The organism is Helicobacter muridarum (assembly GCF_000765805.2).
GTDB lineage: Bacteria > Campylobacterota > Campylobacteria > Campylobacterales > Helicobacteraceae > Helicobacter_A > Helicobacter_A muridarum.
Window position 1 is genome coordinate 1 of the sequence record NZ_JRPD02000013.1, and the last position, 57,535, is coordinate 57,535.

Sequence of the window (57,535 nt, forward strand, 5' to 3'; positions counted from 1 at the left end):
CTTTTAAATGGTGGTAAGGCTTTTGGAAGTTCGGGTGGGAGGCTTAGTGAAACCTTACATAATACCGCAAAGCAGACTTTGGAATTATTAGGCTTTGAAGTTTTGCAAACCCATATTGATAAGGGTTATAATACACAACAAGAAGTGCAAAAGTGGCTAAGAAGCAAGGCGATTATTTATCAAATGCCAGGATGGTGGATGGGAGAGCCTTGGATTGTGAAAAAATACATCGATGAAGTCTTCACTGCGGGGGTGGGGAAGTTTTTTACAAGCGATGGACGCCATAGGGATAATCCAGCAGTAGGCTATGGCACAGGCGGACTTTTGAAAGATAAGAAATATATGTTTTCACTTACTTGGAATGCACCTTTAGAGGCTTTCACAGAGGTTAATGGATTTTTTGAGGATGTGGGTGTAGATGGCGTGTATTTGCATTTACACAAAGCACATCAATTTATAGGAATGCAAAGCTTGCCAACTTTTATTTGCAATGATGTAATGAAAAACCCTCAAGTAGAGCGATATATCAAAGATTATAAGGCGCATTTAAATAAAGTATTTGCATAATATGTGTTGCTAAAGTGGGAATAAGTAATATAAGCTAGGAAGCGTAAAGTGTAAGGGTTAGAGGAGTGGCATTGTTTGCAATGCTGGTGTTTACACAAAACGTGCAGAAAAGGTTTTAATTTATCTTAGGTAAAATGGATAAGAAATTTAAGAGATTTGCAAAATAGAGAATAGTAATCATTAAAAGCATAAAAAGAGGTTTTGCTGACTTAAAAGGCTTGGCAAGGGTTGTAAAAGGGAATTTTGTTGTATTTATGATATTTTGTTTTAGAGATTCAAGTTTTATTTATAGGAAACTTTTGGTTACTTTTAGAATAATGTTTAGAGGGTTTAGGTTGTTAGGGGATATTAAAGATTTTTAAGAAATTTTATGTTGTTATAAAGATTTGTATTATAGGGATTGCCATAAATAATAACCACCAAATACCCCAACAAACATCAAAATAATATCACTAACAATTCCAATTAGATTCTTATAACTCAAGAAAATAACCTTTTGCATAAGGGCGGCATAGCTCATAAGGACACAAAAATCAAGGATAATCCATATTGCTACTAATAAGCTTAAGCTTAGGGTAATAGAATAGCTTATGCGAATAAATTGTGGAAAAAACGCTATAAAAAATATAATGTCTTTGGGATTACTAATAGCAATACTAAAACCCTCCAAAAAGCTGGAAATAAAGGTTTTTTTAACATTCCTTTCATCAAGCTTTAGTTGCGTATCTAAATCTTGGAAAGATTTATCTTGATAGCTTTTAAAGATTTTATAAAGAGAGCTAGAGCCTAAATAAAAGATAAACATGCAGCCTAAAATACTAAGTAGGGATAATACAAAAGGAGAAACTTTAAATACGCCCAAAATCACCGCAATGGCTAGGATTATTAAAAGCAAGGAAGCAAAATTCGACCCTATGCTCGTAAACAGTGCTACTTTAAACCCATAAATTGAGGCATTACGTAAAACAAGTGCGACCACAGGACCGGGGGTTACAATCAACATAAAAACCGCTAAGGTATAAGTAAATAAAACTTCAAGCATTGCAATTCCTTAGTAATAATCCCCTAAATTCCTATCTTTAAACACTCTATGATAAGGACAATTTATATAAGAACGACTCCACAGATTTTTTTGAGATATTTTAGTATTTTTAATTTTAAGATTCTAAACTCCATATGCCCCCCACCCCACTTTAGTAGTTTAAATAAGTTTTAGACAATAATCAATAAAAATTTAATTAATCTTTAAGTTTTTAAAATTATCTTTGAGTAGGGATAGCTATTTCTATGCAAGCTTATATTAATGCGGCTTTAAAAGCCTAAGAAGTTCGCAAATGGTTGCAGCACATACACCCTATTCCACGCTTAACAAACACTAAATGCAAAGAAAATTGAAAATTATAAAACCTCTACAACTGACTTAGAATCTACATAAATAGGCATATTGCTAACTTTTATCTGTAATGATGTTGTCAAAACACACAAGTAAAGCGTATACCATAGATTATAAAACACATTTAAGAAACTTGTTTGAATGCGAACTAAAGGCTATTTGATTTAAAGATAATCAATAACTAATGTGTTAATACATTTCTCTAAATACCATCTTGACAAACACTAAGTGTGAGGGTTTATAATTTCAAATATATTGTTATTATAAGGAGGAGTAATGCAAGACAGATATACAGAATCTTTAAATCGCGAAGGGAGTTTTTAAAAACTTCTGCAAGGCTTAGCGCAATAGCGAGTGTAGCAAGTTTTAGTAGTTTTGCCTTAAACGCGTGCAACAAAGATTCTAAAAATTCTGCAAAATTAGATTCTGCAAATACCACACAGAATCTACAAGGTACGAAAAATACACAAATACAAAATCAGGGAGAAAATATGAACACAAATCCACAAGTTTGGTATATCACAGGGGCAAGCGGCGGACTAGGCTTAGAACTTGCAAAGCATGTGTTAGCAAAAGGCGACAAAGTCACTGCGACTTCAAGAAAACTAAGCAACATAGAATCTAAGCTCGGCAAAGAAAGCGAAAATTTCCTACCTTTAGAGCTTATCTTTAGCGGTGATATGAATGCAAAAATCGCTGCAAATTTAGAAGCATTGTAAAGAAAATTTGGCCGGCTCGATAATGTAGTAAATAATGCAGGATATGGGCTTTTAGGATTTGTAGAGGAGGTGAGTGAGAAGCAGCTAAGAGAGCAGTTTGAAGTCAATGTCTTCGCGCCCTTTTTAGTCGCGCAAAATGCGCTTAAAATAATGCGTCCATAAAGCTTAAAGAGGGTGGCAATGACAAAAATATTAGAGCGAGAATCTTTAATCTAAGCTCCATTGCGGGCTTTAGGGTGAGTAATAATTCCACGCCTTATTGTATGAGTAAATTTGCCATCTCTGCGCTAAGTGAGGGACTAAACCTCGATGTGGGTGAATATGGAATCCACACGATTAATATAATGCCAGCGGGATTCCGCACGGAGTTTCTAGGCACGAGCATGATTCAAAGCGATATTTACATAAACAAATATGATGAGAGACGCAAGGCATTTTTGGAAAAAAGCGCGAATTATAGTGGCAAACAAGCGGGGAATCCGCAAAAATTTGCGCAGATTCTCTATGAAGTCTCACGAATGCAAGAGCCACCTTTTTATCTCTTTATGGGAGAGGCAGCCTTTAAAAGTGCGGAGAATAAAATCGCTGCTGTGCAAAAAGACATCAAAGTAACACAAAGCTACGCAGGAGCAGCAGCGGACTTTGCAGATTCTGCGGGAAGTGTGTTTGATAAAAGGTAAAATTAAGATTCTACACAATCCACAAATATTACGCACTTATATAGCAATGCGCTATACCAAAAGATGCACATAAAAGAAACATTATGAGATGCTTAAAAAGCACCAGCCCAAAAGGATAAAAGCGGATTAAACATTGGAATTTGCGTCTGACTATCCTCCATCATTTGCGTATGTTTAGTGTAAAACACAAAAGCTTCACTTTGTTACAGATAATGAAATTATATATCTTTAATATGCAGGAAGTTCTAATTTGTAAAAATGAATAAGTATAACTTTAATCCCCTTGACAAACACCAAGTGTTAGGATTTATAATTTCATTTATCTTTATATCAAGGAGCAAGAATGCAACAAGATTCAATAAAGAAACATTCAAGACGTGAGTTTCTAAAAACAAGTGCAGCCTTAGCGACAATGGCGTTTTTTGGCGCACAGGCTTTTGCAAAAGAAAGCGATAGCACAAAAGGAGCAAAAATGACAAAAACAGCGATTCCACAGCGCAAAATTGGGCACTTTAGCGTCTCGGCAATCGGTTTAGGCTGTATGGGAATGAGCGCAAATCACGGACCCGCAAGAGATAAAAAGCAGATGATTAAGCTACTGCATAAGGCAGTGGATTTGGGCTATACATTTTTTGATACCGCCGAAGTGTATGGACCGCACACAAATGAGGAGCTTTTGGGCGAGGCTTTGAAAGGCTACAAAGATGGAATCATAATTAATACTAAGTTTGGATTCTACTATCCCTTTGGCAAACAGCAGTTAGATTCATCTCGTAAGTCTATTATGCGTGCGGTTGATGGGAGCTTGAAGCGATTGCAAAGGGATTGCATTGACCTCTACACGCAGCACAGAGTGGATATTGACACGCCCATTGAGGAAGTAGCGCAGACGATGAAAGATTTAGTCAAAATGGGTAAAATCAAAGCGTGGGCGTTAGGTGAAGCGGGGGTTAAGACGATACAAAGGGCGCACAAAGTCTTTGCTCCTGTGGCAATGCAAAGTCAATATTCTATGGCATTTCGCGACTTAGAGCAAAATGGTATAATGAATCTATGCGAGAAGCTTGGAATCGCAATTGTCGCTTACTCTCCGCTTGATAGGGGATTCTTAGGCGGAGACTTCACAAAAGATACGAAATTCCACCCTACCCTTGACTTCCGCGCGTCTATGCCGCGCTATACCAAAAAAGCCCTAGAGGCAAACCAAAGCGTGATAGAGTTTATCAAAAAAGTAGCGGAAAATAAAAGCATTAATGGCAAAAAGGCTACTATCGCGCAAGTTTCTTTAGCGTGGATTCTCTCAAATAAAAGCTTTGTGATTCCAATTCCTGAAACGACTAAAATTCATAGACTTGAAGAGAATCTTAACGCTTCGCTTTTAACTTTTAGTCCAAGTGAGTTAGCAGATATTAACAAAGAGCTAAGCAAGCTTGTGATTGTGGGCGATAGATACGCACCCGGAAGCGATGCGGCAAAGAGCGTGGGGTTATAGCCTTGCGAAATATTCTTGTGGCATTGAGCCTTGTTTTGGGCTTAATGCCACAAAAGCCTTTTTTCTATTTGTAAGTGCGCATTTGTCTAACTAAACATTTCATTTTTTAACACCCTTATTTAAAGCTTAATCAAAAAATGCTATACTTTGCGCTCTTAAAAGATTAAAGCAAAACAAAAGCAGTTGTCTTTCAAGGGACTTTGCGATGAGAAATAAGAGCAGACAATGATTTTTGAAAAGCAAAATTACCAACAAGTTTGCATTAATAATATCCTCACGCTTTTGCAAGATTTTGATTTTAAAAGCCAAGAGAATCTACCAGAGTGCCTAAAAAGATTCCACACCACGCACCCCCAGCCCATAAAAACCCTAAGCCAAAGCAAAAATGTTGATATTCTAATGGAAACGGGCACGGGCAAAACATTTACTTATCTTAATCTTATTTTTGCACTTCACAAAACTTATAGGCAAAATAAATTTATTATTTTTGTGCCACGAAAGGCGATTTTAGAATCTGTAAAGCAAAATATTGAGCTTACCAAATCCTACTTTTTTAGTGAATTTGGTGCATATCTCAAAACTTATTACTACACAGATTCTAAAAGCCAAAGTGCAATTATTAATCACTACATTAAAAACACCGATGAACTATCTGTGCTTGTGCTGACAAATAGTGCGGTTGATAAGAAAGATAATCTTTTAAACAAGCAAAGTGAGGGCTTGTTTAATGAAAAAAGCATTTTTGAAAACATTATCGCCCTAAAGCCAATTTGTATTATTGATGAGCCACATTTATTAAAGGGTGAAAGGTTTAGTGCGGCTTTTAGACAAATCAACACACTTTACTTCCGCTTTGGAGCGACTTTTCCTAAAGAACCAAAAGAATCCACTCTAAGCAATGTCGCCTTTGTGCTAGATTCTATAAGTGCATTCCAAAATTATCTTGTTAAACAAATCGCAGTAGGAAGTATCAGCGGCGTAGAAAATGAAATCTTTTTAAAAGATATAAGGAATAAAGAAGCGACTTTTGTGCGTAGAAAAAGTGGCGAATTACCACAATACAAGCGCGTGAAAATCGGCGAGAGTTTAGAATGGCAAAATTTTGCTACCTTAGTGCGACTTGAAAAGGGCAAAGCGTATTTTGACAATGGCGCGACAATACAAAGCCAAGAAAACTACAAATTAAGCAATGATGAAATTTCATTAATGCTTGAAAAAGCAATAGAAGCGCATTTCCAAAAGGAGCAATTTTTATTTTCACAAAATATCAAGGCGTTAAGCCTCTTTTTTATCCCAAGCATTGCAGATTTTAGGGCGATAGATTCTATAAATTCCACTTCTGCACACGCCCTTGAGGCTTCGGGGGGGGGGGGGGTAATCCACCCTTTATCAAGCTAGAATTTGAGCGACTTTATAGACAGAAGCGCACCAAGATTCTAAAAGAGCTTGAAAATCAAATTTCAAAAACTACCGATGAAAATGCGCGAGAATCTTTAGAAAAATACCAAAAATATTTAGAATCCGATTTTGATGAAAATGGCATTTTGCGCGTGCATCAAGGCTATTTTAGTGGCGATGCGAAAATTAGTGGCAACAATAGTGAAAACCAAGAAGCCGCAGACATTGCACTAATCCTAAGCGATAAGCAAAAATTACTTTCTTTTAACTCACCTTTGCGCTTTATCTTTAGCGTGTGGGCGTTACAAGAGGGCTGGGATAATCCAAATATTTTTACCTTAACCAAACTTGCAAGCTCCAAAGACACTTCCACGCACCAGCAAATCGGCAGAGGTTTGCGCCTTTGTGTAAATGAAGCGGGTAAGCGCATTACGCATAACTTTATGCAAGGCGATGATACAAGCTTTTATCAAATAAATTGCCTAGATGTGATTGTGAGCGGTAAAGAGCCGCTATTTATTGAAAATTTACAAAAAGAAATTAATGAATCTAGCTTTAGCTTTAATGAAAACACTTTGAGCCTAGAGCAATTAGAATCTTTGCTTGATAAAGACAAGGCAAATGATATTATCTATCTTTTGAAAAGAGATAAGATTATCGCCTATAATGAGATAAACGAAAATTACAATATTTTAGTCCCGCTTTATGAAGCAATCAAAGAGAGTGCAGAGATAAAAGAGCTTTTAGGCGATAAATTTAACGACTTCCTAGCCCATTTCGTGCCAAATGCAAACAAAAATAAGCAAGTGGTAGATAATAATAAGCCAAAAGAGCTTATTAAAATTAAGCCACATTTAGCAAAAGATTTTAAAGAGCTATGGGAGGCAATCAACAAAAAAGCAAAAATCGTGTATAAAAACATACAAGAAAATGCGCTTATAGATTCTATCGCAAAGGAGTTTAACGCCCTAGAGATTCCTAAAAATCACATTATCTACACGCGCAAAACCTTTGATGCACAAAATAACATCATCATCACAGAGGATTCCACAACGTTAGATACGATGAGCTACCAAAAGGCAGTGCAAGAAAACATTAAATCTTTGCTTTTAGATTTTGCAAAGGGCGATAAGAAAGAGGAGAAATTTAAACTCCCATTGCATTTTGTATTAAGGCTTTATGAAAGCTTAGATAAAAACAATTTTTATAATAATCCTAGCCTTGCCTTTAATGAGCTAAATGCGATAATTAAAAGGCAAATCCACAGCGAGTTGGTGCAAAAAATTGATTATCAATTTGCACGCAATGAGTTTTCCCCTTCCTATAAAAATCTCATAGATTCTAAAGGCAATGTGAAGCAAAGCATAGAGCGACATATTTTGGGGCAAGTGCTAGAGCGAGATACAAGTCCAGCGCGAAATTATCTATACGAGCAAATTGTGCGGGATTCAAATATTGAAAAAGACATTAGCCAAGAAAATAACGAGAGTTTAGAGGGCGCACAAATCAAAGTCTTTGCCAAATTGCCAAAGCTAAGCATTCCCACGCCTTATAAAGAATACCAGCCCGATTTTGCCTACTTTTTGGAGGACTCTCAAGGGAAAAGAATCTTTTTTATCTGCGAAAGCAAGGGCTATAACGATAAAAGTGAGATTCCACCAGATGAGGCTAAAAAGATTGAATATGCAAAGGTATTTTTTGCTTCTTTAAGCAAGGCATTGAAAAGTGAGAATATCCGCATAGAGTTTAAAACGCGCATAAACAAGCAGGAATTGAATGAAATTTTGCGCGAAATTTTACAAAAGGATTAAAATGCAAGGAGCGTTAAAATGATAGACAAAAACGACATAAAACAAGCAAATTTACAAGAGCAAAAAGATGAGAAAACCGCGCTTTTAGAGCTTTTAAAAAAGCATTTTCCCCAAGTGGTAAGCGAAAATACGCTCAAAGTGGAATCCTTAAAGCAAATTTTAGACCAAAGCACAAAAACAAAGCAAAAAGGCTATGAGCTAAACTTCACAGGCAAGGCAATGGCAAATGCCATTTATTCCACGCCTTGTGATAAAGAGCTAAAGTTAGAAAGAGAGCAAAGCAGTGATATAAACACACAAAATGTGATTATACGAGGCGATAATTTAGACGCGTTGAAATTGCTAAAAAGTGCGTATTATGAGAAAATAAAAGTCATTTACATTGACCCACCTTATAACACAAAAAACGATAATTTCCTTTACCCCGATGATTTTAGGAGAGATTTTAAAGAGATTTTACAAGAAACAGGGCTTTTAAACATAGATGAAAATGGCAATGAAGTTGAGAGTGAGGAGCTAAAGTTTTTTAGAAACATTACAGGCAGCCGTAGCCATAGTGGGTGGCTTAGCTTTATGCTTCCGCGCCTTAAACTTGCACGAGATTTACTTAGAGAGGACGGCGTGATATTTATTAGCATAGATGATAACGAACAAGCAAATCTTAAATTGCTTTGCGATGAAATTTTTGGGGAGGAGAATTTTGTAAGTTGTATTATTTGGCAAAAGAAAAAAGGAGGTAGTCAAGATTCTCAATATCTAGCAAAAGAACACGAATATATTTTATGTTACGCAAAACAAGAATGGCAAATTAATGATGAGAGAGAAAAAAGCAATAAAAAAGATTTTAATAAAATCATCAATAATAGAAAAGCAAAAATCTTGAAACTAGAAAAGTGGGGTATTGGTGCTTTAAGAACTGATGCCCCGAGCCTTTATTATGCGATAAAAGACCCAAATGGCAATGATTTTTATCCACTTGCTCCAAATGGCGAAGAAGGACGATGGCGAAAAAAGCCAGAAAATTTAGATGAAAATCATATTTTTTGGCAAGAAAATTCTAAAGGCAGACTGACGCCTTATGAAGTGATTTATTTTGATGAAGTTAAAGACAACAAAAAGACTATAAAAACTCGCACAATTTTCACAGAATTTGGCACAACGACAGACGCTACAAAGGAAATTTTATCAATTTTTAATGCCAAAAAGGTTTTTGATACGCCTAAACCAGTGAGTTTAATCAAACGCATTTTGCAAATCTCCACAAAAGCCCTAGCTTGTCATTCTGAGGGAAGCGAAGCGACCGAAGAATCTCGCAATGCAAAATCTCGCAAAGATTCCACAAAAAGAGATATTTCGCTTGTTTCACAAGCTCAATATGACAAAGAAAGCGCACAAGAGACAACGCCTGATATTGTGCTAGATTTTTTCGCTGGAAGTGGCACGACTGCCCACGCAGTAATGGAGTTAAATAAAGAGGACGGAGGGAATCGCAAATTTATCCTAGTGCAGCTTGATGAGGAAATTATAGAATCTAAAAGTAAAACCGCCTATGATTTTTGCAAAAATGAGCTAAAAAGCAAGAATCCTGTGATAAGTGATATTACCATTGAGCGTGTCCGCCGCGCCGCGCAAAAGCTACATTCCACTTGTCATTCTGAGGGCGACAAGCCCGAAGAATCTCACAATGCAAAATCTCGCAAAGATTCCACAAAAAGAGATATTTCGCTTGTTTCACAAGCTCAATATGACAAAGAAAGCGCACAAGAGACAACGCCTACACGAGAGATGTCATTTGATTTTAAAGTTTTTAGCTTAGTCAATAAACCCGAAATCTTAGATGAAAAAGGCAAACTAAAGCTTATAACTCACGCCAATTTAAGCCCATTAGAATTAGCGATAAATTTAAGTTTGCACGATAGCAAAAGGCTAGATGAAAAGCTAGAATCCATAGTAGAAAACGCGCTTTATAAGATTGATGAGAGCTTTTATCTCGTGGCTTTAGATAAACAAGCCCTAGAAATCTTGCAAAAAAGTAAAAATGAGCTTTGCTTCATTAGCGGCTATGCAGATTTTAGCTTGGAGGATTATTTGAATCTAGAAAGCTTTTTAAAAGAGCGATTAAAGGTGATTTACTAAGGATAGAACAAATCTATCAAAAGATTTAGGGATTCTTGTAAGATACTTTTAAAAGCGTTTAGACATTTGGGGACTTTTATCCCAAGCCCTTGACAAACCCAATTATCAAGTTTTATAATTCCGCAATTTTGTTGTGGATTTAAAGGAGAGAGTATGAAAAAATCAATTACAATCATCGGCGGTAGCATTGCTGGGCTAAGTGCGGCTTTGTTTTTTGCAGCAGCGAAAAATAATGAACTTGACTTTGACATCGTAGTTTTTGATGATAAAAAGGCAGATTTGAACGCAGCGGCAATTTATAATGTGCCATTTTTCCCTAAAGGCGCGAAAGCAGAGGAGATTTACACACATATTAAAGCCCAAATCGCTCCTATGCTTGCTGTGCGCTATATTGATTCAAGCGTTGTGGAAATTAGTGGGCAAAAAGGCAATTTTATCACAAAAGATAATGCAGGGAATGAGGTAAAATCAGATTATATTATCGTAGCCACAGGTGCTTCAAAGTGCGATATTAAGGGTTTAGAGGGATTTGTCAAGCCACATACTCTTATGCCAAAACCAAACAAAATCCGCCTTGAGACAAAAGAGCGACAAATGGTGAAAGAGGGGATTTATGCAGCGGGGCTTGTGAGCGGCGTTACAACTATGGTCGCTTGTGCTATGGGTAGTGCCAATGAGGCGGCGTGCGCGATTTTAAGCGACATCAAAGGCACTCTTAGCGTGTATCACGACACGCCAACAAGCAGGGCATAATCTTTTGCATTCTTATTGATTGCATTCCATACTCCAAAGGAGCGAATGCGAGATTTATATAAAATGCGTAAAAGTGGGCTTCCTTAAAAACCTCTAAAAACCCTATCACAAAGGCAAATTTTGCAATTTTTCCAATAAGTCGCTCAATTTTACCTTTGCAAGATAGGATTCTAAAGCAATTTGTGCTTCCTCAAAAGAAGAATCTAAGATAAGATGGATATTTTTACCCAGAGGGCAAAGCCCACTAGCATTAGCGTGAAACTTAAAAAGCTTATTTTTACCATCAATCCCTTTGCCACTCATAGATTGCACGGCATTAAAAATATCTAAAAGGCTTATGTCTTGCGGATTTTTGCTTAGCACACTCCCCCCACTGCCTCTTGCTACACTCACAAGCCCTGCGGTTTTAAGTTGAGAGAGGATATTGCGGATAATCACGCTATTAACACCCACAGAATCCGCCAAAGCCTCGCTTGTCATTTTTTTGCAATGTGCTTTGTTAGCATTGATATTCATCACAGAATCCTCATTGAAAAACTCCAAACATAAACAGATATGGATAGCGATACTAAAGCGTGAGGGGATTTGCATTTTACTCCTTTGGTTAGTTTGCACCATTATAGCATAAGCTTGTAATGCTTTACATTACAACTAAACTGCGTTACAATCCCAAACTTTATATTGTAATATATTTTATTACAATTAGCCAAAAATGATTCTATGGGCTTTGGGATAAAAGAGTTTATTGACTAGATATGAGACTATAAATTTTCTTAATAACTGGAGGGCAAATTTTAGCCAAAATATTTGCAAAGAGTTAGTTCATAAATTTTTTAATAGTGAGGTTTTTTTGACAGATTCTCACAAAATATCTCATCATTCATTTTTAGTTAGTGCATTTTTACCACAAACCCCTATTTATTACAATGATATTCCAAATAATCTCGCACATAATAAATTACTCTTTTTTCCTTCATTGTGGGATTTATTGCTTAGGGATAAAAGCATTCTTAATAGCACAATTGATGAGCTTTTAAGGCTAACGAATTTAGGTACAACTTCTACCTTTCCTAGAATCACAACAGCAGATATAGATCTTTCCTCTTTTATTCTTCCAAAAGATAGTGTCGTCTATGCAGATGTCTTTTTAGCCAATAGAGACCCTTTAATTTTTGACAATCCATTTATAGATAAATCCTTTTAGAAAACATAAGCAACATTTTCAATTTGGGCGAGGTGTTCATAGCTGTATGGGGCAGAATTTTGTAAAGCTTGAAGCCCAAATCGTAAGGGAATAAACTTGATAAAACAAGTTTTGTGGGATAATGGGATTATCTTACACAGACCCCAAAATATCCCTATTACTAGATTTTAAGGAGTTATAATGAATTGCATTCTTTTGTTGATTTTACTTGCTGTATTTGTCGTGCCTAGCTCAATTTCTGGCACAGCCATAGCCTTGCCCTATATTGCACAATCTCTTGGAAGTGAATCTTTGCTTTTACAATGGGTTGTCAATAGCTTCAATCTCTGCTTTGCGTGCTTCACGCTCATCTGGGGCACACTAAGCGATAAATTAGGTGCGAAAAACTGCCTTATTACAGGAGTAGGAATCTATCTGCTAGGCTCAATACTCTCATTCCTTGCTCCTAGCTTATTTTGGCTAGATATTGGCAGGGCTTGTGCTGGGATTGGCGGAGCGAGTATTTTTGCCTGTGGCAGCGCGATTTTAATCCGCGACTTTGAAGATGAAAAACGCATTAAAACCTTTGCGTTTTTTGGCACAACTGCAGGGCTTGGCATTACTTTAGGACCCACAATTAGCGGATTCCTCATTGATATTTTTGCATGGAGGGCGATATTTGCCTTTCATTTTCTCACGCTTTTGTGTGTTTTACTCCTCTCTCCTGTGTTGCCACAAGATTCACAAAAGCAACGCACAAGCTTTGATACACTTGGTGCAATTCTTTTTATTGCCTTTATGTCAAGCTTTATGTTTTTCATCACGCAAATCCACGCTTTTAAAGAACCTCAAACGCTTGGAATCTTAGCCTTTTGTGTGTTAAGTGGGATAGCTTTTTTAATAAGGGAGAGAAATTTACACTATAAAAACATTGCACCAAATCCCACATCAAATCTAAGTATTCCTCAACCCCTCTTAGACTTTGAAGTGCTTAAAAATACGCAATTTTTGGGCTTTAGTCTTGTAACAGTTATTGCTGGATTTAGCTTTGTCGTGCTACTGACTTATTTTCCTACTTTTCTCTCCATAAGCTTTGGGCTTTCTGCTTCTATTTCTGGGCTTTTTATGCTCTCCCTCACTACGCCTATGCTCTTTTGCCCCATTCTTGCAGGGAGAACGCTAAATAAAGGGGTTAATTCTAAATCTCTAGCTATTGCAATGTCTTTAATGATGAGTTTAGGAATCTTTGTGCTTTTACTTATCTTGCATACTCTAAGTGGTGCTATGCTACAAATCATAACACTTTTAATGCTTTTTATCATCGGCTGTGGTATGGGGCTACACGCTGGGGCGATTGATGGATTAGCTCTTGGGAGTATAGAATCTACTAAAAGTGGCTTAGGTGCGGGAGTGCTTAATTCCTTGCGTTTAGGAAGTGAAGCAGTGGGAGTAAGCCTCTATGGTGCGCTTATGGTGGTGTTTATCACTGCAAGCCTTTCTCATTCTGTGGATTCTGTGGATAATGGAGATTCTTTATACCCTCTTGTGGAGAGTATCGCAAGTGGAAATCTTGGTTTGATTGAAAATTCGCAGATTTTAGCAAATGCCTCCTCTATCTATCTGCAATCTTTTTCTTATACATTAGGAATCTTAGGAGCTTTGAGTTTTGCTTTAACTCTAGGCGTTTGGAGATTACTTAAGAGGAGACAAGAAGCGGTGTAGGCGATTTAGCAACGCTCCGCGTAAAATGGCAAAGTGCGCTCTCAATGCGATTTTTAAAGAGGGCAGACACTTTAACACAAGCAAGGCAAGTATGAAAAAATGGATTGAGGAATTAGGAGCGTAGCCTCTGCATTTATAAGTCCTAACGCATAGCTTTGATGTGCGGTAAGGTAGATTTGTTTTAAGCTTTCTTGCATAAGTTGTTAAGTGGAAGTTTGGTATAATCTTGCATTTTATGTAGAGCAAAGGAATGCAATGGCAAGAAATGAAGTGGAAACAGATTCTTGGGTAAGAGATTTGTTAAAAGAGGCACAAATACCCTTTAAAGAACAAAAAGGTGGCACTGAGGAGCTAGATAATGCTTTTAAACTGCTTCTAAAGCCCTTAATGGCAATGCAGGGTATCCAGATTTTTGCTCAGTAGTAAAAGATTTTGTATTTGTCTTTGAAAACAAAGCGGATATAAACAAACATTGTAAATTAGATTCTAAAGATTGCATTGATTTAGAAAATAAGGACTCGGTTCAGGGTTATGCTGTTAATGGTGCAATTCATTATGGTAAGCATTTAGCAAAGCACACAAATTTTAAGAAAATCATCGCCATAGCTGTAAGTGGGAATGAAAAGCGGCATAAAATTACACCTTATTTCATTAATGAAAAAGGTTTTGTAACAAAAGATTTAAAAGAGTTAGAAGATTTTATCGTTTTTAATGAAGACAATATCGAGGAATATTACACAAAAGAGATTTTAAAAGAGCAGACCGATAGGGAAAAAACCACACAAGAAATCATTAAAGACGCTGCGACTTTACACGAAGATTTGCGAAATTATGGCTCACTCACAGACCAATCTAAACCTTTAATTGTTTCAGGCATACTTCTAGCTTTAGAAGAGATAAAGCACAAAAATTTTGATATAGAGCGATTAAATGGTGATAGAAACAAAACTGATGGGCAAAAAATATATGAAGCTATTGGCGATAACTTAAAACGCGCAAATGTCCGCCCAGAAGTAAAAAAAGACAAGCTTTTATCGCAGTTTTCACTTATTAAAGACACACTAAAGATTAATGAAACAAATAGCAAGTTAGGCAAAACACCCTTAAAGCATTACACAGAGTTTCTCCATAAGCATATTTATCAAAATATCAAATATACACAAACAAGCGAAGATATTTTAGGCAGATTTTATAGTGAATTTATGAGTTATTCAGGTGGTGATGGGCAAACTCTAGGTATTGTGCTAACCCCTAAGCATATTTGCGAACTCTTTTGTGATTTGGCAGATTTAAAGCCCGATGATATTGTATTTGACCCTTGCTGTGGCACGGCTGGATTTTTAATCGCTGCTATGCACAATATGCTTTCGAAGGTTACAGATAGCACACAAAGACAACAGATTAAAGAAAATCAACTCTTTGGCATAGAAGACCAAAGCTATATGTTTTCTATCGCTACAACAAATATGATTTTACGCGGAGATGGCAAGAGTAATTTAGACAATAAAGATTTTCTAAAACAAAATCCCGCTGAATTGCAAAAAGAAATATCCGCAACGATTGGAATGATGAATCCACCTTATTCACAAGGAAGTAAGGCAAATCCAAATTTGTATGAAATCGCATTTTGTGAGCAGCTTTTAGATTCTCTAGTGAAAAAGGCAAAAGGTATTGTCATAATTCCCCAAAGTGCGGTTACAGGAAAGAGTAAAGAGGAAAAAGCCATTAAGGCAAATATCTTAAAGAAACATACTTTAGAAGGTGTTATAACATTAAATAAAAATACCTTTTATAATGTAGGGACAAACCCTTGCATAGCAATTTTTACTGCTGGGATTCCACATTCTAAAGATAAAATTTGCAAATTTATAAATTTTGAAAATGATGGTTTTGAAGTGCAAAAGCATAAGGGCTTAGTGGAGACAATCCACGCAAAAGATAAAAAGGCACATTTGCTTAAAGTCTGGCGAGATGAAATGGAAGCAGAATCTAAATTTTGTGTTAAAACAACCATAGAGGCAGAAGATGAGTGGTTACATAGTTTTTATTATTTTAATGATGAGATTCCAAAATACGAAGACTTTGATAAGACAATGGCGGATTATCTTACCTTTGAATTTAATATGATAACGCACGGCAGGGGATACTTGTTTGGGCTAAATGATGAGAAGTTGCAAGATGGGGAGTAAAACAATGAATGAGAGTTTAGAATCTATAAAATGGGGGGAGTTTAAACTCTCTTTATTTTTGAAAAACTATCACGGAAAAAGACTTGTTGAAAGAGATAGAAAACAAGGTAAAACTCCTTTACTTACAGCAGGAGAGGCAAATAATGGTGTCGCTTCATTTATTGGCAACGAGTCTATGCAAAAATATAAGGATTTTATTTCTATTGATATGTTTGGTAATGCTTTTTATCATCCCTATAAAGCCACAGGAGATGATAATATTTATTTTTTTGTTAATGAGAAATTATCATTTTATGTGAAACTCTTTTTTGTTTCTTGTATCAATAAACAAAAAAGTAAATTTTCGTATGGAAAACAATTTAGACAGCAAAATGCAGATTCTTTAAAAATTATACTCCCTTTAGATTCCAACAATCAACCAAATTATGCTTTTATGGAATCTTTCATGCGTGAGCTAGAGAAAAAACATTTAGAAAAAATCATAGCTTATTATCAAAACAAACTTGCAGAGTCTATCGGGGGGGGGGGGTAATATCCTTTGATTATAAAGAATATAAGGGCTTTAGTGCTAATCCTAAATCCCTGTTAAATGAGGATTTGAGTCATAAAAACAATAGGTTAAGTTTAAAATCTGTGCAGTGGCGAGAATTTGTTGTGGGGGAGAATTTTACAATAACGAATTCAAAACCTTATCATAAAAATAATTTGAAATTAGGAAAGGGAAAAATTCCCTATATCACAAGAACTTCTTTTAGTAATGGTTTAGAGGATATTGTAGAAAATGAAAATTTCTCTCTAAATCCAAAAGACACGATTAGTTTAGGTGCAGAAAATGCAGATTTTTTCTATCAAGGTATAGAATACATTACAGGCAATAAAATGTATTATCTTGGTAATGAAAGAATTAACAGATATATAGGGTTATTTATCACACAAACCTTGCGAAAGAGTATTGAAAATTGTGGTTTTGGATACGGGAAAGGCTTAACGGGAACGAGATTGCACAATAGAAAAGTCTTACTACCCATAGATTCTAATGGCAATCCACATTGGGAATTTATGGAATCTTTTATGCGTGAGTTAGAATCTAAACATCTTAAAGCTATCCTTGCCTACTATCAACAAAAGCAAGTAAGATAAATTTTGTATCCCCCATATTCTTTCAAGCTCCCCTTGACAAACACTTAGTGGTATGCTTTATAATTATGCAATCTCATTGTAGATTCTAAAAAAGGAGAGAATATGAAACCAACCTTTAGCCCAAGAAGCACACCCGCACCACGCACCAATCGCGATATTTTCACGCGCGATTTGGCAGGGGAGCTTATAGATATGAATGACCCCGAGTTTGAGAAAATTAAAGCAGTGATTTTAGAGACAACTACGCTTACAAGTGAGCTAAATAGCGCACACCATAGCCCAGAGAGAGCGCGGGAGATTTTCTCTCAAATCATCGGGCAGGAGGTAGATTCTAGCACTTGGATTATTCCGCCTTTTTATGTGGATTATGGCAAAAATATCAAGGTGGGCAAAAATTTCTTTATGAATCAATGCTGCACCTTTATGGATAGGGGTGGAATCACAATCGGCGATGATGTCTTTATCGCGCCAAAGTGCAATCTCACAACGATTAACCACGACTTTGACCCCCTATAATCGCCAAGCGACTTTTTGTAAGCCCATAACAATCGGCAATCGCGTGTGGGTAGGCATAGGCGTAACGATTTGCCCGGGTGTGAGTATCGGGGATAATAGCATAATCGCCGCTGGAAGTGTCGTAACCAAAGATGTCCCGCCTAATGTCATTGTCGGGGGCAACCCCGCAAAAGTGCTAAAAACACTAGAGGGCTATGAGGAATAAGCGAAAATAACAAGTTAAATAGTTTATCTTTGAAATAGCCCTACTGCAACATATAAGGTATCATAGCTTTATATCTATTAATGTTATCGCTTAGTGAAGAAGTGCAAAGGGAAAAAGTATTTAGAGAAAACATAAAAAATTATACTAAAGATTATGATTTTAAAGAAATAATCACAAAACAGCACTTAGAAACTAATATCAAAAACGCTAAAGAAATTAATAGCCAAAATAAAAAACAAAGACAAACCCCTTATACAGAAGTGGTGGATTTGGTAGAGAGATTGCAGGAGTTGGTAGGGGATAAGAATAGTTAAGCTTATCTTGGTGGATAGGAGGAGAAAATGATTAAGAAATTTTTAAAGATAAACTATGGTTCTTATCAAGATTTTTCTTGGGATAATTCGGTGAAGGAATTTCAAAAAATAAATATTTTTTATGGGCGTAATTATTCGGGTAAAACGACTTTATCAAGGATTCTAAGAAGTTTTGAGGTTAAAAATTTACATGATGATTATAAGGACTCCACCTTTGAAATTGAAATTAATAAGAGTGAAAACCCTTTTTTAACTAAGGGTAATATCAAAGATAATGATCTAATAATTAGGGTATATAACAAAGATTTTGTAAAAGATAATCTAGGATTCTTAATTGATGATAAAGTAGGAGATATTAAAGCTTTTGCTTCTGTTGTTATAGGTGAGGAAAACAATAAAATTCAAGCCAACATACAAAAATTACAAGACAAACTTGGAAGTGAGCAAGATGATAAAGAACATAATATTTTTGTTAGTGGTTTATGTAAGGAGTTGGAGGATTTAAATAAGGAAAAAGATGATATCAAAGATAAAATTAAAGAAAAAAGTCAAGATAAAAAACTTAAGAATAAGGCAAAGCAAATAAAGGCAGATTCGAACTTTGTAGCACAAGGGATTAATTATGATATTAGAAGTATTAAAGATGATATAGAAAAAATAGCAAATTCAAATTTCATTCTTGAATCTTGCAAAAAACAAGCTAAAGAAGCCTTAATTGGCGATGAGATAAAGAAACCTTTAGATTTTGAAATATCTTTTAATATCAATTTTTCAGAGTTTATTAACAAAGGTAGAAAATTAATAGAAACCAAAATTACACCAAAACAAAATATAGAAAATCAACTTAGAAGTTGGCTTGATGAGGGTTTGAAGTTACACGAACATGAAAAAGATACGCAACAATGCAAATTTTGTAATAATACTCTTACTCAAGAGAGAATCCAATGGCTTTTAGAAAATATTAGAGATGATAAGACAGATTCCATAAAATCTGAAATAAACACATATTTTAAAGAAATAAAAGACATGGAAGAAGATTTTAAAAAAGTCTTAGAAAAAGTGCAAAAAATTCAATCCCAAAATTTTTATAAAAATTTACAAGAGGATTTTAATAAGTATAAAGATGGGTTAGAATTAGTAATAGGGCGTTGTAATCATAGCCTTTGCCAACTAAAACAAAATTTAGAGGATAAGGCAAGAGATATTTATAATCCAAACATTAATTTTTGCGAGGCAACAGATTATTCCCAAGAGATTCAACAAATTTTAGATTCTATCAAGCATTTGTGTAACCAAAACAACGAACGAACAAAAACTTTAGAACATGACAAACAAAAGGCTAGAGAAGCACTAAGATTAGATGAAATAGAAAAATTTATACAAAGTATAGACTATTTTAAAATGCAAGAGGAAATTAATGAGCTAAAAAACGCTTTAGAACATAAAAACGAAGAGATAGAAGTTAAAAAACAAGAGATAGCAACAATAAGAAATAAAATTCAAGAACTACAAAATTCTTTGAACGATGAAAGGGCTGGGGCAAACAAAGCAAATGAATATCTTAAATCTTTTTTTGGAAATAATCAGCTTGAATTCAAAATTATTCCAGATAAAAAGGGCGAATTTAAAATTTATAGAAACAAGCAGGAGGCTAAAAACTTAAGTGAGGGGGAATGTAGTCTTTTGGCTTTTTGCTATTTTGTGGCTAAATTACAAGATAAAGATACCCAAGATAAACAACCTATCATTTGGATAGATGACCCTATTAGCAGTTTGGATAGTAACCATATCTTTTTTATTTTTTCTTTGATTGAAAATCAAATCGCAAAACCAAAAAATTATACCCAGCTTTTTATCTCTACGCACAATTTGGACTTTTTAAAGTATTTAAAACAATTAAGGGGTTTTTCAAATAGAGAAATAAATAAAGCACCAATGTTTTTAATAGAGAAGCAACAATCAAGCGTAATCAAAGAATTACCACTTCATATAAAAAAATATGTTACAGAATTCAACTATCTTTTTGAAAAAATTTTAGAATGTGCCGAATTTAAGGCAGTTAGTGATATTACATTGGATACCTATTACAATGTTGCTAATAATATTAGAAAGTTTTTAGATTATTATTTATTTTTTAAATATCCAAGCAATGAAAATTTGATGAAAAAGTATGAATATTTTTTTAAGGATTCCCAAAAAGCTAGTTTTACAAATAGAATCATTAATGAATTTTCCCATTTAGAAGAAACCACCATTAGAGCTACAATACCCATAGATTTGCCAGAGATACAAAAGGTTGCTAAAATGGTTATTGAATGTTTAAAAAATGATAAAGAACAATTTAAAGCATTTTTAGAAAGTATAGGTAAAGGTGAGGATATAAATAATGACAAATAAATTCTTAAATCTCTAGTAAGCTTGGGAAGTTAAACGCTTGGGAAACATTACAATTTTTTAAATGTATGAATAAAATAGCATTCAATAAAATGAAAGATTTAAAAATGGTAGATACCCAATCATTGATTAAACAAAAGACTTATAGCAGATATTCTAATGATAAAATCTGCTACTATATTGAAAAATCTGTTATTGGTTTTGGAAGGCATATAAGATGTTTTTAAGTTTGTAGATTGATTTATGCTAGAGCTAATGGCGTTAAAATTCTAAGCCCTATGAATAAATTTAATGAAAAATTATTTTATATTTTACTTGCTGTTACCATTTGCAGATGAGGGATATTCAAGGGATTTGCTAGGATTTGGGCAGAATCTATAGAGTATTTTAAGGATTCTTTAGCAGATTGTGGGAATTTAAGCTTGTAGAGGAATAGCTTGGTGGGGTAAATAAATATCAAAAATTAAGGATAATATAATGAAAATGAATAGGTTGGCAAATTTACATAAAAGTATGAAAGCACAAGGATTACTATACGATTTTTGATTATACTCATAATAAGATTGAGCTTTCTATCCTATTCGATATAGGAACAAATCTTTTTAAACTATTGCTTACAAAAAAATATTCATCTCTAACTTTATTGTTAGAGATTCATCAAGGTTTTATTTTAAATACATCTTTATATTCCTATTAGATATGCTGTCCTTAATAAGAATATAAAGTTTAAAAATCTTTGTATTGAACTAGCTAATAGACAAGATACAACCAATACTTAGCAAGTCCTTGTCAAAGTCTCTCCAAAGAGTTTTTAAGTTCTAGTAGAAACATTTTAATTCAAAAGAGGAACTTTCCATGAATATACAAAGATCAACCAATCAATAAAATAGTATTATTTGGTCAAGGATGGGCAATATAGAAGATATTTTAAGATAATTTATGGTAACTAAAAATAAGTTAGAGGGTAAAATCTTAAGATTTTACAAAGATTTGAGTGGGTTTATAAAATAAAACTATTTTTAAGGATCTTTGACTTCTTTTAGGGTAAGGAGAAAAATGAACGATTATACTTTTACAAAATATAAAGACAAGGATAAGGTAGATTTTGAGGTTTTGATTGATGAGTGGCTTATAAATACTTCAGCAAATCACGCTATGCTATCTCTTGTTAATGATTTTGAGAGTAATCAATGGAGGAGCAAGAAATTTAGGAATTTTATTATAAATAATCTAAAAGAAGTTGCCTTAAATAAAAAAGAGAGAGATGCGTTGAGTGGAAATGAAGGCGATATATTAGAAAGAGCTATTTCTAAAATGCACATTGATAACTTAGGAGGTGAAATTGGAGAAGTTTTTTTATATGGTATTATGAAAAACTATTACAATGCTTTACCAGTTGTTCCAAAAATATTCTACAAACAAAACCCTAATGATAACGCAAAAGGTGCAGATAGTGTTCATATAACCTTAGAAGAAAATGCTTATCATATATGGCTTGGAGAATCAAAGATCTATAGCGATATAACTCGCGCCATTAGTGAGGTAGTGGAGTCTGTATATGAACTTTTGGCAACCGATAAATTAAAAAAGGAGAAGTCTTTAATAACAAATTTAAATGATATTGATGGTTATTTAAGTGATTCTAATAATTTACATAAAACTTCAATAACAGAGTTAAAAAATATACTCAATGACAGAACTTCACTAGATGAGATGAAAAAAATCTTGCATATACCTATTTCTATTATTTATGAGTGTGATATTACAAAACAACATTTACAAAATTATCCAGTTTGTCTTGATAATAATTATAAAAATTTAATTATTGAACTCCATAGGAATCAATGCAGTAAATTATCGCAAAAGATTATTAGCAAACTTAATGATATACCTTTGATTGAATATATTAAATTTCATATTATGGTTTTTCCAATTCCCAATAAAAAAGAATTAGTAGCGCAAATCAATAAAATTTTTGAGGCACATAGACAATGATGACTAACGAACAAATTTTTGATGAATGCAAAAGAATCTACACACTTGAGGACAAAGAAAAAGCCAATGAGCTTTTTAGATTGCTTGATAAAATTGGTGATAAACAAGCTTATCCCCATGTATTAAACCACTTAATTAGAGAGGTTGGAATATATCCTTATATCAATCAAGATACAGCCATATTTTCAGATAGGCTCGTGTGCGAATGTTTTAAAGCAGATGTAGGAGAGAATGAACCAAAGATACTACATAGAGAGCAATCAAGGATTTTAAAACGATTATTGGAGGGAGAAAATCTAATTCTTTCAGCTCCTACAAGTTTTGGAAAAAGCTTTATTATTGATGCACTCATCGCCATTAAAAAACCAAGCAATATTTTAATTATCGTTCCAACTATTTCGCTTATGGACGAAGCAAGAAGAAGATTAACGCTAAAATTTGGCGGTGAGTATCATATTATTACAACTAGCGGTTCTCAACTAAAAGATAAAAATATATTTATTTTCCCGCAGGAAAGGGCTTTAGAATATTTTGAGAATCTTAGAGAAAAAAGCTTAGATTTATTTATAGTAGATGAGTTTTATAAAATGTCTAATAAAGACAGAAGAACGCATATACTTCACAATATTGTTAATAAGTTTAAAAATATTGCCAAACAAAAATATTATATATGCCCTAATGCAGACGACATAGAAGATAAGTCTAAAAATAAAATTTTTCTAGCAGGTTTAAAGAAAGAAATTTTGACAATCACAACAGTGGCTCTCAATAAATTTGACTTAAGCAAAGAGACAGGGAGCAAGGAATTAAAAATTCAAAATCTTTTAAAAAATGAAATTGGCAAAAGTTTGATTTATGTTAGCACAAAACCTAATTCTAAAAAATTATGTAAAATTTTATTAAAATTTATTAAAGCAGGCAATGAGGAACTTAATTCGTTTTCTCAATGGCTGCAAAAATACTATGCCAGAGAATGGGATTTTGCAACAAATATAAAAAATGGTATAGGGCAACATAATTCCGCAATTCATAGATATATACAACAATTACAAGTTAAATTATTTTCTGAAAACCCTAGTATGAATATTATGGTAAGCACTACTTCTTTAATTGAAGGGGTAAATACTGCAGCAAGAAATATTATTATATGGAATAATCAAGTTGCTAATGATTCTTTGAATAGCTTTACTTATAAAAATATAATTGGTAGAGGCGGAAGAATGTTTAAGTATTTTGTAGGAAATATTTATTTGTTGGATAATGAAAATAAAATAGAAGAAAAAGAAGTTGAAAAAATTGATATTAATCCTGATGAAGAGTTTTTATATAGAAATGATTTAGAAAATCCTGATTTAGAAAGTAAAAAATTAATTGAACAGAAGCTATTCAGTCTCATAAAAGATAAACAAAAATTTCAAAAATTAATAAGCTATATAAAAAATTACAAAATAATAATGAATATTGAAAATGTCCTGCAAATCATAGAAAGTGTCAATGAAATTATGAAGAGCATTAAACATCTTAACAATGATAATCCAGATTCTTGGGGATTGTTAGAGGTAAAATCTGTTGGAAATATTTTTTCTAACAATGATAAGAAGCTAGATAGAGCATATAAAAATATTAAAGTATTTGCAAAATATAATTGGAATGGCACTTCTACATTATTGAATAATAGCACTATTAACATAGATGATTATTTTAATATTGAAAAAATCATTGTTTTTGATATCGCTAGTTTTTTTAATGATATTAATGAAATACAGCAAATTCTCTATCCTGATAAGCACATTAATATTTCTCCCTTTGTAAGCAAACTTTCTAACGCATTTCTTCCCTCTGTTGTCTATACCTTAGAAGAATTCGGTTTGCCAAGAATGTTATCAAAGAAACTGCACAAATATAACTTTATTAACTTTGAAAATAATGATTTAAAAATTGATGAAGCTTTAGAAAAATTTAAAGAATCTAATGTTGAAGAAATAATAAACTTATTTAAAAAATATAAAGATTTCGATGGTTTTGATGAGTATATATTAAAATATTTTTATAATGGATTAGGAAAATGATGAATAATATTCCGCAAAGGTTGGGAAACTAAAATACTTAAGTTCAATAGTCGAAGTCATTTCAAGAGGCAATCTTTGCAAATGCTAGAATGTGCTAAATCTAACAATTCATAGAGATTTAAGTTAAGGAAATATTAAAGAGCAAAAGAAAATAATTACCAAAGAAGTTAGATTCATAAGATATAGAATCCTCTACAAAAACGCATTTGCAAAAATATCTTCTATTCAGCCAAGATTAATGCAATGAGTTGCTATAATGAATATAAAGTTATTCCGTTATAAAAGGATTATGATGAAAAGCTTTGCCATACTTTTATGTGCCATTACCTTTTTCTCCCTTTGTATTTGTGCGCCCTTCTCTACTCCACTTAAGATTGAAAATATTAATCTCACAAAGACTACACAAGTCCCCCAAAAACTTGCCAATAAGCCAAAAGATAGACCCATTGCTTTTGTAAGTAAGCCCAATGCGCTGACACAATGCCTCACACCTGTCTTTACACAATATGAAAGCTATGTGGGTGTAAGCCATTGTGAAGAAGCACAAGATGCTCGTTATGATGTCTTTAGCCGCATATCGTGGAAACTTCTCGATGGTTGGGTATGCTTGAGTGCAAAAAATGAAGAATATGTGCAAGGTGAAAGACTCATCTTAAGACCTTGTGTTATAAATGACAAAACACAAAGTTTCATCATTAAAGACAATATGCTCTATACCCCTAATTTGAACTTTGTGCTTCAAATTAGCAATGGTTTTCTCACTTTGCAAAAAAACCAATCTAAGCACACACAGTCTAATCTCACTCTCTATAATATGCAAGAATGGCTTGGGACTATAGCCACCCCTTCTCCTCTAATGCAAAAGGGCTTTATTGCGTGGAAATTTATCACTCCTCAAAGCTTTGATTTGTATTATTTGCGCAATAATGAATCAATTAGAAATGAGCCTCAAGAACTTTATTTCAACCTTGAAAATGGCATTATCGCACAATATAATCCAATAAATGCAAAGATGTTTTGTCTCACCTCAAAACAGAATACAAAGCAAGATTGGAATTGGACTAGTTGGGAGGAATGTTTGCCACAAAATTTACAAGAGATTAAAACAAAGTCATCTAAGCTAAACGCGCAAAATTGGAATCTTTTTATATTTGCAGATAATGATAGCGCGATGCTAAAAGATTATTTGGGTAATTTTTTGCGTGTTACTAAATATGGCTTAAATTGGGGTGTTCCCTACACTGCTAAGGCAAACTTTATGGCTAAAGATATAAGTGAGGGACAAACTTCCTATTTTCAATTTAACCATGATATGCAGGATTGGGAGAGGTTTAAAAATGCAAATCTTTCAGATTCTCTACCTTTTTGCCCCGCAAATGGCTCCAATCCAAAGAATATAAAAGCTACCATGCAATTACCACCTAGCTTTGTTTTAACTCAAGAGTGGAAAAAGCGACTATGGCAGATTGCCACAACAACTGACGGCATTGCAGATAGAGCTGGAGATTGTGGCGTGTGTTTATTGCATAGCTACCAAATGATTGCTGAAATGAACGAATACACAGCAACCCCACTAGAATCTGGCGGATATTTCTTTGATACGGCTTTTGGACGCAATCCTTTCATTTCTTTTCGTTCGCGCTATCCAATGCTTGCGGCTTCGCTTGAGCAATACCGCGCTTCTAATGCCCCGCCGGGTTTATCTCGCTCTGCAATGTTTGAATACGCAGCGCAAATGTATAGATCGGTTGCCCTAAGCCTTTTTCCAGGGCATTTCTGGCATTCTTCAGAATTTGCCACAAATGATGTTAGTATCAGAAGTGCGCTAAGAGATTTGTTTCAGCAACCTGCTGGGACTTTATGGATAGTGCAGATGTATTATATGGCTCATGATGGGAGCTATAACGCGCACGGAATGCCTGTTCTAAGGACAAGCGATGGAGTCCAATTTATCCAAACCAACTTAATCAATATGAGCTATGAAAGCTATGAGCGGGTATTATCAAACTCTCTTGCTCATAATCTAAGAGAAGCATACAATATTGTTACGCGCTATGGCACAATAAACTTACGTATGTTTTATTCTTTGCGTTTGCGCGAGATTTATCCTAATCCAGTGAGCGCATTTGTATCGAGCAACAATTGCAGTGGCGAAGGAGAGGATAGGAGAGGCAGCCGCAATATGCCCATTAGCAGCCTTGTCAATCAATGCGCAAGTGGGAGATGCGTATTGCAATAACTTTTTGATAAATATGACGTTAAGACATACAAAATAGAAATGGAGATCTATGGGAACTGAAACTTTTATTTCTCTTAGTTTTTATATGATTATAACTGCCTCTACGCCGGGACCAAACAATATTCTTGCCCTTAATAGCGTAGTAAATTATAGTTATGCGCAGAGCAAAAGGCTTATTCTAGGTATTTATGCAAGATTTGCCTCTATAATGATTCTATGTGGATTTGGTGCACATTTTCTCATCGAGTTTTTGCCAAATACGTTAGGAATCTTGAAAATTCTAGGTGCAGGATATTATATTTTACCTCTCCTATAAAGTCGCAAAATCAAAACCATAAGGGTTAGAGAGTGAGAATAACAATCTAGGATTTTTTAATACCTTTTTATTACAATTTGTCAATGTAAAAATTATTCTTTACACAATTACTATACATATTTCTTTTGTGCAGCCTTATTATCAAAGCCTTTTTTACACGAGCGCTTTTATCACTTATTCTATCATCATAGGCTATTTGGGGATATTTTTGTGTATAGTAGTATGGATCGCGCTTAAAGGCTTTTTGATGAAGCATTACAAAATCGCAAACCTCACAATGGCAATCTTACTTGCATTAAGCGCAGTTCAGATTCTTATAGGGCAATAAAAACATCATGGAATCTAACTTTTATTTTAAGGGGCAAAAATGGAAACCACCGCTTTTAAATGGTGGTAAGGCTTTTGGAAGTTCGGGTGGGAGGCTTAGTGAAACCTTACATAATACCGCAAAGCAGACTTTGGAATTATTAGGCTTTGAAGTTTTGCAAACCCATATTGATAAGGGTTATAATACACAACAAGAAGTGCAAAAGTGGCTAAGAAGCAAGGCGATTATTTATCAAATGCCAGGATGGTGGATGGGAGAGCCTTGGATTGTGAAAAAATACATCGATGAAGTCTTCACTGCGGGGGTGGGGAAGTTTTTTACAGGCGATGGACGCCATAGGGATAATCCAGCACTAGGCTATGGCACAGGCGGATTTTTAAAAAATAAGAACTATATTTGGCTTACTTGGAATGCCCCTTTAGAGGCTTTCACAGAGCCTAATGAGTTTTTGAGGGTGTGGGCGTAGATGCTGTGTATTGGCATTTACACAAAGCACATCAATTTATGGGAATGCACGCATTGCCAACATCTGCAATGATGTAATCAAAAATCTGCAAGTAGAGCGATATATTAAAGACTATGAAGCACATTTAAAGCAAGTATTTGGATAATTGATTCTGCACGGCTTTTATATGCGCTTTTAAACACAACCCCCCCCTTAAACCTCTTTTGTAGAGTGAATTAAAGGCAATATGATGGCTGGTTTGGTATAATTTGCGATAAATCACTCTTAGGCGTTTTGATGATAACAAAAGAAAATCTAGCAGAAGTTTTGCAGTCTCTAGGCTTTATACATAAAGACCAAATCTATACTAAAAGCTTTGATAAAGACATCTTGCAGGTGAATTTTAAGACCAGAGAACTCATCTACCCAAAACAGATTTTAATCCACGACAAAACCACCTCAAATTTCTCTCACCCTGAAAATTTTGTCGTCTTTGAATGCGTGCATAGGCTTTTGCAAAAAGGCTATAAAGCAAGACATCTAGAGCTAGAGCCGCGTTGGAATCTAGGCAGAGACAAAAAGGGCGGTAAGGCTGATATTTTGGTGCGAGACAATGAGAATAAGCCCTATCTACTCATAGAGTGCAAGACCACATATTCTAAAAATAGTGAGTTTGAAAAGGAATGGAGCAGAATGCAAGAAAATGGCGGACAGCTTTTTTCCTACTTGCAACAAGAAAAAGGGGTAAAATATCTCTGTCTTTATACGAGCGATTTTGAGTATGCGAACAATACAGAATCTAAAAGCGTCAAATATAAAAATTACATTATCCAATCGTATGACAATGAAGAATATCTAAGCGAAAAAGAGCTTGAGAAATCCTACAAGAATGCAAATAATAACACCGAACTTTTTTCTGTTTGGAAAGAAAGCTATGAATCCCACTCTTTTGAATCTGGTATTTTTGAAGATAATATAAATGCCTACAAGATTTTAGAATCAGTCCCCACTTTTGCAAACCTAAAAGAGCTAAAAGAAAGCGGTAAATATCACGAATTTGCTAAAATCTTACGCAAACACAACATTTCAGGCAAAGAAAATGCCTTTGATAAACTTGTAAATATTTTTCTCTGCAAAATCTATGATGAAAGTTTTAATAAAAATAATCTAAAATTTGGCTATTTCGGCGTTATGGCAGACACTTATGCAAACATGCAAGATAGATTAATGTTTCTTTATAAAGAAGCGATGAGAGAGTTTTTAGGCGAAGAAATTACCTTTGTTTCAAATGAGGATATAGAAAAAGACTTCAAAGAGCTAAAGCAAAAAACACTCAAAGAGGCAATGAAAGAGCATATTAAAAAGCTCAAATTTTATTCCAATAACGACTTTGCATTCCTAGAAGTGCATAATAAAGAGTTGTTTTTAAAAAATGCCCTTGTGTTAAAAGAAGTAGTTGGGCTTTTTTCTCCTTATAAGCTTACGCAAAATTCCACTAACCAATTTCTAGGTAATCTTTTTGAGCTATTTTTACAAAAAGGAATGAAGCAAGATGAGGGGCAGTTTTTCACCCCTATTCAAATTTGTGAATTTATTATGTATTCCCTGCCACTAGATTCTATGCTAGAGAAAAGCTCTAAGCCCTTAAGGGTGATTGATTACGCCTGTGGAGCTGGACATTTTCTAAACACTTATGCCAATGAGCTTAAGCGATATATTCCACAAGAGGATTTAAAAGAATATTACAAAAATATTTATGGCATAGAAAAAGAATACCGCTTAAGCAAGGTTTCTAAAGTCTCAAGTGCAATGTATGGACAAAATGAGATTAATATCCTTTATGCAGATTCTCTTTCAAGCTATGAGTTAGCAAACCCCAAAAGCAACAAGGACGAAAAAGCAAAATTACAAATAGAAAATCACAGCTTTGATTTACTCATCGCCAATCCTCCCTATTCCGTCAAAGGTTTCTTAGAAACCTTAAGCACAAAGTCTAAAAAAGAATATAGCCTTTTTGGTAGTGATATAAATATGCAATCCAATAATGCCATAGAATGCTTTTTTTGTGAGAGGGCAAAGCAGATTCTAAAAGACAACGCAAAAGCGGCTATCATTCTACCTAGCTCTATTTTAAATAAAGATTCTATTTACAAAAGCACGAGAGAAATTTTATTGCAAAACTTTGATTTTATCGCTATTGTAGAGTTAGGAAACCAGACTTTTGGGGCGACAGGCACAAATACGATATATTTTATTCCTAAGCAAAAAAGAAACCACAAAGCCACAAGATGATAGGAATATATCACGCATTTATAGCCATATCAAAGACAGACTAGAAGAAGAGAATCTCAAAGATGATGAAAAAAATTTCAAGCAAAATTATCTAAGCCATTATTGTGATTTTAGGGGCTTTTCTAAAAAGGCTTATGAGGATTTTCTGAGTGGTATTTTAGATTCTAACCTTTTAGATTCTGTTGTATTTAAAGACTATTTAAATGCTTTCAAACAAACAAGCGAATATAAAAAGCTCCTAGAATCTAAAGCTTACAAAGATTCTAAACACAAGCAAGAATTAGAAAACAAAGCTTTTTTAGATTATGCATTAAATATAGAAAAAGATAAATTGCTTTATTTTTCACTAAGCCTAAATCAAAAAGTGTTAATCATCAAATCCCCAAGTGATAATAAAGAGCAAAAGAAATTTTTAGGCTATGAATGGAGTAATAGAAAGGGTGATGAAGGGCTAAAAGAGCTAAACTCCCCCTATCTTAGCCCACTTTTTGAAAGGGATAATGTAGAGAACAAAAATAAGCTAAATTTCCTTATCAAACAGGCTTTCTTAGGGTATTCTAGCGATTATGCTATCCCAAAAGAGCTAGAATCTTACGCTTCATACGCAAAGCTCATAGATATGATAGACTTTGAAAAAGTAGAATTTAATAAGGCAATAAGTCTAAGTCCAGATTCTAAAAGCGGAGTAAATGGTGAATCTTTGTGGGGAAATTGTAAGTATGAGTTGGTGAGGTTGGGAGAGATTATTTCAGAATTGCAAACTGCCAAGCGACCAGAAGGTGGAGTTGGAAACTATACAGATGGTGCTTTGAGTTTGGGTGGAGAACACATAAATAACACAAGCGGATATATTAAATTAGATTCTCCAAAATATGTGCCTATGGATTTTTACAAACAATTTGAATCACAAGACAAAGGCATAGTTAAGAAAAACGATATTTTAATCTGTAAAGATGGGGCTTTGAGCGGTAAAGTTGCATTAGTAAGAGATGAGTTTTTAAATCAAAGTGTTATGATAAATGAGCATATTTTTTTAGTGCGTTGTAATGAGAGTGAAGTAAAACAAAAATATTTATTCTTTATACTTCATTCAGGTGTAGGGCAAAGTCTTTTGAAATCAAGCGTTACAGGTTCGGCACAAGGTGGAATTAATCAAACAAATTTAAAAAACCTAAAAATCCCCCTCCCACCCCTAGAAATCCAAAAGCAAATCGTGAGCGAATGCGAAAAGGTAGAGGAGCAATACAATACCATAAGAATGAGTATAGAGGAATACCAAAAACTCATTAAAGCCATTTTAATCAAATGTGGAATCTGTGAGTTGCAAAATACAGAATTTGCCAATAATGAGCTAGATTCTCAAAATATTGATGAAGCTATAAGTTTAATCCTAAAAGAACTTGAAAATTTAGAATCCAAGCTTGATTTTGAATTGTTACAAAATTTGAATGAGGAAACTGCAAATAAAGAATCTTTAGCACTTGATATACAAGAATTGCAAAATATCTTAGAATCCCTACCCACACCACCACCACGAGGTTGGGAGAGGGTAAAATTAGGAGAAATTGCAGATATTTCTAGAGGAGCATCTCCTCGCCCAATTTCTCAATTTTTGACTGATAAAGAAGGTGGGGTAAGTTGGATTAAGATAGGAGATGTTGCTCAAGGATTAAAATACATCACGCAAACTAAAGAAAAAATAACACAAGAAGGAGCAAATAAGTCCAAAAGGGTAAAAATGGGTGATTTCATACTTTCAAACTCTATGAGTGTAGGACGCCCTTATATTTGCAAGATTGATGGTTGTATTCACGATGGTTGGTTGCTTTTATCAAATATTTCACAAAATATAGATAAGGAATTTTTATATTATGCCTTGATAAGTGATGATACGCAAAAACAGATTCAGCAAAAAGCATTGGGTAGTTTGGTTGAGAATTTAAACATAGACAGGGTTAAGCAAGTTAAAATCCCCCTCCTGCCCCTAAAAATCCAAAAGCAAATTATCTCCGCACTTGAAAGTATAGAATCCAAAATTACAGAGATTGATTCTAAGCTTGGAAACCTAGAGAAACAAAAAGCTTTAATCCTTGCAAATAGCCTGAGCCATAAGAGAGAGAGAGAGAGAGACGAGGACGAGCTTAAATTAATCTTAACTCAAATTGCTCTTTTGGAGTGGCAAAAAGAGTTTTGGCAAAAGGCGTTTAAGCAAGTCCTCTCTAAGACTCTATTAACTAAACCCCTTGAGGTAAAAGAAAATCCAATCCAAAATTTAAAAAATCTTTTAAATACACTTCCGATTCCACCAAAAGAGGGCTGGGAGAGAGCAAGACTAAATGACAAAACAAAATTTAGTTTAAGCATTGGTAAAAGGGTGCTTGATAGCGAGCTAAAGGAGCAGGGGGGAATCCCTGTTTATAGTGCAAATGTGAAAAAACCATTTGGATTTATAGATAGGGAGATTTTAAGCAATTATGAAAAAGATAGCGTATTATGGGGGATTGATGGTGATTGGGTGGTGGGTTTTGTGCCTAAAAATACACCCTTTTATCCCACTGACCATTGTGGAGTTTTACGCGTAAATGAAGGAAAGGCTAGACTTATTGCTTATATTTTGGAATATGAGGGGATACAAGCAGGATTTTCTAGGAATTTAAGAGCCTCTATCCAAAGAATCGCTACCCTAAAAATCATATTCCCACCCCTAAAAGCCCAAGAGCAAATCGCTCAAGCACTTGAAAATATAGAATCCAAAATTACAGAGATTGATTCTAAGCTTGGAAACCTAGAGAAACAAAAAGCTTTAATCCTTGAAAATAGCTTAAGCAACAAGCAAGATGAGGTTAAGCTTTAATAAGGGTAAAAGATTTTTAGTAATCTTTTAAGAATCTTATGCGGTGTAGCTTCATTTACAGCATCAAATAAAATGCTATTGCTACTTTAAATCTAGCCAAAAACAAGACTCTTATAATAGAAAAATTAGGGAATAAAGACTGCAATTTAATCTCAAAAAACTTGAAAATAGAGGAAAAGACTTTAGTTTATTTTGTAGAAATGGCTTAGAATGGCTTTACCTAAAACAAAGTAGATAAAATCCTTAGAGAACTTAAGGGAGAAGGTAATTGCAAAATAAACTTTATGGAAAATGTGCCATAGCCAAAAATTTAACTAATGATTTAGGATTTTAGAAACTCAATTTCAAAGAGCAAGAGGGGGCATAAAAAAGGTGGAGAAAATAATAAAGGCTAGCTAAATAGGCTCTAGTGGGTAGAGAGTGTCGATAAGCTTTTATAAATCTCTGCTACTTTAAATAATAGAAAGTGTAAAATCCCCTATTACGCATTCTATATCCCCTCTTTTAGAATATTCAAAACAAGAGGTTTCTTAAAAGCTATATAAATGCCAATATGTATTAAACTAGATAGATTTTTAAAAGAGATTAAATGCAAATCTTTTAGCCCCTCTTAAAGCCTATTTTATCCTCTTTGTAGAGTGCGTTAAAGGCAATATGAGGGCTAGTTTGGTATAATGCACCTAGATTTTGCAGACCTAAACACTCCAGCTTTTATTTGTTGTGCATGTTATTTGTTTGTGTGCTTGGGGGTAAAAGGGATAAAGGGGGAGAGTGAAAGTTTATATCCTTTTAATTTTTTGTTTTGGTTAATGCCTTTAGTGCACCCTCTCAAGAGATTCCATCCATTACACAAGAGGCAAAGGAACTTTTTACAATAGAATTAGTGCGTATGCAAAACACGCAGGGGAGGTTTTATAATATCCATATTGCTATTCCAAAGCGTAAAGCGGATAAAAAGAGTGCGTTACGGTTAATGTGCGTCCCCCCCCCCCCCTTTTTTTTTCTTTGCTGCTTAATGGAATAGCTATAAAAGAATCCTCCCAAACTTTAAAGCATTGCCTATTGTCGTAGCAATAGCGTAGCCTATTAGCCTATGATAGGGCATTATGAACTTATGATTATATGCCTTCTTTAAGGATTGTAAGATAAATGTTTTAGATTTTCTTACGCAAGTTATGTAACCCTTTTTATAAGTTACTTGGTAAGCCTCATAAACATTGGGCTTAAGCAGATAGTGCTTTGGTGTGCCTCAAAAGAGTTTTGGCATTGTTTTGGAGGGATTTTTGTGCCATGCACGCTTTTGCATAAGCCACAGAGCCTTTACACATTGTGTTTGTGCTTCACTCTTTGCTTGGTGGGAATGCTATCTTTACGCTTGAAACTAAGGGATTATCTAATTTTTTATCCTTATTCTCTTATCTTTGCATTGGGTAGTTTGGAGATTCTAGCAAAGCAAAAGCGTTGAGGCTAGAATCTCATACAAGACTTGCAAACCAATGCACCTAGTCTTAAGAGTATTGTATTTATAGCGGATAAATCATAGTAGCTCTGCCCTCTACAAAGCGAGTTAGAATCCTTGATGAGGTAAGAGCCTATGTTTAAGCAGAGCATAAAAGCTTAAGAGGGGTAAAGAGGGCTTAGGGGCGTAACTTTATCTTATTTTAGGGATTTTACAAATACATAGCTCATCTTTTGAAAATTCATTTTTTTCTCATAAAAGCGGTGTGCCTCCTCTCTTTTGAGGTTAGAGCTTAATTCTATTTGTGAGTAACCCTCTTTCTTTGCCATTTCTTCTATTTCTTGTAAGAATCTCTGCCCCAAGCCTTGCCCCCTTAAATGTGGAGCGATGATGAAATCACAGATATATAGGCATTTTTCCCTGTATAAGACAAAAAATGGCATTACCCCACAAAGCCCGATGATGTTTTGTGATTTATGATAGGAGGCAAAGAGGCGATATTGCATATTTTCTTGCTGATATGCTACTTTGGTTGTAAATTCCTCTAGGCTTAAATAAGGACGCAATTCTTGCATTAAGTTATAGGCATTTTGTATTTCCTTGGGAGTGATTAGCTCTTGCATAAATATCCTTATGGTTTAGGTAAAGTATTTTATCAAAACAAATGCTTTAGATTCTAAATAATCTTATCCCAAACTCTATTAAATTGTGAATTCCTCTAATGGGGGATTTATCTTTATGGGGGTTTTTAAGTTAGACTATAAGTTTGCCTCAAAGAATGATTTTAATCGTTGGTAAATTTTCTCATTTCTTGCTTCTATATCTTCTTTTAGCCAATCATTTTTAGGGCATTTTGCCAAATCTTGAACCTCTAAAAATTGTGATTTTGCATACTCTGCCTTTTTTCTAGTGAAATATTCATTTCCTGCTTGAATATTTTGCTTTTTTTCAAGTAGTGTTTTGTTACCTATGTATTCCAAAAACTTTTCAGCATCTTTTTCATTCCAGCCTTTATAGTTTGCCTCTGCCCATTTTTTGGGAAAAATATGTTCAATTTCGCCTTTAATAACACTATGATTTTTCTTGTTGGAGTTCCATTCCCATTCTTGATTTTCATTATAAAGCAATGTATGAATTGCCAAAATATATCTTATGTGTTTAGGTAAAGCTTTAACACAAAAATTTGTAAAATAATCTATCTTTGGCATAACTAATTCTGGAATATTAAGAGAGGGTGTAAAAATCTTTTATTGTCTTTCATGGATAAGTATGTTTGCGTTCATAAATCCCCAAAATAGTCCTGAAGTACCACCTTTACTATAAATAAGCCCAAGTGCACAATAGCTCACAAGTTGTGGAAATACGCTATCAAAAATATTCATTTCATACCCATTATTTTTCTTAGGCTTATATTCATAAAAGCACATACTTACCACCATTTGCCAAAGCTTATTTTGGTAAGTGTTTAAAATATCAAAGTATTTTTGTGCTTGGAGTGAAAAATAATCTTTAGGATTGCACCAAAATTCTGCTAATTCTTGTATGAATGCAAAAGTCTGATTTTTCTTGAGTAAATCCTCATTAGCAGCAAAATTTGCTTTTTTATTTTTGGAGTTAGCCTTGTCTTTTTTGGTAAAAAAATCTAAAGTGCTAGGGATTACAGTGTCTCTTTGGTTGTTTAAAGCTCTTATAATATGCTCATATTGTGTAAATAAAAAACCAATATTCTCTTTATTTAAATATTGCGAGTTAGTAATTTTCTCTTCTAGCTTTTTCCATTGCGTTGCAAATTCTTTTCTTTCTTGCTCATTCTTTTTGCTTGCGAAAATGAGTCCCTTAAAGATGTCAGATACACTTAAGGAAATGCCACGATTATTTAAGGTGTTAAAGATTCTTAGAGCATTTTCTTCTCCATCACATTCAATAGGTAAAACAATGCAAGCATTCAATAGGGTAAGGCAAAAGTTAAACCAATCCGCTGGAAATTCTTTTGCTAACTCATCAATTTTCTTTATAAAAAAGAGGTAATTTTTCTCATAATTTGAAGGAGATTTTCTTATAATGTCGTCTATTTATTCTTTTTCAAATTTATAATCATCACTTAAAATTTGTTCTAAAAGATTTGTCTGAATCAATAGCTACTTCACTTTGTAAATGAGGCTTTTTAAAATTTATTTCCCCATCAAGTTGATTTTTATCCCAAAGGCAAGAAGATAATTTACTAATGAGTTCGGAAATATTTTTATTTTGTTGATTGATGGCTTTTTCATACAGGGCACGAATTAAAAGGCTTAATGTTGTCGTTCTTTGCTGTCCATCTATGATATTTTGTTGATTGTTTTCTTTATAAATGATAATAGAGCCTAAAATACTCATCATTTTCTAAAGAATTTCCGTTTTCGTTAGGCTCACTATTAAAGAAGTCCAAAATATCTGCCCATAGTTGCTCATATTCATCCTCTCCCCAAATATAAGTTCTCTGATACATTGGGATTAAAAATTTATTTTTAGATAAATACTCCAATACACTTTTACGCTCTGTTTTCATTTCTGCCATTGTAACTCTCCTTATTCTTTTATATTATAGTTAAAAATTTTAAGCAATCAATGTATTTTATCTCGCTAGAATCTGTATAAAAGTATCAAACACTCAAAAAAATATTTTAAAAGAGAATATAAATGCCCTGTAGCCGCCTTGAGCAAAAAATGATAGAAATTACTGATAAAAAAGGCTTGAAGCTCGCTCTCTTTTCTGCCTCTACGATGACAATCTTAGGGGCAGCTCTCATTACTCCCGCACTTCCTGCCATTGCAAAAGACTTTAGCAATACACCGCATATTGAGATTTTAAGCGGGTTGATGCTTACAATTCCTGCATTATTTGTAATGATTTTCTCTCCCATTGCGGGTGTTTTAATGGATAAATACACGAAGCTTAGATTCCTTTATCCTGCGATGATTGTTTGGGTTGTAGCGGGTATGAGCGGGGCATTGTGCGAGAGTATTTATACACTCATTGCCACACGTTGTGTGCTAGGGATTGCGGGGGCATTTGTGAGTGTAGGTGTGAATGCTTTGCTTGGTGATTATTACGCGCTTGGTGCTGGTAGGCGAGAGAGGGCTTTGAGTATGCAAGGCTTTGTGATGAGTGCAGGCGGGGCTATTCTCACAATGCTTAGCGGATATTTGACAAACTATGCGTGGCAGTATGCGTTTTTAGTCTATGGTAGCGGGATTATCATTATTGCTTTGTGCGTGATATTTTTGTTTGAACCTCGCACAAAAAAGACAAAAGAAACAATTACCAAAGATTCTACAAATAATAAAGCCAAAACCTCTTACAAAGCCCTTTTTCCTGTGTATTTCATAGGGTTTTTTATAATGGTAGCTTATTATCTAGCAGGGATTGAATTTCCCCATTATATTGGAGATGTGCTAGGCTTAGAGCCTAAATACATAGGACTTGCGATGGCTTTACCAACTTTGAGCTTTGGGATTTTTTCATTCTTTTATAAAAATATTGCGAAATTTTTAAGCATTAAGTTGATTTATATTGTGGCTTTATGTATAGAATCCCTAGCGTTTTTTCTTGTATTTTTAGTGCAAGATTTTTATGTAACCGCATTTAGCTTATTTTGCTTTGGAATTGTTGGCGGTTTGATTGTAACAAACAACTCTAATTATCTTTTTGCGCTCTCACTCTCTACCAATCGCGCAAAACTCTATGCGATTTTGGCAAGCTGCACCTTTTTTGGGCAATTTATTACGCCACTGCTTGCCACTCCTATAAGCCTAAGTATCGGTTTGCAAAATACCTGTTTGTTGTGGGCTGTGATGATTTTTGTCGTAGCTTTAGGCTTTTGTGCCTTAAAATTTGAGGCATAAAAATATTTTAAAAATCTCTTGATAGACATTAAGTATAAAGATTTATAATTACATATAATCTAAAGGCAATACAAGAAAAATAAATACAAGCATCAATAGGGGAAATACAATGACTTACACAATTTTAGAAGCAGAGCATAAGAGTGGCATTCCCTCCCGCAAGATTCGTTTCTGGCTAGATAAGGGTCTTTTTCCGCAGATTTATAAGAATAAAAATGGTGTGCGACTCTTTAGCGCAAAAGATATTGATTGGCTTTGTTGGATTAACCTTTATCGTGAGCTTGGAATGAGCATCAAGGAGCTTAAATATTATAAAGATCTTTGTGATAAGGGTGATGAAACTTTACAAGAAAGACTTAAGATTATTCAAGAACAAAAGAAAAAGAATCTTGCACAACTTACAAAGGCGCAAGAAAATATATTAATGCTTGAATATAAAGAGGATCTTTATACAAAGCTTATTGAAAATGGAACGGATTATAGGCATTCTAGCTTTGATGAATGCAAAATCGCAATGAAGAAAAAGATAAATTTAGCAGCTTTTAAAACTGAAACTAAGTAGCGCACTAAAACCAAAATCAATACGCTCAAATTTAGCATTAAGGGTTTTATGTTCTCTCTTGCAAATCGCCGTTATACAGGAGCAAAAACAAAGCTTTTAGATTCTATTGATAAGAGTATTTTAAAGAATTTTGATTATAGGAATAAAAGCAATCTTAGCTTTTTTGATGTGTTTGCTGGCACGGGTGTGGTGAGTGAGTATTTTGCCAAGAAACCGCAATTTAGCCATTGTGTAATGAATGACTTTTTGCATTCAAATTTTGTGATTTATCAAGGATTTTTCGCTCAAGTTAGATACGATAAGGAGAAGTTAGAAGCCTTAAAGCAAGAGTTTGCCACTTTGGATTCCAAAAAATTACTAGAGAATTACTACTCAAAGCACTTTGGGGGTAAATTCTTTAGCCAAGGCGATAGCAAGATTATAGGCTTTATTCGTGATAGACTAGACAATCTTTTAGAGACAAAAGCGATAAACAAACAGGAGTTTTACATACTTTTAAGTTCCTTACTTTATAGCACAGATAGAATCGCAAATACGGTGGGACATTATGATGCCTATCGCAAAAAGATAGTATTACAAGATAGATTTCACTTTGAGCTTATTTCACCTTTGCAAACATACTCAAGAATTGAGATTTACAAAGAAGATTCTAATGCTTTAGTGCAATATTTTGTGAAGCAAAAAAGATATATTGATATAGCCTTTATTGACCCGCCCTATAATTCTAGGCAATATAGCAGATTCTACCATTTGCTAGAAAATTTAGCCCAAAATAAAAAGCCAGAGCTTTATGGAGTAGCATTAAAGCCAAAGCCTGAAAATTTAAGCAAATATTGTAAAGCAGAAGCAAAAGAAGCATTTAGAGATTTAATAGAGTCCTTAGCAAAAATATCTAAAATACTTGTGGTGACTTATAATAATACTTATAGTGCAAATGCAAGAAGCAATGCAAGATTAAGCAGTGCAGAGATAATAAATATTTTAAAGAGTGTAGGAGAATTAAAGATTTTTGAATATGATTTCAAAGCCTTCAGCAGCGGTAAAAGCAATTTAAGCAATTACAAAGAAAGGGTATTTATATGTCAAGTGTAAATCCTGTAAATCCCCATTCCTTTATCGCAAGTCCGCTTAATTATATCGGTGGCAAATATAAACTTCTTTCGCAAATTTTTCCTCTTTTCCCAAAAGATATAAATCTTGCTTTAGATCTATTTTGTGGTGGGGCAAATGTAGGCGTGAATTTTGATGCCAAAAAGATTATTTTAAACGATTCTTTAATAGAGCTCACACAATTTTACCAAGCCCTGCAAAATGAAAAATTACAAAACATTTTTGAGAATATTTGGCATATTATTGATTCCTTTAACTTATCAAATTCAGCAAAATATGGCTATGAGTTCTATCAATGCAATAGTGCAAAAGGTTTATCAAGTTATAATAAAGAACATTTTTTAGCCCTAAGAAATCATTATAATCAAACAAAAAATCCACTTGATTTGTTTGTTTTAATTATTTTTTCCTTTAATAATCAAATCAGATTTAATAGCAAAAGAAAATTTAATCTACCTTGTGGAAAACGAGATTTTAACAAAAATATGCAAGAAAAATTAAGGCAATTTACTATTAATTTACAAAGCAAAAATATTCAAATTTTAAATGTGGATTTCAGAAAGTTTCCCTTAGATATTTTGGATTCCAAAAGCTTTGTTTATATTGACCCACCTTATTTTTTAGCTACTGCTCCTTACAATGAAAACAATGCTTGGGGATTGCAAGACGAATTAGATTTATTAGAGTTTTTAAATATTTTAGATTCTAAAAAGATTCGTTTCGCTCTCTCAAATACAATTTTTCACAAAGGCAAAGAGCATACAATTTTACAAAATTGGTTAGAAAAAAATAAGCAATTAAAGATACATTTTTTGGATTTTTCCTATAAAAATTGCAATTATCAAACCAAACGAGCGGATTCTGTAGAAGTGCTAATTGCAAACTATTAAGGCAAAGCAATGAGATATGATTATTTTGGCAACACGAGTTTAAGGGTAAAGAATTTACTTTATAATTTTGAAAGTCAATTACTTTTATTTGAAGATCTTTTTAAGAATACAGATGAAACTGATGTTTGGGCTAATGATTCGGAATTACAACTACGATATTTGGAACTTTTAGAGCAACATAATCTTTTAGAATCTAAAAATAAAACCACGCATCTAGGCACTAAAGATGCAAGGGTAAAGTCTGCTCCTCTAGAGGATTACAATCTTATTAAACGCAAAGACAAACAACTAACAAAGCAAGGCTATGAACTCTTAAATCTTATCAAAAATCAAAGCTATAAAATCAATAATGAATTTTTGCAAATTGATTTAATTTCTTTATTCTTTCTTAAAGCAACACTTAATTTTTCAAAAAGTGATAATTTATTGCAAAAATATTTAGAAATTTTTAAACCATTTAATGGAAATTTAGATATTGAGATTTTTACACTTTTGCCACTTGTGAATAACTTTAAAAACACACAAGATTTCATACAAACTTTACAGAATAAAACAACTATACAAACTTTACTTTTACAAGATTCCGCTTACAAGCAAAATTTGCAAATATTTCTAAATGATTTAGAAAACAATGCTTTGAGAGTTGATTATTTCAAAACAGCAAAGGGTGAAAAAACAGCTTTAAGTATTGTTAAAACATTACAAGAAGTATTTTTACCTTTTAAGGACTCTAAAAACACACAAGATTTAGAAAAATTATTCAACCCAAATGAATATGAAGATTTTAAGAAACTTTATTTGCCTTATCTTACTAAGCAGAATAAAAAAGCAGATAAAATTAAAGATTTAACAAAGTTTTGTGAAGGAAGTTTAGAGGAATTTGGCAAGAGATTTTTTAAATTTATTTTTGAAGCGAGAATATGGGCAAATTTACATGATTATTTGGATTTGAATCGCAGATATTTAAATCTTACAGGTATTTTTGAATTTGATAAAGACAAAGTGAGTGTTAATACAATTTTTGCAATCATCTTAAAACATTCAAAACATAATGAAATTTTAGAAAAAATAGCCAAAAACACAATTTCAGAGAAACTTTTAAGTGAATATTTTAATAACAAAGAATTTGAAAAATATTTTAAAGAATTGGGTATTGCAAATCATCAAGATATTAAGAATTACAAATATAATTTAGACAAAGAGAAGCTTGAAAATCTTTTGCAAACAAGATTTCAAAAAGAGTATATTATTGAAATCTTAAGGCTTTTTGAAAATAGAAAGAACGATAAACTTATATTTGAAAAAACAACCACAGAAGCTACAATTCCTACGATTTTTGAATACATTATTGCTATCGCTTGGTACTATATTGATAACAATAAAATTGAATGCATTTTACAAGCTGGGCTTAGCTTAGATTCTAATCTTTTGCCAAAATCCCACGCGGTAGGAGGAAATGCGGATTTTGTTTATAGCTATAAAAATCATCATTTAATGATAGAGGCAACATTGACAGAAAAGACAAATCAACGCAGGGCAGAAATGGAGAGCGTTTCAAGACATTTAGGAAATCTTTTGTTGAGTTTAGATTCAAATCGGCGATCAAAAAGTTATGGAATTTTTATTGCGCCTTATTTGGATAAAAATGTATTAAATGATTTTAGAAGTCGCCTAAATTGCTATTTTGAGAATGAAAATACATATATTTCAGGAATGAAAATTTTGCCATTAAGCACACAAGATTTAATTAAAATTTTAGAATCTAAATCAAGCTACAACGATCTCTTCCCAACATTCCAAAAACTCCTCGCAAGTAGTGAAACTTGGGGTAGCAAATGGTATCAAACCCAAATAAAAACAATGATAAACAACTTACAATCTTAAAATAATTGCTCTATCTATCTGGTCTTGGGTCAATAATATATAATAAGATAAATCTGCCTACATCCACCCCCCCTCTTTCTACTACAATCTGCTTCATTTTTCATTCTATTTTATTTATTCTATTTGTAAGGCTTTTATACTCTTTAGCTCCTTTGAATTTATCCTTAATATTTTTGCCTCTTTTTTTACTCCCAAATGTCTTTTAATCAAAGCTTTTTACATTGTCTTTTTAAATACTACAAAGCAAAATCATATCATCTCACTTAATAAATAGGCTTTGTCTAATAGCGATTTTATCTATGACAATTATTTGTAGATGCACAAAGATAACAAAAGATGCTTTAGAGAAATGCCCTAAGCTATACTTGTTATAGAATCTACTTAGAATCAAAAAAATATCTATTTTATAAATAAAAGCTTAATAGAATCTTTTAAGATAATAAAATTCAAATAAGCACAAAAGGAGTTCAAATGCAATATTTTATGAAATTAATCTTGGCTAAATCTTTGTTTTGCTTTGTTCTTGTCTCTCATTTATGGGGTGCAGATATCACAGCAAATCCTGCGACAAAGATTCCAGAAGTCGATGAAAGCTCATTGAAACTATGCTTTCGCGTCTTATTTATGGAGCAAAATGTGATGAAATGGCGATGATTTCGCATTTTGACCCTAGTGTGCTTTGGGTATATGATAAAGATAAAATTAATATCAAAAATATCCCAGATAAAATCCGCTATATTCGCTTTGCAGGTAAGATTCTATCAGGTGGTATTTCGAACGGAAATAGCACCTATACAAGCCCTAGTAGAGACTTTTCTTATACACTTAATGGGACAGATTTAGAGATTACAAGTATTTGCGATAAACAGCATCTTACCTTAAACAATTACAACAAAGAAGAAGAGCCCTACAACCTCAAACTTCGCCCAAAACCAGCCAAAGAAGTAGCTATTGTAATCAATGTCGCAAATTCAATGAGAGATTATGTCTTTGCTTTTAAAGAGATTGCTCCATTTGTTGCTAAACATATACTTGAGGAAAACAAGGGCAATTATTCTAAAATCACGCTTGTAACCTTTAGCGATTATGAGGTAAAAGATTATGATGATATGTTTAGTACTAATGAATTTATCGATAATGTCAAAAAATTAAAGGTTACAGATTCCCAAACAAAATTTATAAATTACGCACTAATTGAGGCAATGAGGCATTTTACAAAGGATAATGGTTTGAAAAAAGAAATTTATCTAATTACTGATGGCAATCCAAGCGATATGAGAAGTGCGGAAAAAATGCTCTATCTCACAAAGAATCTTAATCGCAATATCGTGCAAAATAGCGGTGGCTCTAAGAAAAATTGGGTTACAATCCACACTATAGCCTTGAATAAAGATCTTAATGTCCTAAAAGAGCTTACTCTTGCTACAGGTGGGAATTTCTATGAGCCAAATGGATTTTATCAATTTAAAGAAATGATTTTAAAACTAAGTAATGATGGCAAAGATGTAAGTCCTAAAGAAATAGGCAATGAAATTGTGCCTAGTAAAACACATCAAATTTATGACCCTGATAATCCAGACAATCCGCCTAAAAAATAGAATCTTATCGTGCTTACTAATAAACTTGTATATAAAGTAAAGCAGACTAGTCTGCTTATATAATATTTTAAGTTTAGATTTCGGTAAGGATAAAAATGGAATCTAAGTTTTGCATTTTTGATCCCAATTCTAAAATATATCAAATGTAAGTATGTTCACTTTTTTGAAATATTCAAATATTCTAAAGCCTAATTTTGGATTCTTAGAGAAATCAATGATAAGAGTTTACTATTTTTTGAAATTATAAAAATTACACAAAACACAAATTAAAGTGCTATTTTTGGAAAAAGCAAGGGAAAAACTTCTAGTTTTATTAAATTAACTTTACAAAAACTAGCTTATTAGTATATATGATGAGATTTAAACTTTGCTACATAGGCAATCATTCGCCATAACCTAAACCCACATACGCCAATTTGCACTTACTCACTTTAAAGCTAATAAGGTGGCAAGATTTCATCATGGATTGCATAAATACATTTTGGATTTATATTTACACTAACTCAATATTTACAATTTGTTTTTCTATCTCTAGACTTTTATCTAAGCTTTAGATAACTTTTTGAAAGTATCTAAAATCTATCCCCTCTCCTTTGTAGCTTTTAAGGTATTTATTTAACACAACATAACCACCGATTTTATATTCTCAAACCTACCTACTCACATTGCAAAAATATAAGCTCTCATTAATAAAGTGCCTTTGTTCTGTCTCATCATAGGCAATCTTTTCAATTTTTAAGTTTTTGTTTTTAATATCTTTATATTGTGCCTCACCGATTGTCTTACTCATTCTTAGCTCCTTTGTTTATATAAAGTGGAAAAACATAGCTTCCGCTATCCACTAAATGCAAATCAATACTATTTTGGGTGATAAAAATATTGTTTATTTCTTGGAGTTTGCACCCTCTATCGCACACTAAGCCTAGATTTTGCATTAGATTCTCTCCTTGAGATAAAGCGCAAATATATGTCCAGCTCCAGTGTTGCCACCACCCATTAGACTTAAATCTACCAAAGTGTTCGTTAATATCGCATATTGCCAAGTCCAGATTAGTCTTGATTGTCTTGCCACATTTAGCCCTATATTACAAGCCATTCTCATGATTTTTACTCTCTCTTATTGTGAATCTTGCATTAAATGCACTTCTATTAACTGCATTCCTAGTTTGATTAATTGCAAAAACTTTTCTTTGGATTTTACAAAAGGCACTTTTGGGAAGTCAATTTTTAGAAAATCAATATACTTTTCTCTATAGTCATTATGGAATAGCACCGCATAAATATAGCCCAAAATCGCCTCGGGTGTAAAATGCTCTTGGTATTTAGAATCTATAAATTCTCTAAATTTAGGTGTGAAGTTTTCTACCCAATTGTTTTTGCCATTTTGAACCACCACTTTGTTATTTTGAACCTTTAGTAAAATATCTCTCTTAGAATCTTGTGAGATACTTCGGGCTTTACCCTTAGTATGGCAATCCTTAGAATCTTTAGTAGATTCTGTGTTTTTACATAAAGGGGGCTTACTTGCTCCCCTCCTCTGCGATAGAAATTTATATCTACTATTTTATCGCTTATGGCAACTGTATTAAATTCGTTATCACCTATCGCACTTGCTTGACGAGAAGTAAGCAAAGCCATATTCCCAAATCACCTAAAAAATGTCGAAATACATCATAAAGAGGCAAGTTCTTTAAGGATTTCATCAAAATTTCTTTGAAATAAAGTTCGATTTTAAATATTTTTACATTAAAAATAGATGCTTTTAAAATGCTTATCTCACATATCCATTTCTCCTTTTAGTAATTTTAGCAACATTATATCGCGCAAAGATTCTAGGTTTTGAATCTGCTTAGAATTATTGTAGATTTATCCAAATAAATCTTTACAAGATTAAAAACCTTGCAATTCTTTATAACTAGGCTTTAGAATTGGAATCTTTGAAAATTTTGTTGTATTGAGATTCGTTGTAGCTACTCCACCATTCTACATAGCCTATAGTTCATTAAATGATTCTTTCATAAAACAATACAAAAATATCTAAAACATTACTTTGGTAGAATAATGGAATTTATTTGTGAAATTTGCGTATTCAGAGAGACTCTTGCTGCTGAAATACAGCTTACACAAGTGCTTAATGGAGGTAAAGTTTTTGTTGGCTGAAAGGCTAAATCTTTTTGAGTTAATGTATCGGTGGCTTTAGTGATAAATGTGTTATGGTGCATATCAGGGATTTTTATAAAAGGAATCTCGCCATTAAAATATTCTTTTTGGGATTTTGGTAGAGTTTTACCACAAATTATATTCCCATAATCTCCTAATATAGAATCGTTTTTATAAGAGAGGAGGAGAGGAGCTTGAATGTGCAAGTATGGGTTAGTGCTTCGTTGATACGCAAAGTCGCTTTATCCCCATCTCAAACTCCCCCACCCCACCGAGACAATGCTTTTTTGGTTTGCAGGGTGTGTTAGCGATGGCAAAATAGACTTTTAAGTCTTTGTGTGTGCCATTTAAAAAATTATCCCAGCTATTCCATTGCATTTAGCTAGAGTCAATTTGTCTTATAGCTAAATTCATCTTTGCAAGTCGCCAAGTCGTTTGGTTATTCTCTTATCCATAAATAGAAATATCACTAATGTTGTCCTAATGGCTTTGCTCGTATAGCTCACTTTATGCAAACATTTTGCTGCTTCTACAACAAGGGCTAAACATATACCCAAAAGTATGGCTTTAGCATTACAACAAGGGGTTCTACAATGCTTTTGGGAGCGTAACACTGTTGCATCTTTTTGAAATTTAAAATCCATTTAGTATTATAATCCTGCCATTTTGTATTTCTTAAGGGGGAGTAGAAAATTTATTAAAGTGATTGGAATGCTCTTAAAATATCATGTGATTAAATTAAGATTATGCTTGTATAATACGATATGGAAAAAGAAATGACAAAGCCTCCATATTTGCGATTAAATCAAGTATTTTACAAATCAAGCCATAAAATGAACGAATTGCAAGATTGTAGTGTGCATTTAATCATCACTTCTCCGCCCTATTTTAATATCAAAGATTATTCCAAAAATGGCTATCAAACCACGCAACATTCACAATCTAACAAAAAGATTTGGTGGCAATCAACGATTATAAAGATTATATTAATGCCTTACTTCAAGTGTGGAAAGAGTGCTTTAGGGTGCTAAAGCCAAATGGCAAACTTTGTATCAATGTGCCTTTAATACCAATGCTTAAAAAGGATTTAAACACGCATTATAATCGCCATATTTTTGATTTGCAAAGCGATATTCAGCAGAGCATTTTAGAATCTACCCCTTTATTTTTGCTTGATTTATATATTTGGAATCGCACTAATGCAACAAAATCTCTAATATTTGGAAGCTATCCTTATCCAAGTAATTTTTACGCACAAAATACAAGTGAATTTATAAGTGTGTATGTTAAAGATGGCAAACCTAACTAAGATTCCACAAGAGATAAAATAGAAAAGCAAGCTTTTAGTATAATGCCAAAAAAGGAGTAATTAATTAGTGTGGCAAAATAATGATGAAATAAATTTTTTTGAAGGCGCATTGAGGGGTGGCTTTGCTACAGAAAAAGATTTGTTTTATAAAATTAACAATAAATCTCTAGCCTATATTCCAAAAAGTTGCAAAGATAATATTCCTACGCTTCAGTCAAGAGATTCTCTTATTGGTAGTTATACAGAAACTTGGTGTCAAAAATTATTGAAGCCTCTAGCTGATAAATTAGAGTTATTTGCTATAAATGGTGTAATATGCGAGGAATTAGGACTGATAAAGAGTTCGAGGGCAGATTTGGCGTTTTGCTCTACAAATGAAATCAATTAAAAAGCCAGTCAATATTAAGCTAATTTTTGAAACCAAAATGAGTATTGTTAATAATTATAAATTAATAGACAATGCCGTTAAATATGTCGGCGATTATACCATGCATAAGGCTTTGCCCTCATTAACAAGAAGTGATAGTGTATTAAAAGCTATAGGAAAAGCAATCAACATTAGGGTGAGTTCAGAATCTGCGAGAAAACTTCCCATTATTGTACTAGGCAATACACATATAAGCAATAATTATTTAGAAAAAATAGACCATTTGGGACAATATGGAATTTTGCAAAAAATAATTTCTCTCAATCCACATTTAAACTCTAACAAGGAATCTAAACTTAGATATTTTCAAACTCCAAAAGATACAAACGAACTCTATGAGATTTTAACAAAAGTCCCAGAAAGAGACTTTTATTATTTTTCAGCAATGATAGAAAAGCAAGCACTAGGGAAAATCATTAAGCAATCAAGCACTAAAGGCAATGAAATAAAAATTGCTGAAGCATTTTTAGAAAAATTAAAGGCTAATTATGACGCGTAATTCTCAAACATCATCATTTGGAGTAAGTGCTAGAATAGGACATAATTCTAGTAAATTTTATAATTCTAAACTCTATAAAGAGCTTGATATTAAGGCTGATAAAACAGCAAAAGAAAATAATATCGATAAAAATTATTTAGACAAAATTTATTTTCATAGTAGTGAAGCAATGAAAGAGTTGCCAAATAACAGTGTGCATTTAATGATAACTTCCCCTCCTTATAATGTAAGAAAGGATTATGATGATAATCTAAGTTTAAATGAATATCTCAATCTTTTAAGAAATGTTTTTGGTGAAACTCACAGGGTATTAGTTAATGGTGGTAGAGCATGTATAAATATCGCAAATGTAGGTAGAAAGCCTTACATACCACTTACAATGTATGTTAATCAGATAATGCTTGAGTTAGGGTTTTTAATGCGTGGCGAGATTATTTGGAATAAAAGTGCAAGCAGTGGAGTAAGTCTTGCATGGGGAAGCTTTAAAAGTGCGAGCAATCCTGTCTTGCGAGATACGCATGAATATATTTTGATTTTTTCAAAAGGTGATTTTAAGAGAGATAAAAATAATAAACAAGATTCTATTTCTAAAGAAAATTTTATGGAGTGGAGCAAGTCTATTTGGAGCTTTAGCGCAGTAAGCGCAAGAAAGATAGGACACCCTGCACCCTTTCCTTTGGAATTACCAAAAAGATTAATTGAGTTTTATAGCTTTGAAAATGATATTATTTTGGACCCATTTATGGGTAGTGGCACAACTGCATTGGCGGCAATAGAGCTTAATAGACATTTTATAGGTTATGAAATTAATGAGGAATACATAAAACTAGCAAATAGTAAAATCTTAAACAAGCAAAATGTGTTACTTAAGTAATTTGCCAAGAAAAATTTACAAGGTAACACATTATTTATGTGACTTAAGGCTTATATATTCAAATAGACAAAATGTTTATGAGGAGATAACCCCAAACTCAAATACTTATTTGTTTTAAAGCAATGCTGTTTTAAAAAGCACAACACCGCAAAAGCCATTGATAATTGGCAAAATCTCACTTTGACAATTATCAAAGAAGCCAAAATGGTGATTTGACTAATTTAAAGACAAAAATATAGTGCTTGATAATTTTGCGAATATTTTTAGATTCTAATGATGGCAAAGTAAATATAACATTTCTTTGCAAAATAAATGGCTATAATCAAGGCTTAACTTGGCTTGACAAAGCACCTTTCTTGCCTTTTTGCTATTTATCGTGCTTTAATACCTTAAAACTTATCCTTATGAATCTCAACTAAAAACTTCACCCTTTCTGGATCTTGATGATTAAAAAAGAGGCTTGTTTTGCTATCTAAACTAGCGATTGTCTGCATATCATCTTCACTTAGGGCAAAGTCAAATACATTGATATTTTCAATCATTCGCTCTTTGCGTGTGGTTTTTGGAATACAAATAATGCCTCTTTGAATCTGCCATCTTAAAATCACCTGTGCAACACTTTTATTGTATTTTTTGCCAATCTCACCAAGAGTAGGATTGCTAAACATATTGTTTCGTCCCTCGCCAAAAGGTGCCCAAGATTCCATAGCGACATTATATTCTTGCAAGACTTTTTGTGCCTCAAACTGCGCATGGAGAGGATTGCACTCTATTTGATTAAGGGTGGGTTTGATTTCATTGTTTAGGCAAAAATCCACGATTCTATCAGGATAAAAGTTACTCACACCAATAGCCTTAAATCTACCCTCTTTATAAAATCTACTAAGCGCCCTCCATGCCCCATAAGTATCATTATAAGGTTGATGAAGAAGCATTAAATCTACATAATCAAGCCCGAGTTTGCGTAAAGATTCCTCACATGCTTTAAGTGCTTTGTCTTCAGGGTAATTATTAATCCATAGCTTTGTGGTGATGAAAAGCTCTTCACGTTTTAACCCACCTTGCAAGGCGGTTTTTATCGCCGCACCCACACCCTCTTCATTAAAATATGCTTGGGCAGTATCAATGCTTCTATATCCCACAGAAATTGCATCCTCTACGCACCTTTGTGTTTCTTTTGCTTCTATTTGATACACCCCATAGCCTAAAATTGGCATTTTCACGCCATTATTTAAAGTGATAAATTCCATTGTGTCTCCTTTATTTTGTGAAATTTGTGTTTGGGATTCTACATTTTTTGCACCTTGATTTTGCGCTCCATTTGTAGAATCCTTAGAATCTGTTTTAGAATCACACGCACTTAAGGCAAAGCTGCTTAAACTTGCTACACTTGCCATTGTGCCAAATTTTACGCTTGTTTTTAGAAACTCTCTACGCGCTAAAGATTCTGTGGATTTTTGCTTCTTTTGCATTGCAGCTCCTTGAAAAATAAAATCCATTTGGCATTATAAATCCTGCCACCTAGTGTTTGTCAAGGTGGATTTAGGAATTTCAAGGATTTTTAGATTCTGTGGAATCTGGCTTTACAAAAACCCCCTTAGGCTAATGCCCTTAAAGTCTCACTTTTTTACCAAATACCTATAAGGTTTCTATAATTTCAAATCGTCTTTGTAGCATTTCTAAAATATTTTCTTCTTTGAAATATACTTGTATTTTTTCATCTTTATAAAATTTGTCATATATTTCAATAATTTCTCTAATATCAGTTTTGTCTAAAAATCCTTCTTTTTCTAGTCGTGCAATAATATCAATTACTTTTGGTAGCATTGTGCCACTTGTTATAGAAATACGCTCAATTAAGAAAAAACATTGTGCCTTTGAGGGATGTTTTATTTTAGTTCCATAAAAATGCTTCATTGCTTCAATAATGCCAAATATTTTATTATCAAAACGTACAGAATTTAAATAAACTTCTAATTGTTGTTCTTTGGCTAGAAATTTATTGAGCCAACAATAGCTTAAACAAATTTCAGCAAGTTTTCTTAGCTATATTTTTTTATCCATATTTTCAATAAACAAGGTTCTAAAAAGCTGTTGAGTGACAGTAGAACCACCAGAAAAAGGTATTGCTTTGATATAAGATATTTTTTTAATAAGTGGTATTTTTCTACCACGACATAATAAAGCCCTACTTGTTGCCTTCCAATCTACTCCTTTGTGTTGGTAAAATCTTTTATCTTCAATATTAATAAGCATTTGTTTAAGAATATTTAAATCAATCTGTTGCCTTTTAGATTCATAAACTGATAATTTGGCTCTATATAAAATATGTTCAAAATTATCTACAAATTTTATTCTAAGTAGTGTAAAAATTTTTCTAAATATAATTAAAGAGAAGTTTTCATTTAAATCTAAAATCCAATAAATATAAAGACAAATTAAAATTACAAATACAAATAGAGAAAAAATTAAAATATAGAATAAAGAATTTTTTGAAAGAAAACCTATGATACATAATGTTACAAAGCACAAAATAGGAACAATCCAATATAAATAATGAAAGTTTAATTTAATACTAAAAGGCAGACTAGATCCTTCAAGTATTCCTTTTTCAAATAAGAATTTTTGTGTCCCATAATCTATACCTAGCATTCGTCTTAAGATAACAATCTTTCGCTTTGCAAAGATAATAGCTTTTTGCCTGTCTGCAAAATTTTTTGTCATAAAGATAAATAACAAAATAATTAAAATTCCAACAAAATACCATATATATTTTGGATTTTCTATTTCTATATTTTTGGTAAATATATTTTCTAATTTTTCGCTCATTCCAGTTAAAAGTGAAATAAGAATAGCACCAAATGCAAGAATATATTTTATGAGATTATCAAAAATTTTTTCCTCACTTTCAACAATCTTGCAACAAAATTTATATTCTTCTAATGCAATATCTCTATTTTTGTTCTCATCAAAATAATAAGTTGGAAAATATTGCTGCCAATTCATTATTTCCTTTCTATTTTTATGTTTAATAGATTTTACATTTAATCTTATTATAGGGTTAAATTTATCTTAATATTTATTTCAAGATTATACCAAACTCGCCCTTAATTCAATTTTTAATAATTCGTCCAAGAAAATAAGCTTTTATTAGTGTCAAGTCCATTTAGAAACTCCATATCTTTTGGGCTTAAAGAGAAGTCAAAGATATTAATATTTTCTACCATTCTATGCTTTTTAGAAGTTTTTGGAATCACACTTATGCCTTGCTCAATGAAATATCGCAAAATGACTTGTGCGGGGGTTTTGTTGTATTTTTGCGCTATGCTTACAAGTGTGGGATTCTCTAAAATTGGACATCTAGCTATATTTTTCCCTGCGATAAAAGGACTCCAGCTTTGCAAAAGTGTGCCTTTAGCTTTCATTGCTTCTCTTAGGGGCTTTTGCTGCATTAGTAAATGCGTCTCACATTGATTAATCGCCGGAATTATCTCGCAAGTTTTGATAAATTCATTATATGCCTTTGCGCCAAAGTTTGAAATGCCAATACTCTTTAAGATTCCTTGCCTATAAAAGCCTTCCATTGCCCTATACATCGCCTTTGATTGTGCGTAGGGCATATGAATGAGCAAAGAATCAAGATAGCTAAGATTCAAAACTTTTAGCGATTTTTCAATACTCCTTTTTGCCTCCTCCTCACTGCTAGATTCTAAAAGCTTTGTTTGGATAAAGAATTCCTCGCGCTTAATTCCGCCTTTAATTGCGTTATTTATCGCTGCACCTAGCTCACTTTCATTGCGATACATTTGTGCGCTATCAAAGAGCCGATAGCCTACTTCTATTGCCTCACTCATCGCCTTTTTCCCCGCTCTTCCCGTGAGTGTATAAGTGCCAAGCCCAAGAATTGGCATTGTAATGCCATTATTGAGAGTGAGAGTTTGCATTATAATCCTTATAAAATTTGGTAAAAACTAAAATTAAATTTTAACTTTATAACTATTAACTCTTGACACATCTTAATTGGAATCAAAATATATTTCTTCGAGAGCCCCAAAGCATTATAAATACGCCACAAAAGACGCACAAAACACCAGATATATCCCAATGATTCGGGCTTTGACCCTCTATGAAATACAGCCACAGAAGCGAGGAGATGATATAGATTCCGCCATAAATCACATAGGACCTACCTGCAAAATCAAGACTTGTTTTGGTTAAAATATAGGCGAACAAAACCACACAAGAGATACCAAGTGCTAACCAAAGTGGTGATTTATGCGATTTAAAAACTAGCCAAAAAGAAAAGCAACCCAAAATCTCAAAAAATGCCGCTAAAAAATAAATACCAAATTCTTTAAGCATTATTCTACTTGCCTTTAACATCTGAAATATTAGTATTATAGTATTATTTAAATTCCATAATTTAATCTCCTAATTACTTAGATTTATATGATTTGTAGATTAATTTATCAATTTGGGATTCTATGGCATAGACGTTACATAGGAGTCTCTTTGGAGTCTCTTTCATTTTTAGATTTTCATCATACTTTCTAGTGAGATTAAAATCCTTAAGACTTCATGATAACTTAGCAAAATTTCTTTACTTGTCATATTGAGTATTCATAGAATGCGAAATATCTATTTTTGAGATTTTCTTTGAAATGCCTTGGTTAAAGATTTAGCATGATAAATAGAATACCCGCAATGATAAGGAAAAATTTAAGGACGACAAGTTGTTTTAATGTTTAGAATCTTATTAGATAAATTTATGATTTGGCACGCTAAAGATTGATTAGTTTCTGTGATTTTTGCGGATTGCAAGTCTTTGTATATTTCCAAACAAAAACCTACTATTAAAATAATACACACTATTATATTAAAGTAGATAATAAACTTGCATTGATTATCCTCTACACTTTTAACAAAAGCTATTTTAGAGATAAAGTTAAAAAGAAAATATAAAATATTTCCGAAAAATAAAGCTATAAAAGCAATAGCAAAAGCCAAACGATAAATGCTTGCCTTATCGATATTTGATAAAACAGAGGTTGAAAATACCAATCCACTAACAAATGCTAGAACAATAGAAGCAAAAATCCCTAAGATTGTAATATATTGACTTTGTTGTTTATCTAGATTTTCCTTTAATTCTTTATATTTTTTATCTAGTTCCTTAGAGGTATTTTTAATCTCATTAATTTTATTATCGGAATCTTGCAGCCTAATACATTCCAAGTTTATATGGTCATAAAGTTTTTCTAGTTCTAGTTTAATATCTTTAACTTTTTCTTTTTCTTCTATAATCTGTTCAAGTATTCTTATGTTCTGTGCAAGTGTCATAAAATCCTGCTCTTTATCCTTTGCAGAATTTAGAATAATCGTTGTGATTCTTGAGTATTTATGTCTATAATTTTCTTTATAAATTTCTTTAAGTTTATTAATAATATCTTCTTTTTCTATTTCTTTTACAATTTGCTTTTCACATATAGTTGCTTAACAATGCTTTCTAGCTTTATATCTTGGTTGTTCATTGAGATTTTGCTTCATCTTTTAAAAGTTTTTTGTTAATTATTTCTTTTTTATCTTCTTTAAAGCTTTTGTCCCAAGCTCCACCTTCTCTATGGCTTTTTTCAACCAAATTCCAATACGATTCTTGATTGCATTTATCAATAGACTGATTAATAATGTCCAACTCTTTTTTGGTGAGTTTTTCTGATATGATTTCTTTTTCTGGTTTATCAATGGAATTAGCTCCATAGTTGCGATATTCGTAATATACTTCTCTTACAACAGGTCCATACTTCCAAGCCTCAAAATCATCACAGATTAAATGCTTATCAAATTCTTTAATATAATCAAGCTCAGTAAAATATAAAGTTTTTTGCAATTCCAAATTACTTAAATCTTTATCAGATTTTTTAAGTATATATTTAGCCAATTCTAGAGCGCGTATCATAACTAAATCCATAATATAAACTTGAGCAATATTATATGCTTATATTATTTAATTTTATTTAGATTCTATGATTTTAATCTCTTTATTAGTAAGATTATAGAGATTATAGACTAAGCAATTAATGGCAGATTCTAAGGTTGAATGATAATATTTCTGTATTTAGCAGTTGATTATTACGTTTTATTGCTCGACAAAATTTCTTTATGTCTGTCTTCTGCTTCAGCTTTATTTTTAAAAAACTCTATCTTGCTTATAAATATATTGCCTATATGGCATTTTTTATTTAGTTGCCCCAATTTCAGTAAATCAGCTTCCAAGATAATTTTGCTCTTAAAACATCTTACAATTTTTATCATCAGAAGCAAAAAATAATCAAGTTTATAACAATATACTTCATTATCATTTCTAAATGCAGTTTGAACATAAACATTTGGAAAGCATTTGTATGGCTTAAGCCAAGCATTATTTTGCGTATGTCCATAAACAGCTATACCTTTGCTAGTTATTATAAATTTATAGTTCTCTAATGCTGCTTTACATAGTGCTAAGCAAAGAAATGATTCTCTAAATAATTCTCTCATGGCATCAAAATATTTAAAAAATGAATATCTTTTTATAAAAAACTGGATAGCCAAAATGATGATACTACCTATGCCACTAAAAGCCCCTATCTTAAATAGGGCAAAATCAAAAGTAATGCTCATTTAATTCCTTTCCATAAGCTTAATCTTGCTTTGCTTAGATTATAAAACACATACACTAATGTATCAATCTGGGATTGCAAAGCTAAGGCGTAAGCAGTGCATTTTTATAAAAGCTAACATTTTAAAAATTCTTCACATGTTTTACTGATACAAATTTCTGTAAAAGCTTTCCCGAAAGCATTAAGTTCAATTCTATAAAAATATTTAAGCACATTTTTATAGTTGTTATATTGTCCGTTTTTTAAAATTTCTTGTCCCTGTGTTGAATAGTATGAAACTAGATTACCATCAATTTCAAAAAACTTTCAGTTTGCTGATAATAAGAACCTGTTAACAATCCTAAAAGTGTAAGATGATTTTTGTAGATAGCGAAAAAATCTTTATTAATATGATATGAAACTTCAATGCATTCTTCTTCATATATGCCATTCTCATTAATTCTCATATAATAAATACAATCAATATAACGATATATTTTAAAAGTGTTAAGATTTCTGCTTCATCTTTAGAAATTTGCTCTAAAATTTTAGGGAATGCAGGACTTAGGAAGCCTTGTTTTGTTTTATCAACAGAACTTTGCAAGATATTGAAAAACATTTCGCCTAAAAGCGTTTCATCTTGATGTAAAGCTAAATTTTGCAATGTTGGTATAACAATATTTGGTTGTGCTTTGATTCTATTATCTTTTGATACATTATTTTCTATTCTTGTAATCCATTTTCCAAATCTGTCATTAAGTGTTTTTGTGGGATAGTAAATTGGTGCAAGAATAAGTTTGGCAATTTCGCCCAATGTTACACCTGCTTGTTGTGCTGCTGGCTATAAAATATCCTTATATACTTCTTTTAAATCAAAATTAATAGACATACTATCCCATTATTTGTTTATAATTTTTATCTCCTCTTCGTTTAAATTATACAACTTATACACTAATTTATCAATTTGGGATTCTAATTTGCTTGTGTCGGATATTTTGTCGTGTTGAGGGCAAATGCTCGAAACATCTCTTTGAGAATCCCTTGATTCTTTACTTAGAGATTCTTCACCTGCTAACGCAGGTTCAGAATG

The 57,535-nt window shown here is 33.0% G+C and carries 50 protein-coding genes and 10 pseudogenes; 37 read left to right on the top strand and 23 right to left on the bottom strand.

From position 1 onward, the window contains the following. Positions 1 to 567, top strand: a 567-nt coding sequence (locus LS73_RS06210; RefSeq protein ID WP_138070001.1) for an NAD(P)H-dependent oxidoreductase, incomplete at its 5' end; no start/stop codon positions are given. 391 nt (positions 568 to 958) lie between these two features. On the opposite strand, the gene LS73_RS06215 is transcribed toward LS73_RS06210, so the two are convergent. Then, complete coding sequence (locus LS73_RS06215; RefSeq protein WP_034556796.1) at positions 959 to 1,609, bottom strand: LysE family translocator; 651 nt, start codon at positions 1,607 to 1,609, stop codon at positions 959 to 961. Between the two features lie 581 nt (positions 1,610 to 2,190). Here LS73_RS06215 and LS73_RS06220 point away from each other — a divergent pair. The 7 genes and pseudogenes from LS73_RS06220 (at position 2,191) to LS73_RS06250 (ending at position 10,949) form a co-directional block, all read left to right on the top strand. Further along, positions 2,191 to 2,679, top strand: coding sequence for a Rossmann-fold NAD(P)-binding domain-containing protein (locus tag LS73_RS06220; RefSeq protein ID WP_052089454.1), 489 nt, complete (start codon positions 2,191 to 2,193; stop codon positions 2,677 to 2,679). Positions 2,680 to 2,694: 15 nt separating this feature from the next. Beyond that, positions 2,695 to 2,841 (top strand): annotated as a pseudogene (locus tag LS73_RS10450) (SDR family NAD(P)-dependent oxidoreductase); the annotation flags it as partial. A 29-nt stretch (positions 2,842 to 2,870) separates the two neighbouring features. After that, a complete protein-coding gene (locus tag LS73_RS06230; RefSeq protein WP_267891666.1) occupies positions 2,871 to 3,359 on the top strand; it encodes an SDR family NAD(P)-dependent oxidoreductase in 489 nt (162 codons plus the stop codon). Positions 3,360 to 3,702: 343 nt separating this feature from the next. Next, the gene (locus LS73_RS06235) at positions 3,703 to 4,851 is read left to right on the top strand and encodes an aldo/keto reductase (RefSeq protein ID WP_081955481.1); all 1,149 of its coding nucleotides are present in this window, start codon (positions 3,703 to 3,705) and stop codon (positions 4,849 to 4,851) included. A gap of 225 nt (positions 4,852 to 5,076) precedes the next feature. Further along, positions 5,077 to 8,060 (top strand): annotated as a pseudogene (locus LS73_RS10690) (restriction endonuclease). An 18-nt stretch (positions 8,061 to 8,078) separates the two neighbouring features. Next, positions 8,079 to 10,196, top strand: coding sequence for a site-specific DNA-methyltransferase (locus LS73_RS06245; protein WP_233708839.1), 2,118 nt, complete (start codon positions 8,079 to 8,081; stop codon positions 10,194 to 10,196). A 153-nt stretch (positions 10,197 to 10,349) separates the two neighbouring features. Further along, a complete protein-coding gene (locus LS73_RS06250) occupies positions 10,350 to 10,949 on the top strand; it encodes an FAD-dependent oxidoreductase (protein ID WP_034558419.1) in 600 nt (199 codons plus the stop codon). A gap of 105 nt (positions 10,950 to 11,054) precedes the next feature. Here the strand turns inward: LS73_RS06250 and LS73_RS06255 are convergent, their stop codons facing one another. Next, positions 11,055 to 11,540 (bottom strand): Rrf2 family transcriptional regulator, encoded by a 486-nt coding sequence (locus LS73_RS06255; RefSeq protein WP_034558420.1) that lies wholly within the window; start codon positions 11,538 to 11,540, stop codon positions 11,055 to 11,057. Positions 11,541 to 11,694: 154 nt separating this feature from the next. On the opposite strand from LS73_RS06255, the gene LS73_RS06260 reads away from it, so the two are divergent. The 18 genes and pseudogenes from LS73_RS06260 (at position 11,695) to LS73_RS06335 (ending at position 34,174) form a co-directional block, all read left to right on the top strand. Continuing rightward, positions 11,695 to 12,153, top strand: a complete 459-nt coding sequence (locus LS73_RS06260) for a cytochrome P450 (protein WP_034558421.1) — start codon at positions 11,695 to 11,697, stop codon at positions 12,151 to 12,153. Positions 12,154 to 12,333: 180 nt separating this feature from the next. After that, positions 12,334 to 13,854, top strand: a complete 1,521-nt coding sequence (locus LS73_RS06265) for an MFS transporter (protein ID WP_034558422.1) — start codon at positions 12,334 to 12,336, stop codon at positions 13,852 to 13,854. 255 nt (positions 13,855 to 14,109) lie between these two features. Beyond that, positions 14,110 to 14,277: a hypothetical protein gene (locus LS73_RS10225; RefSeq protein ID WP_233708840.1), complete on the top strand. Its 168-nt coding sequence runs from the start codon at positions 14,110 to 14,112 to the stop codon at positions 14,275 to 14,277. A gap of 398 nt (positions 14,278 to 14,675) precedes the next feature. Then, the gene (locus LS73_RS06275) at positions 14,676 to 16,043 is read left to right on the top strand and encodes an HsdM family class I SAM-dependent methyltransferase (protein ID WP_233708841.1); all 1,368 of its coding nucleotides are present in this window, start codon (positions 14,676 to 14,678) and stop codon (positions 16,041 to 16,043) included. A 4-nt stretch (positions 16,044 to 16,047) separates the two neighbouring features. Beyond that, entirely contained in the window at positions 16,048 to 16,575 is a 528-nt protein-coding gene (locus LS73_RS06280; RefSeq protein WP_161976613.1) for a restriction endonuclease subunit S, read from the top strand. A 65-nt stretch (positions 16,576 to 16,640) separates the two neighbouring features. After that, the gene (locus tag LS73_RS06285; RefSeq protein WP_052089663.1) at positions 16,641 to 17,183 is read left to right on the top strand and encodes a restriction endonuclease subunit S; all 543 of its coding nucleotides are present in this window, start codon (positions 16,641 to 16,643) and stop codon (positions 17,181 to 17,183) included. Positions 17,184 to 17,285: 102 nt separating this feature from the next. Beyond that, entirely contained in the window at positions 17,286 to 17,699 is a 414-nt protein-coding gene (locus LS73_RS06290) for an LbetaH domain-containing protein (RefSeq protein WP_233708842.1), read from the top strand. A gap of 31 nt (positions 17,700 to 17,730) precedes the next feature. Continuing rightward, positions 17,731 to 17,904 (top strand): annotated as a pseudogene (locus tag LS73_RS10230) (DapH/DapD/GlmU-related protein); the annotation flags it as partial. 101 nt (positions 17,905 to 18,005) lie between these two features. Next, the gene (locus LS73_RS06295; RefSeq protein WP_138070002.1) at positions 18,006 to 18,218 is read left to right on the top strand and encodes a hypothetical protein; all 213 of its coding nucleotides are present in this window, start codon (positions 18,006 to 18,008) and stop codon (positions 18,216 to 18,218) included. A 27-nt stretch (positions 18,219 to 18,245) separates the two neighbouring features. Next, entirely contained in the window at positions 18,246 to 20,615 is a 2,370-nt protein-coding gene (locus LS73_RS06300; RefSeq protein ID WP_034558039.1) for an AAA family ATPase, read from the top strand. 1,053 nt (positions 20,616 to 21,668) lie between these two features. After that, a complete protein-coding gene (locus tag LS73_RS06305; RefSeq protein ID WP_034558041.1) occupies positions 21,669 to 22,607 on the top strand; it encodes a HamA C-terminal domain-containing protein in 939 nt (312 codons plus the stop codon). Continuing rightward, positions 22,604 to 24,676, top strand: a complete 2,073-nt coding sequence (locus LS73_RS06310) for a DEAD/DEAH box helicase (RefSeq protein WP_034558043.1) — start codon at positions 22,604 to 22,606, stop codon at positions 24,674 to 24,676. The genes LS73_RS06305 and LS73_RS06310 overlap by 4 nt, the downstream gene beginning before the upstream one ends. Before the next feature lie 292 nt (positions 24,677 to 24,968). Further along, on the top strand, positions 24,969 to 26,915 hold the full coding sequence (locus LS73_RS06315) for a DUF1561 family protein (protein WP_034558044.1): 1,947 nt from the start codon (positions 24,969 to 24,971) through the stop codon (positions 26,913 to 26,915). A 49-nt stretch (positions 26,916 to 26,964) separates the two neighbouring features. Beyond that, the gene (locus LS73_RS06320) at positions 26,965 to 27,231 is read left to right on the top strand and encodes a LysE family transporter (RefSeq protein ID WP_034558045.1); all 267 of its coding nucleotides are present in this window, start codon (positions 26,965 to 26,967) and stop codon (positions 27,229 to 27,231) included. A gap of 335 nt (positions 27,232 to 27,566) precedes the next feature. Continuing rightward, positions 27,567 to 28,170 (top strand): annotated as a pseudogene (locus LS73_RS06325) (NAD(P)H-dependent oxidoreductase). A 131-nt stretch (positions 28,171 to 28,301) separates the two neighbouring features. Beyond that, positions 28,302 to 32,400: pseudogene (locus LS73_RS06330) on the top strand (restriction endonuclease subunit S); the annotation flags it as partial. 219 nt (positions 32,401 to 32,619) lie between these two features. Beyond that, positions 32,620 to 33,150 (top strand): annotated as a pseudogene (locus LS73_RS09995) (restriction endonuclease subunit S); the annotation flags it as partial. A gap of 802 nt (positions 33,151 to 33,952) precedes the next feature. Next, positions 33,953 to 34,174 carry a hypothetical protein gene (locus tag LS73_RS06335; RefSeq protein ID WP_104717609.1) on the top strand — a complete coding sequence of 74 codons (222 nt, stop codon included), beginning with the start codon at positions 33,953 to 33,955 and terminating at the stop codon, positions 34,172 to 34,174. A 632-nt stretch (positions 34,175 to 34,806) separates the two neighbouring features. Here LS73_RS06335 and LS73_RS06340 read toward each other — a convergent pair. From LS73_RS06340 to LS73_RS10250, 5 genes are all read right to left on the bottom strand, one after another. Further along, positions 34,807 to 35,232 carry a GNAT family N-acetyltransferase gene (locus LS73_RS06340; RefSeq protein ID WP_034558516.1) on the bottom strand — a complete coding sequence of 142 codons (426 nt, stop codon included), beginning with the start codon at positions 35,230 to 35,232 and terminating at the stop codon, positions 34,807 to 34,809. A 135-nt stretch (positions 35,233 to 35,367) separates the two neighbouring features. Next, on the bottom strand, positions 35,368 to 35,817 hold the full coding sequence (locus tag LS73_RS10235) for an HNH endonuclease family protein (protein ID WP_233708844.1): 450 nt from the start codon (positions 35,815 to 35,817) through the stop codon (positions 35,368 to 35,370). Between the two features lie 39 nt (positions 35,818 to 35,856). Continuing rightward, positions 35,857 to 36,558 carry a DUF262 domain-containing protein gene (locus tag LS73_RS10240; RefSeq protein WP_233708845.1) on the bottom strand — a complete coding sequence of 234 codons (702 nt, stop codon included), beginning with the start codon at positions 36,556 to 36,558 and terminating at the stop codon, positions 35,857 to 35,859. Positions 36,559 to 36,706: 148 nt separating this feature from the next. Further along, positions 36,707 to 36,985, bottom strand: coding sequence for a DUF262 domain-containing protein (locus tag LS73_RS10245; RefSeq protein WP_233708846.1), 279 nt, complete (start codon positions 36,983 to 36,985; stop codon positions 36,707 to 36,709). Next, the gene (locus LS73_RS10250) at positions 36,954 to 37,166 is read right to left on the bottom strand and encodes a DUF262 domain-containing protein (RefSeq protein WP_233708847.1); all 213 of its coding nucleotides are present in this window, start codon (positions 37,164 to 37,166) and stop codon (positions 36,954 to 36,956) included. Before LS73_RS10250 ends, LS73_RS10245 begins: the two co-directional genes overlap by 32 nt. Before the next feature lie 122 nt (positions 37,167 to 37,288). Here LS73_RS10250 and LS73_RS06350 point away from each other — a divergent pair, with 122 nt between their 5' ends. The 7 genes from LS73_RS06350 to LS73_RS06380 all read left to right on the top strand — a co-directional run bounded on the left by LS73_RS06350 (position 37,289) and on the right by LS73_RS06380 (position 44,538). Then, positions 37,289 to 38,494: an MFS transporter gene (locus LS73_RS06350; RefSeq protein ID WP_104692145.1), complete on the top strand. Its 1,206-nt coding sequence runs from the start codon at positions 37,289 to 37,291 to the stop codon at positions 38,492 to 38,494. A gap of 109 nt (positions 38,495 to 38,603) precedes the next feature. Further along, the gene (locus LS73_RS06355; protein ID WP_052089579.1) at positions 38,604 to 39,056 is read left to right on the top strand and encodes a MerR family transcriptional regulator; all 453 of its coding nucleotides are present in this window, start codon (positions 38,604 to 38,606) and stop codon (positions 39,054 to 39,056) included. 48 nt (positions 39,057 to 39,104) lie between these two features. Next, on the top strand, positions 39,105 to 40,148 hold the full coding sequence (locus LS73_RS06360; protein ID WP_034557816.1) for a DNA adenine methylase: 1,044 nt from the start codon (positions 39,105 to 39,107) through the stop codon (positions 40,146 to 40,148). After that, complete coding sequence (locus LS73_RS06365) at positions 40,136 to 41,056, top strand: DNA adenine methylase (protein WP_034557815.1); 921 nt, start codon at positions 40,136 to 40,138, stop codon at positions 41,054 to 41,056. Before LS73_RS06360 ends, LS73_RS06365 begins: the two co-directional genes overlap by 13 nt. Before the next feature lie 9 nt (positions 41,057 to 41,065). Beyond that, on the top strand, positions 41,066 to 42,940 hold the full coding sequence (locus LS73_RS06370; RefSeq protein WP_034557814.1) for an AlwI family type II restriction endonuclease: 1,875 nt from the start codon (positions 41,066 to 41,068) through the stop codon (positions 42,938 to 42,940). Positions 42,941 to 43,411: 471 nt separating this feature from the next. After that, positions 43,412 to 43,594 carry a hypothetical protein gene (locus tag LS73_RS06375; protein ID WP_034557813.1) on the top strand — a complete coding sequence of 61 codons (183 nt, stop codon included), beginning with the start codon at positions 43,412 to 43,414 and terminating at the stop codon, positions 43,592 to 43,594. After that, entirely contained in the window at positions 43,585 to 44,538 is a 954-nt protein-coding gene (locus tag LS73_RS06380; RefSeq protein ID WP_158654952.1) for a vWA domain-containing protein, read from the top strand. Before LS73_RS06375 ends, LS73_RS06380 begins: the two co-directional genes overlap by 10 nt. 652 nt (positions 44,539 to 45,190) lie before the next feature. Here LS73_RS06380 and LS73_RS10255 read toward each other — a convergent pair. From LS73_RS10255 to LS73_RS06410, 7 genes are all read right to left on the bottom strand, one after another. After that, positions 45,191 to 45,328, bottom strand: a complete 138-nt coding sequence (locus tag LS73_RS10255; protein WP_233708848.1) for a hypothetical protein — start codon at positions 45,326 to 45,328, stop codon at positions 45,191 to 45,193. Continuing rightward, on the bottom strand, positions 45,321 to 45,473 hold the full coding sequence (locus LS73_RS06390; protein WP_081955546.1) for an adenine specific DNA methyltransferase: 153 nt from the start codon (positions 45,471 to 45,473) through the stop codon (positions 45,321 to 45,323). The genes LS73_RS10255 and LS73_RS06390 overlap by 8 nt, the downstream gene beginning before the upstream one ends. Beyond that, positions 45,473 to 45,610 (bottom strand): hypothetical protein, encoded by a 138-nt coding sequence (locus LS73_RS09840; protein ID WP_158654953.1) that lies wholly within the window; start codon positions 45,608 to 45,610, stop codon positions 45,473 to 45,475. The genes LS73_RS06390 and LS73_RS09840 overlap by 1 nt, the downstream gene beginning before the upstream one ends. Before the next feature lie 45 nt (positions 45,611 to 45,655). Then, positions 45,656 to 45,934 carry a type ISP restriction/modification enzyme gene (locus tag LS73_RS06395; RefSeq protein ID WP_034557810.1) on the bottom strand — a complete coding sequence of 93 codons (279 nt, stop codon included), beginning with the start codon at positions 45,932 to 45,934 and terminating at the stop codon, positions 45,656 to 45,658. Between the two features lie 17 nt (positions 45,935 to 45,951). Beyond that, positions 45,952 to 46,176, bottom strand: a complete 225-nt coding sequence (locus tag LS73_RS06400; protein WP_034557809.1) for a hypothetical protein — start codon at positions 46,174 to 46,176, stop codon at positions 45,952 to 45,954. Positions 46,177 to 46,583: 407 nt separating this feature from the next. Continuing rightward, positions 46,584 to 46,904 (bottom strand): restriction endonuclease subunit S, encoded by a 321-nt coding sequence (locus tag LS73_RS06405; protein WP_052089578.1) that lies wholly within the window; start codon positions 46,902 to 46,904, stop codon positions 46,584 to 46,586. A gap of 204 nt (positions 46,905 to 47,108) precedes the next feature. Next, complete coding sequence (locus LS73_RS06410; RefSeq protein ID WP_034557807.1) at positions 47,109 to 47,342, bottom strand: hypothetical protein; 234 nt, start codon at positions 47,340 to 47,342, stop codon at positions 47,109 to 47,111. Between the two features lie 150 nt (positions 47,343 to 47,492). On the opposite strand from LS73_RS06410, the pseudogene LS73_RS06415 reads away from it, so the two are divergent. The 4 genes and pseudogenes from LS73_RS06415 to LS73_RS06430 form a co-directional block, all read left to right on the top strand. After that, a pseudogene (locus LS73_RS06415) lies at positions 47,493 to 48,001 on the top strand (DNA methyltransferase); the annotation flags it as partial. Positions 48,002 to 48,074: 73 nt separating this feature from the next. After that, positions 48,075 to 48,395 (top strand): hypothetical protein, encoded by a 321-nt coding sequence (locus LS73_RS06420; protein WP_034557806.1) that lies wholly within the window; start codon positions 48,075 to 48,077, stop codon positions 48,393 to 48,395. 37 nt (positions 48,396 to 48,432) lie between these two features. Beyond that, a complete protein-coding gene (locus tag LS73_RS06425; protein WP_138070003.1) occupies positions 48,433 to 48,933 on the top strand; it encodes a hypothetical protein in 501 nt (166 codons plus the stop codon). After that, positions 48,923 to 49,807, top strand: coding sequence for a DNA-methyltransferase (locus LS73_RS06430; RefSeq protein WP_034557801.1), 885 nt, complete (start codon positions 48,923 to 48,925; stop codon positions 49,805 to 49,807). The genes LS73_RS06425 and LS73_RS06430 overlap by 11 nt, the downstream gene beginning before the upstream one ends. A 389-nt stretch (positions 49,808 to 50,196) precedes the next feature. Here the strand turns inward: LS73_RS06430 and LS73_RS06435 are convergent, their stop codons facing one another. From LS73_RS06435 to LS73_RS09930, 9 genes and pseudogenes are all read right to left on the bottom strand, one after another. Continuing rightward, positions 50,197 to 51,279 carry an aldo/keto reductase gene (locus LS73_RS06435; protein WP_233708849.1) on the bottom strand — a complete coding sequence of 361 codons (1,083 nt, stop codon included), beginning with the start codon at positions 51,277 to 51,279 and terminating at the stop codon, positions 50,197 to 50,199. A 166-nt stretch (positions 51,280 to 51,445) separates the two neighbouring features. Next, positions 51,446 to 52,813: pseudogene (locus LS73_RS10535) on the bottom strand (biosynthetic peptidoglycan transglycosylase). 113 nt (positions 52,814 to 52,926) lie between these two features. Further along, positions 52,927 to 53,751, bottom strand: coding sequence for an aldo/keto reductase (locus LS73_RS06445; protein ID WP_034557799.1), 825 nt, complete (start codon positions 53,749 to 53,751; stop codon positions 52,927 to 52,929). A gap of 82 nt (positions 53,752 to 53,833) precedes the next feature. Further along, positions 53,834 to 54,169: a YnfA family protein gene (locus LS73_RS06450; RefSeq protein ID WP_034557797.1), complete on the bottom strand. Its 336-nt coding sequence runs from the start codon at positions 54,167 to 54,169 to the stop codon at positions 53,834 to 53,836. 465 nt (positions 54,170 to 54,634) lie between these two features. Further along, positions 54,635 to 55,338, bottom strand: a pseudogene (locus LS73_RS06455) (hypothetical protein); the annotation flags it as partial. Next, a complete protein-coding gene (locus tag LS73_RS06460) occupies positions 55,335 to 55,763 on the bottom strand; it encodes a Panacea domain-containing protein (RefSeq protein WP_034557949.1) in 429 nt (142 codons plus the stop codon). The gene LS73_RS06460 and the pseudogene LS73_RS06455, both read right to left, overlap by 4 nt. 173 nt (positions 55,764 to 55,936) lie before the next feature. Beyond that, on the bottom strand, positions 55,937 to 56,467 hold the full coding sequence (locus LS73_RS10000) for a hypothetical protein (protein ID WP_052089604.1): 531 nt from the start codon (positions 56,465 to 56,467) through the stop codon (positions 55,937 to 55,939). A gap of 441 nt (positions 56,468 to 56,908) precedes the next feature. Next, positions 56,909 to 57,259 carry an Abi-alpha family protein gene (locus LS73_RS06470; RefSeq protein ID WP_034557948.1) on the bottom strand — a complete coding sequence of 117 codons (351 nt, stop codon included), beginning with the start codon at positions 57,257 to 57,259 and terminating at the stop codon, positions 56,909 to 56,911. Positions 57,260 to 57,343: 84 nt separating this feature from the next. After that, positions 57,344 to 57,535, bottom strand: a pseudogene (locus LS73_RS09930) (hypothetical protein); the annotation flags it as partial.

Excerpts from the sequence above, each read along its gene's own strand:
- LS73_RS06460 (WP_034557949.1), bottom strand. The coding sequence starts at position 55,763 with ATGATACGCGCTCTAGAATTGGCTAAATATATACTTAAAAAATCTGAT.
- LS73_RS06290 (WP_233708842.1), top strand. The coding sequence starts at position 17,286 with ATGAAACCAACCTTTAGCCCAAGAAGCACACCCGCACCACGCACCAAT.
- LS73_RS06280 (WP_161976613.1), top strand. The coding sequence starts at position 16,048 with ATGAATGAGAGTTTAGAATCTATAAAATGGGGGGAGTTTAAACTCTCT.
- LS73_RS06360 (WP_034557816.1), top strand. The coding sequence starts at position 39,105 with ATGTTCTCTCTTGCAAATCGCCGTTATACAGGAGCAAAAACAAAGCTT.
- LS73_RS06305 (WP_034558041.1), top strand. The coding sequence starts at position 21,669 with ATGAACGATTATACTTTTACAAAATATAAAGACAAGGATAAGGTAGAT.
- LS73_RS06375 (WP_034557813.1), top strand. The coding sequence starts at position 43,412 with ATGCAATATTTTATGAAATTAATCTTGGCTAAATCTTTGTTTTGCTTT.
- LS73_RS06235 (WP_081955481.1), top strand. The coding sequence starts at position 3,703 with ATGCAACAAGATTCAATAAAGAAACATTCAAGACGTGAGTTTCTAAAA.
- LS73_RS06265 (WP_034558422.1), top strand. The coding sequence starts at position 12,334 with ATGAATTGCATTCTTTTGTTGATTTTACTTGCTGTATTTGTCGTGCCT.
- LS73_RS10245 (WP_233708846.1), bottom strand. The coding sequence starts at position 36,985 with ATGAGTATTTTAGGCTCTATTATCATTTATAAAGAAAACAATCAACAA.
- LS73_RS06215 (WP_034556796.1), bottom strand. The coding sequence starts at position 1,609 with ATGCTTGAAGTTTTATTTACTTATACCTTAGCGGTTTTTATGTTGATT.
- LS73_RS06380 (WP_158654952.1), top strand. The coding sequence starts at position 43,585 with ATGGCGATGATTTCGCATTTTGACCCTAGTGTGCTTTGGGTATATGAT.
- LS73_RS06410 (WP_034557807.1), bottom strand. The coding sequence starts at position 47,342 with ATGGATTTTAAATTTCAAAAAGATGCAACAGTGTTACGCTCCCAAAAG.
- LS73_RS06300 (WP_034558039.1), top strand. The coding sequence starts at position 18,246 with ATGATTAAGAAATTTTTAAAGATAAACTATGGTTCTTATCAAGATTTT.
- LS73_RS06425 (WP_138070003.1), top strand. The coding sequence starts at position 48,433 with ATGAGTATTGTTAATAATTATAAATTAATAGACAATGCCGTTAAATAT.
- LS73_RS06245 (WP_233708839.1), top strand. The coding sequence starts at position 8,079 with ATGATAGACAAAAACGACATAAAACAAGCAAATTTACAAGAGCAAAAA.
- LS73_RS06250 (WP_034558419.1), top strand. The coding sequence starts at position 10,350 with ATGAAAAAATCAATTACAATCATCGGCGGTAGCATTGCTGGGCTAAGT.
- LS73_RS10225 (WP_233708840.1), top strand. The coding sequence starts at position 14,110 with ATGGCAAGAAATGAAGTGGAAACAGATTCTTGGGTAAGAGATTTGTTA.
- LS73_RS06355 (WP_052089579.1), top strand. The coding sequence starts at position 38,604 with ATGACTTACACAATTTTAGAAGCAGAGCATAAGAGTGGCATTCCCTCC.
- LS73_RS06255 (WP_034558420.1), bottom strand. The coding sequence starts at position 11,540 with ATGCAAATCCCCTCACGCTTTAGTATCGCTATCCATATCTGTTTATGT.
- LS73_RS06350 (WP_104692145.1), top strand. The coding sequence starts at position 37,289 with ATGCCCTGTAGCCGCCTTGAGCAAAAAATGATAGAAATTACTGATAAA.
- LS73_RS06370 (WP_034557814.1), top strand. The coding sequence starts at position 41,066 with ATGAGATATGATTATTTTGGCAACACGAGTTTAAGGGTAAAGAATTTA.
- LS73_RS06445 (WP_034557799.1), bottom strand. The coding sequence starts at position 53,751 with ATGCAAACTCTCACTCTCAATAATGGCATTACAATGCCAATTCTTGGG.
- LS73_RS06400 (WP_034557809.1), bottom strand. The coding sequence starts at position 46,176 with ATGGCTTTGCTTACTTCTCGTCAAGCAAGTGCGATAGGTGATAACGAA.
- LS73_RS06435 (WP_233708849.1), bottom strand. The coding sequence starts at position 51,279 with ATGCAAAAGAAGCAAAAATCCACAGAATCTTTAGCGCGTAGAGAGTTT.
- LS73_RS10000 (WP_052089604.1), bottom strand. The coding sequence starts at position 56,467 with ATGAGCATTACTTTTGATTTTGCCCTATTTAAGATAGGGGCTTTTAGT.
- LS73_RS06310 (WP_034558043.1), top strand. The coding sequence starts at position 22,604 with ATGATGACTAACGAACAAATTTTTGATGAATGCAAAAGAATCTACACA.
- LS73_RS06430 (WP_034557801.1), top strand. The coding sequence starts at position 48,923 with ATGACGCGTAATTCTCAAACATCATCATTTGGAGTAAGTGCTAGAATA.
- LS73_RS06315 (WP_034558044.1), top strand. The coding sequence starts at position 24,969 with ATGAAAAGCTTTGCCATACTTTTATGTGCCATTACCTTTTTCTCCCTT.
- LS73_RS10250 (WP_233708847.1), bottom strand. The coding sequence starts at position 37,166 with ATGGCAGAAATGAAAACAGAGCGTAAAAGTGTATTGGAGTATTTATCT.
- LS73_RS06365 (WP_034557815.1), top strand. The coding sequence starts at position 40,136 with ATGTCAAGTGTAAATCCTGTAAATCCCCATTCCTTTATCGCAAGTCCG.
- LS73_RS06320 (WP_034558045.1), top strand. The coding sequence starts at position 26,965 with ATGGGAACTGAAACTTTTATTTCTCTTAGTTTTTATATGATTATAACT.
- LS73_RS06390 (WP_081955546.1), bottom strand. The coding sequence starts at position 45,473 with ATGCAAAATCTAGGCTTAGTGTGCGATAGAGGGTGCAAACTCCAAGAA.
- LS73_RS10255 (WP_233708848.1), bottom strand. The coding sequence starts at position 45,328 with ATGAGTAAGACAATCGGTGAGGCACAATATAAAGATATTAAAAACAAA.
- LS73_RS10235 (WP_233708844.1), bottom strand. The coding sequence starts at position 35,817 with ATGCCAAAGATAGATTATTTTACAAATTTTTGTGTTAAAGCTTTACCT.
- LS73_RS06450 (WP_034557797.1), bottom strand. The coding sequence starts at position 54,169 with ATGCTTAAAGAATTTGGTATTTATTTTTTAGCGGCATTTTTTGAGATT.
- LS73_RS06340 (WP_034558516.1), bottom strand. The coding sequence starts at position 35,232 with ATGCAAGAGCTAATCACTCCCAAGGAAATACAAAATGCCTATAACTTA.